Below are 44,449 nucleotides of genomic sequence, written 5' to 3'. Positions count from 1 at the left end.
CGCAAGCACCCTTTCGGGCTGGGACTGGCCGCGAGATCCAGAAACTCGGCAAGATCGATATAGATGTTCTGGCCGGGTTGACCCAGACCGATTGGCTATCAGTCGAGAGCAACTCAAAGTCGTAGTCTTGCTGGAACTTGCGAATGCGACCCATGCTTTGGCGGATGTCCGCGTTGGCCCGCTCGGATCCGTTGTCGGACCAGATCAGATCGCGGATACGCCCCCTCGATACGGGCTCACCCCGCCCCTCGAGCAACACATAAACCAATACCCGCAACAGATGGAGCGGTGGGGTGGCCAACTTTCCGGGCGATCGGACATGGTAGTCGCCGAAGACAAAAATCGAGACCGGTGTGGTCGCGTCGTTTAGCGCCGACATGCTTCCCCTTTCAAAGTCCCGCGTGCGGTCCGGGTTAAGTCTGCGGATCGAAGCCGTTGGCGCGGCAATTGCCCGTCGCCACTACGCTTGTCCTTGTGACCAACAGCACTGCCGCCGACTTGATGTGCATGGGTCTGATTGCCTCGCTCGTACAAAGCAGAAGCATGCACCGCTGTCACCGTTCCACGGGGAAACCCAGCCATGCAGTCTTGTTTCCATGACACGGGGTGACCGCCGTGTCGCAGTGCTCGAAGGAAGACTGTTGCTCGACAATGACCGCGGCCATGTCATTCCCCGCCTCCGGGAACCGCATGCAATCGACTCATGGGGGCAGGTTCAGAGGTACTAAGGGTTCAGGTCCTTCGTCATGACGTTGCGGTCACCGGTGTCTTGGTACCCAACAGCTTCGTAGAACGCATGCGCCGTCTTGGAGCTTTTCAAGGTGCACTTCGGCAGGCCGATCTTGCGGGCTTCCGACTCTATGTGAGCGACCATCGCCTTGCTCACGCCGCGCCAGCGCGCATCGGGCGAGACATAGTTCAGCAATATATCACCCGTATTTCCGAGCATGCCGACCCCCAGGATTTTGCCGGCTTCGACGGCAACGTAGAGCTGCGTCGCTTGTTGGTCGACCCACGTCCTCCACATTTCAGGGGTCTTGTTGGCGCACCACGCGGCTATGGCTGCTTGATCTCCGCCGTGGTCAGCTTCACATAGCTCGGTTATGGAGCGGCGCAGGACGGCACTCCCATTTTCTGCGTCTGCGTGGGTTGCCTTCCTGATTTCCATATCCGAGTCCATCCTGGGCTGTACTGGCGAACTCAAGGTTTGTAGCGCGTCAGCCAAACGCCGCAGGCGATCATGCCGGCCGAAACGAAACGCCAGGCACCGAATCCCTCCTTCAGTAGGAACGTCGAAATCAGGGCGGCGAACAACACGCTCGTTTCCCGAAGCGCCGACACGGCGCCGATGGGCGCCAGCGCCATGGCCCATATGATCATCCAGTAAGATCCGACCTGCATGCTGCCGGCAAGTACCGAGGACTTCCATTGGCTCTTCAGGACTGCGGTGATCTCCCTGGACTTCCTGAACCAGGCAATCAGGAAGGTCAGCAAGCCGTCGCCGACGGTAAGCCAGACCGCAAAGCCCATCACCGAACCGGCTTGCCGGGCCCCAAGGCCGTCCACGAGGGTGTAGGACGCAATGCATAGCCCGGTGAGCAAGGCCAGGGGGACCGCCCGACGGTCCGGGGTTGAGCCGTCGTTCCGATCCAGGGATAAGGCCATCACCCCCGCCGAGAGAAAAAGCACGCCGAACAGGGCCGGTGTGGCGAGAGCTTCTCCGGCAAATACCGCGGCACCCAGCGTGACCAAAAGCGGAGCCGAGCCGCGCGAGATCGGGTACACCTTCCCCAAGTCCCCATGCTGATAGGCAAAGGGGAGCGCAAAATGATAGGCGGTGTGGAGTATGATCGTCAGGCCCAACAAAGGCCAGCTCGCCGGGTCGGGAATGGCGACGAACGGAGCGACCAGTGCAGAGACGAGTGCACCCATGAGGGTGACCGTGGCCATCGAAGCGATCTTGTCGCCGCTGACCTTGATCAACGCATTCCAGCCCGCGTTGAGGCCGGCTGCGAAGATCACGACGAGGGCGATTTCCGTGCTCATGAGAATATATGTACATGGCCGCCAGGGCGTGTCACTCCTTGAGCGCGGACCTAAACCAGCAACCCTAGCCTTGAAAGCGTCAGTCGTGATTGACGGCAGAGTGCTTCATTCTTGCCACCCCGATAGTAGCTCAGGGCAATAACCGCGCCATATAGGGCCCAGCCCTGCGACCGCAGCCAATCGCTCTCATCAAGATTGAGCCTGTTCCGGAACACGTCACGAGCCAAAGGGTCGACCCAGAACCATGCTGTCGCATAGTCGGCGGCAGGATCGCCCACGGCGGATAGCCCCCAATCGATCACACCCCGCAAAACACCATCTCGAACGATCAGGTTGTCAGCCTTCAGATCACCGTGCAGCCAGACTGGCTGCCCGAGAAACTCTGCGGTGCAGGCCTCGTCCCAAAGAGCATGCGCGCGTCGGGCCGCTATTTCGTCGGCAACGATGTCAATTGCTGGGCGGATAGCCTCGGTCAGCTCGCCAAGCACGATCCCCCGCCTGCTGTTACGCTCGCCAGCCGGTGGCGCGCCGTTGGTGTCCTTCAAGTGCAGTGCCTGGAGGAAATCGGCCAGGCTGGTAGCCGATTTCTGCCAATCAGACACACGGGTGGGCGAGGCCACTTCACCTTCCATCCAGTTGAAGATGCCGAAGTCGAAACCACGTTCCGACCACCCGCGAAATTGCAGCACCGGCACCTCGAGGGGTAAGCCTTGAAGATGCGGAAGCCAGTCAAGTTCCTTTGAAAGAAGGGCCGCCGCGGAAGGTCGCCGCGGCAACCTGATCGCCAGGTTGTCGCCAAGACGGAAGATGGCGTTGTCCGTTCCCGACGAGGCGATGCGGCGAACCGGCAGGTTCGCCCATTGGGGCGCCTGTGCTCTGAGCAAGCCACACACAAATTCATCGTCAATGGAGATTTCGTCGGGATGTGGTGTCATTCGCCCCCTCTTGACGCTCACCCAAGGACCTACCGATGAGCACGCCACGACAAGCTAACGCAACTGCAAAACCGGGTCACCGGAATTGCTGCTCAGGCTGGCGCGCCTGACCGGCCCGTAGGATCGTGCAACGGGCTTGCTTCCTCAATGGACTGCGTTCCGGATGGCCTAAAGCTGTCGGAGCAAACTGATCTCTTTATGGAAGAGTCGCGGCAACTATCAGGAACGTGAAAATAACCGAGAGGCTTATCGCCGAAACAATCGTGTACTGGACCTTTAGTCTGCGCGGCACGTTCGGATCGCGGTACTTAATCACCCAAAGCCAAGTTCCGGGTTGCGTCCAAAAATAACCTAGATGTTTGGGGCGAAGAGCCTGGAAAAATGTGTACGCAGACCAGAGCGCATGCACTCCGAAGGCCGTAATTACAAAGATGCCGGGCAGCATGCTGAGAACGCTGGTGTAGTGGTGATCGTTGGAATTTGTTCGGGTGTGCGAGGAACGGTCAATAGCATACCCAGAACATCGGCTTGGCCAACCCACCCTCGACCTTTGCCCTGCCGCTTGAGCAGCTATGCGGGCACTTCCAGCCCGTTCGGCAGTGAGATCCAGATTACCGTCTGCGCTTCGGGTGAATGGCGGGACAGGTGACCTTTTCCGTGGGTATCTGCCGCCAACACGAAGCTTCCCGCGGAGAAGTGGCGTGTCTCCCCATCGCTTGTCTCGTACTCCACCGAACCATCCAACCGAACCGTCAGTACCGGCTCCGGAACCGTATGCCAGGCAACTTCACGCATACCGGCCGGGATTTGGGTAATACGCACCCGGGACGCTGGATAGCCGCCAGTCACGTCGAACGGCACTGCGTCGGGATGGACCGAACTCTTCCTCGTCGGCAATTCCACCTCATCGAAGTGGGACTCCCCGTCCGGGTCGGCATAGATGCGCACGCATTTCATGTCGGTAGGTCCCAGTTTGCTAATGTGTACATACCTACCATCAACAAGGGCGGCAGGGCCATACGGGTGCATGGGCCGGACTCGCCGTCGTGACCTGATCGACCACAATGGGGTGGGAAGCGGTCAGTCGGCTTCCGGCCATTAAACGCAAACAGCAGACGTCAGTGATCTGAAGGGGAGCTCGAAGGGCATGTCGTCGAAGCCGCCAGACGATGGTGGACTAAAGCCTACCCCTGTTACGCCGGGAAGATGGGGCGTCGACCGAGCGACAACAAGCTGGCTGGTGCCGCTGGTCGGTATGGGGATTTCGGATCGTTTCGCGAGCCATGGGTAGTTCATGTTCGTGGCGAATTGAAAATTAGCTCAAGCCGACAAGGCTCAGGCGGAGCGCGTAGGGAGCCGCGGCCGGACCGACGGTCCAGCTAGGCCCGGCTTGAGCGCGATGTGCTTGTATTCAATGAAGTCGTCGAGCGCGGCGTGGCCGTTCAGCCTACCCAGTCCCGACGGCTTGAACCCGCCCTCCTCGGTGCTGTCATACACCTTCGCCCAGTCGTTCACGAAGACGCTGCCCGCCTCCAGGGCTTGGGCTACCCGCAGGGCGCGGTCGAGATCTCGTGTCCAGACGCTGGCGGACAGGCCGTAGTCGCTGTCGTTGGCAAGGCCGATGGCTTCGTCCTCGTCGCCGAAGCGCTGGATGGTGAGAACTGGACCGAAGGTCTCCTCCTGCACGATAGCAAGCCTGTTGTTGGCGACCTCGAGAAAAGTGGGGCGGAAGAACGCTCCCTTGGCCAGCGGACCCTCGGTGACCGGTCCCCCGCGGACGACCGGGTTTGCCCCGGCGTCGATCGCGTTCTGGACGACCTTGTCGACCCGCGCCACGTTCGCCTTGTCGATGAGCGGACCCATATCACTCGCTGGATCGGAGGCTGGGCCGACACGCACGGCGCGCAGTCGCTCGGCGAGCTGATCCCGGACGGCATCGTACACCGCGTCCTGAACGAGCAGCCGGGAACCCGTCATGCAGAATTGACCGGCGAACACAGTTAGAGCCTTTTCGAGCACAGGCAACATCGGGGCGATGTCGGCGTCGTCGAATACGATCATTGGCGCCTTGCCCCCAAGCTCAAGGCCGAACCGCTTGATCCGGGCCGCGCCGACCGCGCCGATGGCAGCGCCGGTCCGCGTGCTTCCTGTGAAGCTGATCGTCGGCACGTTGGCACTCTCAACAAGGAGCGCAGCGCCGTCTGATCCGCTTTCGAGGAAGAGGTTCATGACGCCCTGCGGCAGATCTGTGCTCTCGGCGAGTATCTCCGCCAGCACAGCTGCTGTCTGCGCGACCTGTCCAGGCATCTTTACCACGACGGTACAGCCCGCCGCCAACGCAGGTGCGAACGACCTCGCCGCCAGGATGATTGGTGAGTTCCACGGCACAATGACGCCCGCCACACCCATCGGTTGGCGCAGGACGATCGAAAGGCTGCCAGGTCGCGGCCGCGTGGCGCGGCCCGCCTCCGTGCGGGCCATCGCCGCCCAGTAGCGCAGCTTGCTCGGGGCTGCGGAGACTTCGAGTGTGGCTTCGCTCCGGACCTTTCCGTTCTCGAGCGAGAGGATATCGATCAATCGATCGCCGTTCCCTTCGATCGCCGCCGCCATCTGGTCAAGAACTCTCGCGCGGAGTTCGGCATCGTGCGCCCATTCCGAACCGCGAAAGGCGCGGGCGGCTGCGGCGATCGCGGCGGCGGCAGCCGCCCCACCATCGTCTGCATATTCTCCGATGGAATCGTAGGTAGCCGGATTGATAGAAGCGCTGCGTTTCGTCGACGAAACGAACGCGCCGTCGATCCAGTTCTGGGCAAAGTAAGTCGTCATCGGATCATCCTTCCGGAACCTGCATGGCATGACGGGTTCCGGCATCGCCCGAAATGAAGCGGCGCTGCTGCGGAGCCACGGTTCGTTGCTCCTCCCGCCGCATAGTCTGGCGGGAGGAGCGGGCTTGAGACTAGGCGAAGAACGGCGGTGGGTTCTCACCGCGCAGCCGGTAGTTTGGCCGCGGCCGCTCGAGGCGGATCGACTCCATGACAGTATAGGCGTGATACTTGGTTTGCGTGGTCACACCGGCCAGACGCTCGGACCAAAGCTTGCCGTTGCTGGTCTTTTTCTCGAGCACGTACTTGGTCGCGTAATTGACCATCGAGTTGATCCAGTTTTCAGATCCAACCCAAAAGCGATCGAGGCCTGGTTCCAGGAGAATGTCCATCAGCCGATCGGAGCGGGAGTAGATGTCGATTGCTGCCTGTGCACCGTCGAGAATGTCAGCAAAATACTCGATTGATTCTTTGACTAGCTCAGGGGTGCCATATTTCATGTGGTGCCCGGCTACTAGAAAGTCGAAATCGAACTCCATGATTTGGTGCTGAGCCTCGTACCAGGCCGTGATGTTCTGGGAGGCGTCGCAGTGCATGAAGGTGGCGCTGCCGGGGCTGATGATGTCGATGCAGGTCAGAACCTTCTGTGCCGGGGCATAGATGAAGATGTTGCCAGGGCAGTGGTTCTCACCCTTGTAGGATAGCTCCAGCGTTACGCCGCCCACCGTGAGCGTGTGCTTCTTGTCAAAGGTGATCGTGGGTAGAGGGCGGCTGGGATCAGGGAAACGCTCCAGCAGCTCCTTCGTGATCTCATGGGCAACGATCTCGACGTCTGGTCCGTAGATTGAGGCGGCCCCGATATGGTCGGTGTGCCAGTGACTGTAAATCACATGGGTAACCGGCTTGTCCGTAACCTCCTCGATCGCGGCGAGCATGTTCTCACCGAGGGTCGGAGGAGCATCGATAGCGACTACGCCATCGTCTGTCACGACGAATGCCGCGTCATAGCCGCCACTCGTCACCCAGTAGAAGCCGCCGCGAAGCTCCTCAACATAGTAGCCAAGCTTCTGGAAACGCTCACTATGAAAGTAGGGAGGATAGTATTCAGGAGGATCGAGCGGATGCTCGCCCGCCTCGGGAAAGCCGTATCGGTCAATGCCGAAAAACGCGGGTGTGTCTGACGCCGTGATGGGCTTCTGGTGGTTATCGCACATGCTTGTTTCCTTCTTGTCTGATTGTAGAGTTCGGCCGTTCAGACTCCTGAGTGCCCGAAGCGGAGGACAGCCTTGATGACGCGGCCTGAGGCGGTGTCTTCAAATGCCTGGTTGATGTCGGCGAAATCGTAGAAGGTGATAAGCCTGTCGAACGGGAAACGGCCGCTGCGATAAAGACCGATCAGCTCTGGAATCATCAGCGCCGACACCGCGTCGCCCTGGATGATACCCTGGAGGGTCTGCCCGACCGAAAGACGCGCCGCATCCACGATCGCGCCCGAGTGATCATTGAACGCGACGAACCCGAAGTTCCCGAGCGGGGCGAGCGCACCGATCCCAGCATCGAGGTTCGCCGCGCGACCGCTGGTGTCGAGGATGAACTCGACGCCCCTCTGTTCGACTTGTCGAATCTCGGAGCAGACGTCCGCTCCGCTTGCGGCATTCACGACATGCGTCGCACCGAGCTCTTTCGCAAGTTCCAGCCGTTCGATGTTCACGTCAATGGCGATGATAGTGGCAGCTTGTGCGACCCTGGCGGCCATGATCGCAGCAAGGCCGACCGCGCCGACGCCGAAAACGGCGACGGTAGCGCCGACCGGAACCTTCATCGCCTTCAGGATCGCGCCTGCGCCGGTCTGCATGCCACAACCGAGCGGTCCCAGTATTTCCAGCGGAACGTCGTTCGGCACCTTGACGGTGTTTCGCTGATGCGCGAGCGCATGGGTAGCGAACGAGGACTGGCCGAAGAAATGGGCATGTAGATTCTCCGGGCCTTGCCGCCCCACGCCACTGGAACCGTCCAGTCTCGCGCCCGCGAAGTTGGCTTCCCAAACCTTATCGCAATAAGCGGCGTGGGAGGACAGGCAGGGTTTGCACTGCCCGCAGGAGTGGTAGGACAGTACGACGTAATCCCCGGGCTTGACGTGGGTGACTGTCGATCCAACGCGTTCCACGATGCCCGCGCCCTCGTGGCCAAGGATCGCGGGGAGCGGTGCCGGCAGCAGCTGACGGCGGACATGGGCGTCGGTCGCACAGATCCCTGTCGCAACCATTCGCACGAGCACCTCGTCCGGCCGGGGGGCTTCAAGTGTGACATCCTGCATGATGAACGGCCCATCCTTTCGTTCGATCACCGCTGCGCGTGCTGGCTGGGTCATGCGTGCTCTTGCCTCAACATGAGGATCATCAGTAGCTTGTGAGGTCATTGGGGGGCTTCCGTCAGATGTGACCCGGGTGTGCGGCCTTGTGTCCGCAACCCTTTCGCCGAGAGTAGCGGTTCTATAGTGTTGCAATAGCCATCGTGGCAGGAACTCGGAGTTGCTGATGCCGGAACCCGCGCCCGTTGATCTCTTGGATGTAATCTCGTTCGTTCGGGTGGTCGAAACCGGCGGTATTGCGAATGCGGCTGCGCGTCTTGGCATCGCCAAGTCCATCGTAAGCCGTCGTATCAGTCGTCTGGAAAAGGTTCTCGGCGCTCAATTGCTGATCCGCACGCCGAGGGGCACGACGTTGACCGATGTCGGCCGTAAGTATCACGCGCGCGCCGGAGGCGGCCTGGCGGAACTGGAATCAGCGCGGGAAGTCGTCAACAAACTGACGAGCGAGATTTCCGGGCTGCTCCGCATCCAGGTGCAGACTGCCTTTGGCGATTTTGTACTCGCGCCCCTGCTAGCTGAGTTCGCGATGCTCCATCCGCGCATTCAGCTAGACATATCCTTCGAGGATCGTCGGGTGGACATGAGCGCCGAAGCCTATGACCTCGCGATCAAGCCGGGAACCGACTCGGATCTGACGCTCATCACCCGCAAACTTGCCAAGGTCCGCTGGGTGGTCGTCGCCAGCCCGGCTTATCTCGATACGCAAGGGCGCCCGTCCAAACCCTCCGATATGAACGCTCATAAAGCCATGCTCCACGTCCAGGACACCGGAAACTGGGGGTTCCAGGGTGCCGATGGCTGGGAGCATGTGCGCATGAACTCGGAGTTCCGTACTGACAACGGGCAGATGCTCTTGGCGGCCGCGCGTGCAGGGCTGGGCGTGACCGTCGTTCCGAGGTTTATGGTCGAGGGACCGCTGATGCGAGGTGAACTGGAAGCCGTCCTGCCTGCCTTCCCGCATGAGGGCGCCGATCTGCAGATCTTCATGCCACCCGCACGATCTGATATTGCGAGAGTGCGCGCCCTGGTAAACTTCCTCTACGAGAAGATCGACCGGGAAATTTGAGCAGCTCGTCGATTCACAGTGCGGGCAGGCCCCAGGCTGCGAGCAGCAGCGCAACACCAACGATCGCAATCGCCGCAAACACCGCAGCAGGAGCATTGCCGGGACGAGGCGGGCGCCAGCCACTATCGATCGACTGGACTCCGGGCGGGTCTGGTGCCCCCGGCTGAAGAGCCGGACCTGCAAAGTCCAGAGCCCGCAGCTCCTTCAGGCGCCGTCGTATCCGGATTGCGAGGAGGATCGCGAGGTAGATCGTTGTGAATGCGGCGATACCTGCCGCCAAACGCAACGTGTCCAGTTGTGCGCCCTGCGTCGCTCCGATCGCTGCCACGGACCAGTCGGTGTGACTCCCCAGCAGCGCGGGACCGGCCAGCGCGCCGAGTGCGTTGACGACGCCAAACAGGACGATGAAGCTGATAAGCTCTCGGCTACCCTGCTGGAGTGCGCTGGTGATGCCTAGCAGCAGCGCCGGCCCCAGGAAGAACGTTCCGGCGAATGCGATCGCCGCCTGCGATACGTAGAAGCGCTGCAGATGATGTGGATCTGTCGCCGCGCTGTCGATCAGGGCCGCGATGGCGACGATCCCGATCGACAGCATTATCGGCCGGGCCAGCTTCTCGGCATTTACCGAGACTGCGCTCGCCAAGACACCGGCGACGGCCCCGCCGAACATGACCAGCGACAGCGTCCAGAGTTGGTGGTTCGTGGCTCCGAGCGACTTCACGACCGCGACCGCAACCTCCTGTTCGGCCAAGACGATGCGCGCCATGAAGATGGCCGCGGCAAAACGGGCGACATCGCCACGCCTGAGCCAACGAAGGTTCAGCAGCGGTGATTCGCGGTATGTATCGATGGCAGCTGCCGCCACTAACGCGGGTATGGCGACCAAAAGCGACACGAGGATCCATGGCGCCTGAAACCATCCCTCCCATCGGCCCAGTCCCAGCACAGCCGCGATCAGAGCCAGCCCACCCCCCATCAGAACGAAGATCAGTAAGTCCAGCGGCTTGAAGACGCTCACGCGCACCGCCGGCGGCAGGCGGACCAAGCCGACCGCGGCGAGCGACAGCAGGGCGAGTCCCGCCTCGAACATGAACAGGGAACGCGGCCCCTGGCTGGCAAGCAAGGAGGGCGACAGGACACGCGCCAGCGGCATCGCGCATTGCGTCACTCCGATGCCGAGTACCAATCCCCGCAGCCGCCATTCCGAGGGCAAAGCCTGCATCATGTGGAAGAGGCAAAGTGGTATCAGTGCCACCGCAACGAACCCGCTGGTCGCGCGCAGCAGCAATGTCGCCCCAAGATCCGAGACGAAAAGATGTGCCAGGGCTAGCGCGGCATAAAGGCCCAGGAAGAACAGCGCGAAACGGCGCAGGCCATATTGCTGTCGAACCTTGATCAGCAGCAGGTTGGCCGAGACCGCGGTCATCACATAGCTGGTCGGCAGCCACGCCACCTGATTGGCGCTCAGATCGAAGAGCCGTTGCAGCTGCTGCGTGTTGACGTTCACCAGCGCGCTGCCCATGCCCGCAGTCATCCCGACGAGCAGCGCGACAAGCACATAAGCGAGTCGAGTCGCTCGGCCATGAGCCGGCGTCGCAGGCGAACCGGCGACGGGCGCGCGCTCGTGCTCTGGAAACTCATGGACCTCCTCATCCAGGAGATCGCGCATCCGGTTCATGGGTCGGCGCTCATGCGGGCTATCGAATGAATCTGTCATGGAGCAAAGGTAGACGGCCGGCCCGAAACCATCACGAACCTTTAGGTTCCTTGATGGGCAACGCTGGGTTCTTGAACGCGCATCTTGATCGAGCTCAGACATTTCCGAGATGGAGGGCAATAAGGCTGGAGCTGTCACTTCATGACGAAGACTGCTCCGAACCACGAGAAGGACTTGCCAATGTTTGAGAGATCGATAGATCGCGTCACCAGGATACCGGCGCTAGAGCCTGGCTTCGGCGGCGAGAGGCATCAGGCCGCTTTGGTAGTTGCACCGGGCGAACTAGCTGCGACCGATCCATTCTTCCTGATGGCCGATGATAACATTACGCTGGCGGGAAGCTTCGGAGAGGCGCACCCTCATGCCGGCCTGGAAACCGTCACCTTCATGCTCAATGGCACCATGGAGGATACCGGCGGGCGGCTGGAGGAAGGCGACGTCGAGTGGATGACCGCCGGCAGCGGCATCGTCCATGCGGAGAACACGATGGTCTCCACCGGGATGCGTCTGTTCCAGCTCTGGCTGATCCTGCCTGAGGCGCAGCGCAATATGCCGCCCCGGGTGCAAATCCTCCGCGGAGCTGCGATGCCCACTCATGCCGAGCATGGTGTCATGGCGAAAGTCTATAGCGGCCAGCTAGGGGAAGCGGCGGCACCGACGATGAACGCTGTCCCGGTCACGTTGATCGACATTTGGTTGGGGCCGGGCGCCGTGTTCGCGCCGCAGCTGCCGGCCTCCTACAACGGATTTGTCGTGGTGATCGACGGCGAGGTGGAGGCCGGCGTCACCGCAGAGGTCTTAACCAAGGGCGCGGTGGGCTGGACAGGACCCCTGGGCAATGGCGCCAGTTCACTCTCATTGCGGGCGGGCGATAGCGGCGCTCGTCTACTGCTGTACGCGGGGCAACCGCAGAACATTTCGGTGGTCGCGCAGGGGCCGTTTATCGCTGGCTCGCGTGAGGAATTGGCTGGCTACTACGACGCCTATCGCCACGGAAAATTTCCGCACGCCGGCACGATGCGGCCGGTCGCCCATGCATGATGTGTCCGCACGGTATGGCCGTGCGGCAGCAATCAGAAAGTAACGTGCCAGTGAGGAAGACCGACCCCCCACACCAATTTTGTCTCCAGATCGGAATATCTTGGGCAAACTGAAGCAGGGCCGGGCGGCGCATGTCCCCGGCTGATCGCGCTTCATCAGAGGGAGGGTGCTGATAGGAGTGTTGTCGCGTGCTGCCGCAGGTAGTCGACGAAATCGTTGAGTTTGGCCCGTTCCGCCTGCATGTGTCAGGGCGTTTGCTGCAGTCGAACGGGGCTAGCATCCCGATCGGGAGTCGCGCGCTTGACCTGCTCATTGCACTGGTTGAACACGCAGGAGAGGTGCTCTCCCAGCGAGAATTGATTGCGCGTGCCTGGTCGGGGCTGGTGGTCGACGAGGCTAATGTGCGGGTCAACATCGCAAGCCTGCGCAAGAGCTTGGGCGACGGCAAAAACGGTGCCCGCTACATCGTGAACATCCCGGGTCGGGGGTATAGCTTTGTTGCGCCCGTTACCCGAGCGCAGCTCGAGTCCTCATCCCTCGAAAGCGCCGAAACATGGACGCTCGATCAGGGATCACGCAGGCAGCCCTCAGTGTCCGTCGGTGAACGCTCGTTGCCCCGGGCTCTTAGTCGGCTGATTGGGCGCGATTCCTCGGTTACCACAATCGTCGAGTTACTCACCAAGCATCGCTTCGTGAGCATCATCGGTCCGGGTGGAATGGGCAAGACAGCTGTCGCCATCTCTGTCGCCCACGCATTGCTCGATGTCTTTGAGGGCGGGGTATATTATGTTGACCTGTCCTCCGTGCACGACGCCTCTCTCGTGCCGAGTGCGATCGCTTCCGCCCTTGGCCTGAAGGTGCAGGCGAACGATCCCAAGGCGGGCATCCAGGCGTTTCTCGCGCCCAGAAGATCATTACTTGTGCTAGACAATTGCGAGCACCTCATTGACCAGACGGCCGCGCTCTCCGAGTGGCTTTATCGGTCCACGTCTCAAACCCATCTCCTCGCGACCAGTCGGGAGTTGCTGCGTGCAGAGGGGGAGCACGTCCACATCCTTCCACCCTTGGATGTTCCGCCGATTGGTTGGGGCACTACGGCAGCGGATTGGATCGCCTTCCCCGCAGTGCAGCTTTTCATGGATCGAGCGGCAGCAAGCGGGTCGCACGAGGCAGTTACCGACGAGGTTGCCCTGCTTGCCGCTGACATCTGCCGGAACATGGATGGCATCCCCCTTGCAATCGAACTGGCTGCCGGACGGGTACCCTTCCATGGCGTGCGTGGAACAGCCGAACTGATCGAGAGCCGATTTAATCTTCTGTGGCCCGGCCGCCGCAGCGCGCCTCCCCGGCACCAGACGCTCCATGCGATGCTGGATTGGAGCTACACCCTCTTGTCCCAGGCGGAACGCCGCGTATTGTACCGGTTGTCGGTGTTCGCAGGCCCCTTTCAACTGGCTGCGGCGCAAGCGATCGCGGCAGACGCTGGTCTGGATGATGCGGAGGCGACAAGCGCAATCGCCAGTCTCATCGACAAGTCATTGCTGTCGCCCTCGACCATCAACGGTGCGAGCTATCTCCGGCTACTGGACACGACCCGCACGTATGCGTCGCAAAAACTGGCGCAATCGGGTGAAATCCACTGCGTCTGCGGCAAGCTGGCGGGGTATCTGGTTAAACAACTGAGGCGATGTGAGGATAACCGTGAGGGGCGTCCCGATCCCGCTTCGGTTCAGGTGGGCGACATACGCACCGCGCTTGCCTGGGCCTTCTCCGAGACAGGTGAAGGCGAGTTGGGCGTTCGTTTGGCAGCGCTCGCAGCACCGCATTTATTGGATTTGTCCCTGCTCGACGAGTGCCATCGATGGTGTCAGGCCGCACTGCACAAAGTGGGTCCTCATGAGGGCTCCAAGACACACCTTATATTGGAAGCATCGCTGGCGATGTCAGCGCTGTTCACCCGCGTCGACCGCAGTGACCTGCATGAGACGATCGAACGTGGGCTCAGTCTTGCTCGAAAGCTGAAGGATCATAAACGAGAACTCGAGTTGCACGCGGCGCAGCATATCGTCATGACTCATCTGGGCCGCTACGGTGAGGCTGTCGAGGTGGGCTCCCGCAGCCTCGAGTTGGCACACCAGGCGGGGTATGCCACGGGCATCGTCATGTCTGAGTGGATGCTGGGATGTGCGTATCACTTTGCTGGCGACCATGCGAGCGCCATACGCCACACAGAGGAAGGCTTCAAGCAAGCCGAAAGGCTAGGCACCACCAAAGTCGATGTGCTTGGTTTTGCACATCGGACGCGTGCCCTCAACGTCCTTGCGCGGGCACTTTGGTTGAGCGGCGCTCCGGACCGTGCAGCCCAAGTGGCACGCCAGGCAGTCGCGGAAGCGGAGCTAGACGAGCAACCCATGAGCATGCTCGTTGCCTTGACGTATGCCACGACGGTTTTCCTGTGGAGGGGGGATATTGAGCAAGCCGAGGCGCTAGTGGACCGTCTCATTCAGCACGGCATTCGTTACTCGTACGGTACAAATGCGGCCTTCGGCCTCGCGCTTTCGGGAGAAGTTGCTTTGCTCCGAGGAGAATTCCGGTCGGCGGCAAGCAAGCTTCGCGAGGCTCTAGACACCTTGAAGGTGGAGAGACGGCAAAATCTCGCGACGATGTTGAGCAGATCGCTTTGCGAGGCGCTGCTTGCATGCGGTGATATCCCAGAGGCCCAACTGATTATAGACGCTGCAATGGAACGTGCTGTGGCGCTACATGAGTCTTTCGAGATGCCCGAGCTGCTGCGTACGCGTGCCAAGATCGAGCTTGCTGCCGGACGGCTGGATCCACGCGCGGCTGAGGCGATGTTGCGGCGTTCGATTGAACTAGCATATGAACAAGGAGCCCTCAGCCTGGTGTTGCGCTCCACCATGGCTTTGGGGAGCCTGCGTGCAACCGAGGGGCGCACCCACGAAGCCCACGCAATGTTGGCTGAGGTTTATAGCGGGTTTAGCGAGGGCTACGATACGCACGATCTCAGAACCGCCCGACACCTGATCAAGACTTGGCGCCCAGCGACTTAGTGACGAAGTTCGGCGTTTCCTCTTGGGGGGATCCGGGGCAGGAGTATCAAGCAACCAGTGATTATGGCGCCAAGCCAGAGCGGCCGGAAGCGCTCCGGAACACACTGCACATGCATGTGGAGCCGATCTAGCGAAAAGCCGGACTGCTGCTTAAGAATGAGCCGCTCTAGTCGAACACGTCGGGTGCGAATTCCGATTCCATGGCATTAAGGTCATGAGCTTCGCTCATCTACGGCTACTTCCAGCAAATGGGAGTTGGTCGCAAGAATTCTCTGCATGCAGCAGCTTCAGCACCGCAGTGCGTCCTGTCCTCGGCTAGACCGTGCCTCCGACGGCTTGAACTGAGCGCGGAAAAGGAGACAGCACTACGATGAAAGCGATGGTCCTTAAATCATTTGGCGGGCCAGACTCGTTCGAGTTGCGCCACTTACCCAAACCGGTGCCGCTTGCTGGGCAGGTTCTGGTTCGAGTCCATGCCACCTCCATCAACCCGTTGGATTATCAGGTTCGCCGCGGAGACTATCGCGACTTGGTGCAACTGCCGACCATAACCGGCCACGACGTATCCGGCGTTATCGAAGAAATCGGTCCGGGCGTGGCCGCCTTCTCTGCTGGAGATGAGGTCTGGTACACCCCCGCCATATTTGGTGGGCCGGGAAGCTACGCCGAGTATCACGTTGCCGACGCCGGCATCGTTGGCAAGAAGCCTGCCTCGCTGAGCCATCTAGAGGCGGCAAGCTTGACCTTGGTTGGCGGCACGGCGTGGGAAGCGCTGTTCGTACGTGCAGCCCTCAGGGTGGGGGAAACCGTTCTTGTGCATGGTGGCGCAGGGGGCGTCGGCCATGTGGCGATCCAGTTGGCAAAGGCGATGGGAGCAAGGGTATTGACGACTGTGCGGCAGGAAAACGCTGAATTCGCGCGTAGCCTTGGGGCCGATATGATCATCGACTACGAGCAGGAGAGTTACGTCGACACTATCATGCGGGAAACGGGTGGCCGCGGAGTCGATGTCGTGTTCGACACCATCGGCGGCAACACGTTGTCGCGCAGCCCTGACACGCTCGCGCAACTCGGCCGCGTCGTCACGATCGTGGACATTGCCCAGCCGCAAAACCTCGTTCAGGCCTGGGGCAAGAACGCGAGTTATCACTTCGTATTCACCAGACAAAACCGCGGCAAGCTTGATGAGCTGAGTGCATTGATCGAGCGCGGTCAATTGCGGCCCCATATCGGCGCGGTCTATGCGCTTGCTGATATTCCGCTGGCGCATGACCGTCTCGAGACGCCACACAACGGAATTCGAGGCAAAATCGCAATTGAGGTCAACGGCGAACTCACTTGGTGAGGAGCATATGTTGTGATCTCAGCCGTTGGCACAGATCGTTGTAGCAGAGGTCAACCGCGCTGAACGCTTTCAATAAACATTCAGCGCAGGGTAGACCGGTCCTGCGTCTGCAGGACCGGGAAAATGATTGTACCGCTGGTAGACATCGTGGGCGTCAAGCCGATGAACCTATGGTCACGTATTCTGCTGATTCATAGTTCTGAGGGCAAAGGAGCGGCTACGTGCTGCAGCTTCGAGTCATATTCTGATTTGAAGCGGTGTAGTCGGCATATGGTCCTTAGCCGGTTTACATCCTTTTTCAGCCCTTTATTTAACATCGGCGTGGAGTCACCCGATCATCCTCCTGCGTGGATCGCAATCCTAACGATCCCAATTGGAGAACAACATGATCAAGTTGCAAGATGCTGCAGAACTCATCCGCTCAGTCAGGCCACCCCTTGTGCCGGCAAGGGGCGGCCTTGCCCCATGGGCTGAACGGCGCTGCCTGGAGTTGTTGCGTGCACGAATTTCGGAAGACATCAGCCTTGATGAGTTGGCCGCAGAGGTGAGACTTTCCCGCTTTCATTTCGCACGCATGTTCAAGCAAAGCGTCGGTGTGCCGCCACGCGTGTACTTGACGATTATGAGGATGGAGAAGGCTTGTGAGCTGCTCGAGACGACGGATGAGCCCATCACAGAGATCGCCTTTGAGGTCGGGTATTCGTCGAACCAGGTATTCGCCCGGGTATTCCAGAAACATCGCCACATGAGCCCGTCAGAATATCGTCGTGCCGTCCGTGATCCGCTTGCGCAACTGCCCGTGCCTGATAGCTCCAGCGTAACGGTGAATGTGATCAACGCACCTCTTGGCACGACAGCAACCGCGCACCATCGTTGCAGACCCGGCGGAGGGGTGGTCATCGATGTGATGCTCGCTGGGGTCGATGACGGGGTTGTCGGCCTGATCAATGGCAAGAGGCAGATCAACATGGCCGTCACTGACCTACACTAGCCAAGCTTTGGCCCGTTGCCCGCAAGTCTCGTAAACGACGTAGAACTCGTCGCCGAATACGGAAAGATTTGCGAAGAGCTGTTTGGTGACTATATCGGTATCGCGGCCGACGTCGGCGCCGATGTCCTTCAAGCCTGCTTGAATGACTAATATTGCGCCGCCTGTTCCGCTTACCGAAGCATCCACCACAATGTCAATACTGCTCATCTGACACTCGCAGCAGCCCAACGCTTGAGTGCACCGGACCGCAATCCAATCACCTTTCCTCATCGCTGAACGCAGCGGGGGCAGCCCCCGTGGATGCGGGGCTGCCCACCTGCCAGGACGAGCCCTTATCGGGGCACAGCGCCGAGCGTTTGCAAGGCTTCAACGCAGGCGGCAGCCGCTTCCCTCCCCTTGTTGTGCTCGTCGGCGCGGCTCCGCACGATCGCCTGCTCATCGGTGTAGGTGGTCAATATCCCGAAAGTGATGGGCTTTCCCGTTTCGAGGCCCGCTTGCATCAGACCGTGAGCAACCGCTTCGCTGATATATTCGAAGTCGGCCGTATCTCCCTTGATAACGCAACCCAAACAGATCACGCCATCATAGCCGGTCTGAGCAAGCCGTTTGGCTATCAGCGGGATCTCGAAAGCACCGGGAGCCGAGTAGATATTCTCCGGGTTGACCGAAATCCCGTTCGCGCTCAGATAGGCCAGCGCCCCATCCCGCAGGCCTTCTGTGACCTCGGGGTTGAACTGGCTGACAACCAGGGCGAGGCGGGGCATTGCATCAGACATTTTGCTTCTCTTGTTCGGGATCAGTGAAGATGTGGCCCAGCTTTTCCCGTTTGGTGGCGAGATAGCGCCAGTTGTACGGATTGGCTGGTATTTCGAGCGGCATCCGCTGTGCGACCTCGATGCCGACCTTTTCTAGCGACAGCACCTTGTCCGGGTTGTTCGACAACAGGCGCAAGCGGTTGACACCGAGCGTGCGCAGGATGTGGCCGGCAACTGCGTATGTGCGAGCGTCTGCCGGGAGACCCAATGCCGTGTTGGCATCAACTGTGTCCTGGCCCTGGTCCTGAAGGGCATAAGCTCGGATCTTGTTCGCCAGACCGATGCCGCGACCTTCCTGCCCCCTCAGATATATCAAGGCCCCTCCGTCCCCGGTGGCGATCTGGCGCAATGCTTCTCGTAACTGCGGTCCACAATCGCATCGGAGTGACCCCAAGGCGTCGCCGGTGAGACATTCGGAGTGCACGCGCACCAGCGGAGTACCTGACAGTGGATTTCTGATCAGGGCCAGATGCTCGGTCCCATCAGCGCGGCTACGGAATGCCCGAACTTCCAGAGGGATTGGCGAGTGCTCGGTTGGCAGTTCAGACCGGGCAACTTCGTCGACCAATGTCTCACGGGCGAGGCGATGGGCGACAAGGTCCCGAATAGTGAGGATCTGCAAGCCGTGTTCCTGGGCAAAGATATCCAGATCGACCCGCCGGGCCATCTCCCCATCGTCGCGCATGATCTCGCAGATGACACCGGCCGGCCGCAGCCCTGCCAGCCGCATCAGGTCCACGGCGCCTTCGGTGTGGCCATTGCGGGACAGCACACCACCCTCGGCCGCCCGTAGTGGAAAAACGTGACCCGGCGAGGCGATGTCGGTCTTTGTAGCCTTTGGGTCGGCGGCGACCCGGATGGTCTGTGCTCGGTCATACGCTGAGATCCCGGTGGTGATCCCTTCGCGGGCCTCGATCGAGACGGTAAAGGCGGTCGAGCGCCGAGCCTCATTATGGGCGACCATGGGTGCCAGACCCAGCTGATCTACCTGTTCCCCGTCGAGCGCCAAGCATATCAGGCCACGCCCGTACCGGGCCATGAAGTTGATCGCCTCAGGAGTTACAAACTCGGCGGCAGCCACCAGATCGCCTTCATTCTCTCGATCCTCATCATCGACGAGGATCACCATGCCGCCGTTGCGCAATTCAGTCAGAGCTCGAGATATGGCAGACATAGGCGCTCCACATATTTGGCCATAATGTCGACCTCGACATTGAGGTCGTCGCCAATGGCGAGGGCGTGCAGATTGGTGTGGTTCCAGGTATGCGGGATGATGGTCACCATCACCGCGAGCCCCGCTTCGCGCGGCTCAACCCCATTGATCGTCAAGCTGATGCCGTTGAGGGTGATCGAACCTTTTTCCACGCAGTAGCGTGCCAGAGCTTCCGGAAGCAGGAACACATGCCGCCAAGCGCCATCGGTCTCTTGCCGTTCCGCCAACCGAGCGAGCCCATCAACATGCCCCTGCACCATGTGTCCGGAAAGCCGGGTGTTAAGGGTTACCGCCCGCTCCAGGTTGGCCTGATCGCCAACGGCTAAGCGACCAAGATTGGTCCGCGCCAGGCTTTCAGGGCTGACAAAAAACCGGGCCCAGCCGGTATCATCGAACTGGGTGACGGTTAAGCAGACCCCATCAACGGCTACACTTTCGCCGAGGGAAAGGTCTGTGATGCCGCTTTGTAGTTCGAGTTCAAGCGAACCGCCGCTGGTTGAGGCCCGCGTCACGCGCCCCATGCGTTCAATTATGCCCGAGAACATCGATTTCCTTTCGGTGTAGGTGAAACTGGGTGGCCGCGTTGCGGCGAATGGTGACCCTGTCAGTGCCGTCCGAATTTGCTGACTGCTCGATCAGCACGTGTTCGTCCCACTGGCCGGACGAGAGCAGGTGTTCGGTTAAGGTCGGCCCGGCTTCCACCAGCACTTCCATGCCCCCTGCCGAGGCGATCTTTTCCAACGCTTCGTGCACCCGATCAGCCCGGTAGACGGCCAAACCACGCTGCTCGACGGAATCCTGGTAGCCGGCAGAAACCCGCTGGCCACGATCAAGGACCACCAGCATACGGTGCTTGTTCGGATGGTCCGGGACCAGCCGCACGGTGAACAGCGGTGCGTCAGCCAGGATAGTGCCTGAGCCGGTAAGGATCGCGTCCGCCCTACGGCGCAGACGATGTGCCAGTTCAAGCGATGCCGGACTGGTGAAGGTCTTCTGGCCGTCAGGCGGAACCATACTGCCGCAAGACGACACGGCCTGTTTGATGGTGACGAAAGTAAGCCCAGTCAGACTCCTCTTCGCGAATGGCTCAAGGAGGCGTTCGGCACTGGCGAGCAGGAACTCTGCTCCGGGTAGCTTTAAGTCCGCCAAATAGTGCACCGAGCACCCGGCCGCACGCAGCCGCTCTGCTCCGCGACCCGCCACATCCGGATTGGGATCGCGGCAGGCTATCCATATCTGTTGGGCGTTGGTGGCCAGGATTGCATCAACGCAGGGTGGTGTACGTCCATGATGGTTGCACGGCTCGAGCATCACGACGATCGTGCTGATGCTATCGGCTTTGCCGCGGGCGCGGGCGCTCGCGATGGCCTCGATTTCTGCGTGTGGCATTCCGGCCCGACGATGGGCCCCCACGGCCAATTCCTGCCCCGCCCTATCCAGCAGAACGCAGCCTACCGGAGGATTTGGAGCCGTTGCCCCCTCATGGGCTCGCGCCGCGTCCAGAGCGTGCGAAAAGGCCCGAAGAACGTGCTCAGGCCGAATATGTGGGATGGTTGTAGTTTGGTACATTCCCTTCTCCTCGTCAATTTCGAGGAGTTTCAGGGCAAATGACGACGCAACGCGCGAAATCCGGTTATCGGAAAGCGCGCGTGCACATCATTGGTTCTCTTCCATCCGGACTATACCGTCGGCCCCGGAATTGCACCGGATCTGCTGTCCCCATCCCCAAGAGGATAGGCGCTCGCGGGCTGATGTGCCGAAGACACAATTACCGCCGGTGGGGAATTTCACCCCGCCCTGAGAACTCAATTAGTTGAATAAAGGCACACAGGCGTGGGTATCAAGTGGGCACAGAGGCGTAACCACCCACGCTGCCTTGCGGTAACGGCACAGTACCTGGCTGGCGAGTTGCTTGCGAGCGCGGGTACTAGTCATGCTGGTGCCTTCGGCTTGCGGCAAAATTGCTCCCGCCTGTGTGCTCCAAGCGCAAGGACCGTCTCGCAGCAGCGAGGCAGTCCTGTACGGCTTCAGTCGTCCTTGTCTTCGACCAAGGACTCCGGCGCCAGGTTGGTCAAGCGCCTCGGACTAGCGCTGGGCACGACGCCCACGTTGAGTTCAGTGCTGACTTGAGGCGCAATCTCGAGCGGGCGCAGCGTATCCTCGTCCACCAGCAGCAATCGGTGAGCGCCGTCTGCATCCCTGACACTGACGCTGAGCACGCCGTCACCCCATAGCTCAACTGCCGTAGCGTTGATCCCACGGGCGGACAGGTTAGCGATCATCGCTGCGGCCGAACGACCATTGATCTCGTCATTATCGGTCGACAGGCTTTGTGCGGCGAGGGCCGCAGGAGACACCAGCAGCAAAGCGGCAGCAGCGGTGGCCCTGATAATGGAAAACATCGAGAATTCCTTTCGTGTTGTTCGCACTTACCTAGGGAGGCTCAGGCCGAGGAATAAGCTGCGTTTAAGGGATTGATCGTCTCTCCCCGCAGACAATAAGGACTTGCCGGGAAGTGGGCCTGGCGGTCGCGCTGTTGAGCGAGATGGACCTGCTGACTACTTCAGTCTCTTCCAGGACGTGGGGCTCTAAGTGCGCGGTGCCTCGTGCCTTGGCAGCAAGGCCACGCCCATACTGGCGTTCGCGCGTAGCCTGTCGCAGATGGCGCCCAACACAGGCTCGCGACAAGGAAAGCGTCAGGGACTTGTGGAAGATTGCACCTGTTGCCCCGGCCACTCTGAGATAGTGGCAGAACACTTGAAAGGACGACCAGGCAGAACCTTGGCCGTCCATTCAGTCCCGGAACATGGACGCCAAGCAGGTGCTTGGCGCGCGTCTTACGCGTGAACAGGGCGCAGCACGTCGTCACAGCGTCAGTCAGCCAAGGTGCCATCTTCTTGTTCATCGAACAGCATGACATTGGCCCCGGTTGCGGTCAGTCGAACGACGTCGCCCTCTATATGGGCAACCAATCCTCCCGGGATGTAGAGGCTTGGGACGGCGTTATTGTCGACTACAACAGACTCCAGCTTGATTCTGGAGCCCGCAACGTCCGCAACCAGGCCCACCTTGACGCCGTCTGCGCCGACAACAGTCATTCCCTTGGCAATTGTTGAAAGGTCGCTCATTTCATCTCCTTTAGAATCTTACATGTTTCGGCTGACTTGCCGATCTCTAGGGGTCTACACAGTGGCTGCGGACAAGGCTCCGGGCTTCCGGAGCGGCCAACTGGGGCACGCGCAAGGCGCGTGTGACGACGAATGGTGGCCGCAGCTAGGTTCGACAATCCTGTGCCTGGAGTGCCTATGAACGCATCAGGATGTCCTGCCATTCCGGATGACGATTGATCTGCGCCTTGGCAAAGGGACAAAGTGGGATAATGGAAAACCCCTCGCGCCGAGCGTCCTCAACCGCTTGCTGCACCATACTCACTCCAATTCGGCGGCCTCTCAACTCATCGGGGACGAAGGTGTGATTGATGATGATCAATCTCTCCCCGGCGTGCCTATAGGTCATTTCGGCCTCGAAGCCGTCGACAGCCACGCTGTAGCGACCTTTGGATCCTTCGTCCTCGCGCACTACGTTCCCACCAGGGACAAGCGGCATATCCTGGGTCCGATCGGTTCGGCGCTCGTCGTCACTCATTGCAAAGTCTCCGTTTTTCTGGCTGGAAATGTTCGATGTCTTGGCACTGCCCAGACCCGCCACTGCGGTGGGTTGCTGATTGCTACTCCGGCAATGGAATGTGCTCGTCGCGGTCGTTGATCGGCAGGTCGAACCGCCCTTCGCCCCACTTCTGCGCTCGCCAGTCCGCCTTGGCGGCTTCGATGCGTTCCTGGGACGAGGCGACAAAGTTCCACCAAATATAGCGGGGACCAGGTAGGGTGGCGCCGCCCAGGATCATCAGGCGAGCACCAGTTTCGCCGGCAGCGACGGTGATCCGGTCGCCCGGTCGGAAAACCATCATCTGGGACGCTTGAAACTCTTGACCGGCGATCGAGATCGAGCCCTGGACGATATAAATTCCGCGATCTTCATGCTCGTCGGGCATCGGCATCCGGCTTCCCGGCTCAAGGAGCACATCGGCATAAAAGGTCTCCGAGAGCATTTTGGCCGGCGCTAGCTCGCCATACGCACGACCAAGGATCAGCCGGACCGAGACACCGCTGTCCTCGATGTGGGGAAGCGCCTCCTTGCCGTGGTGCTCGAATGTGGGTGCCATTTCTTCATAACGGTCAGGCAGGGCGAGCCAGGTTTGTATCCCAAAGAGGCTGTTTGGCCCGCTCCGTGCTGCCGCACTGGTTCGCTCCGAGTGGGAAACCCCACGTCCGGCAACCATCCAGTTCAACTCACCAGGATGAATTATCTGGTCGGCGCCCGTGCTATCGCGGTGATGAAAATCGCCGCGATACAGGTAAGTGACGGTGCCGAGGCCCACATGCGGGTGCGGGCGAACATCGATGCCCTGACCCGTAAGCAATTCGGCCGGTCCTGCTTGGTCAAAAAAGATGAATGGACCAACCATCTGCCGCTTGGGCGCTGGCAAGGCACGTCGCACCTCAAAACCTCCGATGTCGCGGGAGCGCGGGATGATAAGGGTTTCGATTGCGTCGACAGAGACCCGATCGGGGCAGCCCGGTTCGAGTGCTGGGTTCCAGCTCATATTAGTAATACTCTCCTTCGAGCCTGTCACAGGCGAGGTGATATGGGGGGATTCCTATTGCGCAGTCGTGGGCGTCACTAGACCTGCGATCGGTTCAGCTGTGTCGCGAAAATCGGCACGTGCCATCGCGGACACTGTCCGGGCTTGGACCTATTCTCCGGTAACGAAATCCGACGCACCTGGCCGCAGCGCCTCCTCTCCAAGGAGCGGCAGATCAAGCCGTAGTTGCACCCGGGTTCCAACCTCTAACTCGTGCTGCTCGAGACTTGCCGGAAGGTTTGCCGCGATGGACTGGATGAGTTGCCTCCCCGTTCCGGCGCCTGACGCCACCGGACTGTTGCCAAAGCCGAACCCGTCATCTTCGACGCTCACCAGGAGTGACGCAGGATGCTCGAGTGTGACGCTTATTCTGACATCGCCAACTGCATCAGGGGGGTAAGCGTACTTCAGTGAATTGCACACCAGCTCGCTGATAATCATGGCGAGCTGGATGACTTGAACCTTGGGCAAAGCAATCGCCACACAAGATAATCGTACAGCGTCCCGTGAAGATGGCTCCGTCCAAGCATCACGAAGCGCCTCGACCAGCCTTTCCAGAAACTCGTCTAGCTTAAGGCTTTCATTCGACCCGCTATGCGCAAGGAGCCGATGCAGCGTCCCGACGGCAGTCAAGCGCTGATATGCATCGACAAGCGCGGCTCGGGCCAACTCGTCGCTCACCGAGCGAACTTGCCTCTGGAGCGTCGCCACCAAAAGCTGCAGCGAATTGGCAATTCGGTGGTTGGCGTCGGCGTAGCTTAGAACCAATTGAGCGAACACGGCTTCCGCCCCATCGTGTAGTCGCGCTTGTTCGTAACTTGTCATTTGGGTTTCCCGGAAAAAGGCCTCACGGGCCTCAGAAAGCCGCCGGCGGCTCCGCGGTCCTCATCTTCTCGACCGCGGAGTTGTAGGGGTGGCCTCAATCAGCCCGGCGCAAGGGAGGCAGCCGTCCCAAGCCGTTTGTCCGGCGGTGTCCGGACTCTCACTTGGCCGTATAAACCAAGATCGCCCCGGGATTTTCAGGTGTCTCGGACACCCCTCCCTGAGGATCCACAACACCGCCGCTCAAGTCGGTGGCGAGATAGATCGTGCCGCCGTCATCGGAGATCTCGAGATCCCGCAAACGGTTTGCACCCAGATAGTAGCGCGTGAACCCGTCCTCCTCGGCGGCTGGGTTGATGCTGTAGATGGAGCCGTGCTTCAGCGTTGTGCTCATCAACCGCCCGCTGAGCTCCGGCACTCTATCCTGCTCATAGAGGGTGATGGAGGACGGCCCAACACTTGGGCGGCAAAGATAAGCAAAGTCCTCGCATCCCGGCAGCGGCTCGCTCACGGTGAACATCGTGGCGATGGGCATCACGTAGTTTTCTGGCGCCTGCCACTCGGATTCCGCCTGCTGCGGCACAACGTCAGGCGCTCCCTGTGAGGGGCCGATCGGATCAAGGCCGCCGCAGGGCTCAGATGCTTGTCCCCATTGGGCATAAAGGTAGAAGTTGTCATCCTGCTGCCCAGCGATGTGGGGCCAGCCATAGTTGCCGCCCGCCTTGATGATGTTGATCTCATCGTCCGAATCCGGACCGTGCTCGTTGGCGTAGAGCGTCCCATCTGCTGCAAAAGAGAGACCCTGCGGATTGCGGTGGCCGTAGCTGTACACATGGCTGCGCACATCATCGATCTCAGGGTTATCCTCCGGAATGCTGCCGTCGAGATTCATGCGGAGCACCTTGCCCTGATAGGCGTAGTGATCTTCCGCCGCGAGCTGGGCTGCTGTGGGCAGGGTCTGGGACTCGATAGGCCGGCACCAATTGATCAGCTGATTGTGGCCCTGATCGCCGACCGTCAGATAGATCATTCCATCAGGACCGACCTGCATCCGCCCTGAGTTGTGGTCGTTGCTGGACGGAATTCCGGTCAAGATGTCCGTTGGGTTGGAAAGCGTGCCGGTTGTCGCGTCGTAATCGAAACGGACCACCTTGTTGAACAGCCGATGGAACGGAGCTTTCTCGTCCAACTGCGTCGGGTCGGTGCGTTCAGCATCCTGGTAGGTGTGGTACACAAATACCTGGTCGGTCCCGTTGCCGAACTCGGGGTGGAATGCAAACCCCATCACTCCGGTCTGGCCCTGGATAACCTCAGCCACCTCGAACACTTCGGGCACGTTGAACGCGTAGGCTGTTTTGGTCGTGCCGTCCTCCAAGTTAATCCGGGTGATCTTCCCGGCTGTCCGTTCGGTCACCCAAAGCCAGCCGTCTGCCCCGAGCCTTATTTCGAAGGGGTTGCCCAAGCCCTCGGCAAGCACCGCCTTGGCAAAGGGGAACTCGGCGACCGTGACATCCTCGGGGGATTGCTGTGCGGCAGCAGGCCCAAGTGCCACGACCGCCAAAGCAGTCGAAAGATAGAGCGATTTCCAGAGTTTCATTTGAATGCCTTCTTGAGGGGACGAAGTTAATTGTCGCCACATAAAGCTATCGGCTGCCGGAGCCGGAAGCGTCGCTGCCCTTGCCGCAAACGCGCCAATCTTGCGGCTCCAGTGTCAGGAAAATTCCATCGAGCGAACTGGATCGCGAACCGCTCGGCGGTAGTCGGTCGGGCTCATGTGGCGATGCTTGACGAACACTCGAGCAAGTACCTGGTTGGACGAGTACCCAACCTCCAGCGCGATCTCGGTGACCGGAAGGTCCGTCATCTCGAGGAGTTCGCAAGCCCTCTCCATCCTCAGTCGCGTTAGGTAGACCCGTGGCGGAACACCCAGGCTCTACTTGAACATGCGGGCGAAATGAAACGATGAGAGCCGGACCTCGGCTGCGAGTTCGTCGAGGCTGATGTCTTCCGAGAGCCGTGCCCGCACCAGCTCCAGCGAACGTCGTTGCGCCCATGGAGTGAGGCCACCCCTTATGGGCGCGAACGGTTCCCCGCCTAACCGGTAAAGCTGCGCCAGGATCTCGCAGCCCGCGGCTTGCGCCAGCAAACGCGACGGCGCGCCCTCTTCATCACACAACGCCCAAAGTTGCTGGAGCGCTGATCGGATGTCGGCGACTCGAACGATCCGTGGTGGAGATCTAGATTTTCGAAGGAGAACTGGCCGTGGGCTGCTTCCTCGAGCACCCCCTGCCATCACGTTATGGGAAACGACAAGCTACGGAGGCGATGGCTGGTCTCGACTAAGACCTTATTGGCAAAGTTTGGCGCAGCGAGGAAGAAACTACCCTTTACGCTTGTCACATCGAAAGCTCCGCCGCCAAGGTCGCCGCTAACCTCGATTCCCGCCGGTCAGGTCCTGATAAAGGACGAGATCCGGCACGGCGGTGTCAGACATATCTCCCGGCGGCTGAGCAGCTTCAAGCATACTGAGGAGTCCGCCTGCGCCTCGCCCCCCTCGGCCAACTTTGGAGAAGTTCTCAAGGAGGGTGCGCGGCGGGGCTGCCCGGCTTGTGCGAGCCAAGCAGCCTGTGCAAATTCACTCATCGTCGCTTTCAATCAGCGACTGAGGCGTGCCGTGCGTGAGCCGCTGCGGCCGCGGAATGGGTGGGACGCCCGCATTGAGCTCGGTTCCGACCACCTGCGTTTCCGTGAGAGGACGCAGACTATCCTCGTCTACCAGCAGCAAGCTGTGACCGCTTGTATTCCTAACCTCAACGCGTAGTACCCCGTCCCCCCACTGCTCCACTGCCGTCGCCTTGATACCGCGCGCGGATAGGGTGGCGATGATCGACGCGACAGGGCGACCATTGATCTCATTGTCATCTGCCAGGCTCTGTGCCGACAGTGCAGGAGAAGTGAGCAGCAAAGCCAGAGCAGTGCTGGCGGTTATCTTGAGCGACATCGAATTTCCTTTGTGTTTGGTGTGGCCCTCATCCGGGGCGGCGTTCCGCAGGCGCTTCTGCTCCACACGAGAGCACGACCTGCTTCCAGGTGCCGTTTCTAAGCGCTAGCGGAATCTGCCGCGTCGTAAGAACTGCTGTTTAAGTGCCGATCTTGCGGGTCATCATGGTCGCGCCACCGATCGGGCACCGGCAGCTGACCGCTAGCGCCATGCTTGCGATATCGCAGGGCACAGCTCCGTTCCGCCGGCAAGAGGGCCGCCAGCGCCGGCCGACCGAAATCCTGTGGCGATGCCGGGCGAATACTACATCAGCCTAGGCTTCAACCAGGCGACAAGGCAGGGCGCTGGCGACTGGTGGGCTGACTAACGCCTGCGAGTCCGCAAGATCGGCACTTAAGCAGCACATTCTGCGCCGCACGACCCGGTCGTGACACTAACATCCTCATCCTAAGCTGCGCCGCTCTCGTATCGAGCGGAACTTGTGCACAGGGACCACGCGGGTCGCTGGCATATATCAACCAAGCCAAGAGGAAGGATTACCTGCAATGGCAACCATAACAGCGGGCGACGGTACCACTATCTTCTACAAGGATTGGGGACCGGAAGATGCCCAGCCCGTGATGTTTCACCACGGCTGGCCGCTTAGCGCCGATGACTGGGACAGTCAGATGCTGTTCTTTCTGTCTCATGGCTATCGGGTGATAGCTCATGACCGTCGTGGTCATGGCCGATCCGATCAGACCGATGCTGGCAACGACATGGATACCTACGCCTCCGACGTGGCGTTGATCGCCCAAACTCTGGATCTGCGCCACGCTATCCACATCGGGCATTCGACAGGTGGAGGCGAGGTCGCGCGTTATGCCGCCCGCGCGGAGCCCGGCCGCATCGGCGGCGCTGTCCTGATCGGCGCTGTGCCGCCTGTCATGGTCCAGTCGAGCACCAATCCAGGTGGTATTCCCATGCAGGTGTTCGACGAGTTCCGCGCGGCCCTTTCCAGGAACCGCGCCCAGTTCTACCTGGATGTACCGAGTGGACCTTTTTACGGTTTTAACCGCGACGGCGTCGAGGTCAATCAAGGGCTCATCGACAATTGGTGGCGCCAAGCTATGAGCGGTGGCGCCAAGGCGCATTTCGACTGTATCGCCGCGTTTTCCGAGACGGATTTCACCGAGGATCTGAAGGCCATCTCCGTCCCGGTCCTGTTTCTGCACGGTGAGGATGATCAGATCGTTCCGTTCGAAAACTCGACTAAGAAAGCAATAAAGTTGGTCCGCAACACTACCTTGAAAACATACCCCGGCCTGTCTCACGGCCTGTTTGCCACCCATCCTGAGCTAGTCAACGCCGATCTGCTCGCGTTTATTCGCGACCTCTAAGTACATAACCAACGACCTCATGGTTCTGTGCCGCCACGGGCGGACCGCCCTCCAGCTTGATCACCCACGAAGCAGGTGGGGAAGTGGCCAAACTGCTGTGCGTCGTGCGGCGCAGCCTTCATCGGTCTTCGTGAGGATATGAGGCTTAGAGCCCCCATTCCGGAGCTGAAGAGTTATCGCCCATCCATACCCGCCATGACGTACCGCCGTCACCTCGGACGATCAGCAGATCGGTCTGGATAGATCCCAGCTTAACCGCAGCAACCTCCTACTTCACGACAATGCCGTAATGTCGGCTTTCAGGCCGCGGTACGAAGAGCGTGAACGGCAGCAACGGGGTCGGCACCTGCCGGACGGCAGAGCGCCCCATTTCTGCCGTTCCCTCATCGTCTCCAGCTTCCTGTAAGCTGCCATTCGACATTTGCCGTAATAAGATTACTAGGCGCATGTATCCAGGTGAGCGCTTGCGAGATACCTACCGCCGCGCTCCCGTGGCACAGCGGCAACCCAAGCCGCCTATGCGCAACGGAGCGTCGTATATTGGCCTTGGGCAATGCGGATCAGGTTGACGTTTCGCGGGCAGCGCTTGATATCTTTTTCATGATGATCGCCCGGGCAACGACGGGAATTGGCGGGAGAACTGCACTTCTGAGTGCGCGCGAATACTCGTGCTGAGGAGTGCCAAGCACCGTCTTTGCGTCGCCTCCCTCTAACACCTCTCCCTTGTGCATGATGATGACGCGGTCAGAGATATAGAAGGCGGTCGAGAGATCATGGGTGATGTAGATGATTGAGACGCCCAGGTTGTCCCGCAGGTCGCGAAACAGATTGACGATGGACATCCGCAGCGAGGCATCAACCATTGAAACCGGCTCGTCAGCCACGATGAGCTTGGGGCCCGGAATAAGGGCGCGTGCCACGGCAATGCGCTGGAGCTGGCCGCCCGACAATTCATGTGAATAACGGCCGCGCACCTCCGCCAGCGACAGCCCTACGTGATGCAGGGACTTGTCGACTGCAGCTTCGATTGACGCTTTGTCCCGTAAATTCAGGAAGCGCTTGGCGGTCGAGTACAGGTAATAGTCCAGTGTTGTCAGCGGATTGAACGCTTCGAACGGGTTTTGAAATATTGGCTGCGCCCGGGCCATGAATTTGAGATGATCCGCCCTGCTTCGAATAGCAGCAATGTCCTGGCCCATAAACCGCAGGGTACCGCTCGTGGGCGTTTCATTTCCGAGGATCATGCGCGCAGTTGTGGTCTTGCCCGAGCCGGACTCCCCCACAATCGTGAAGATCTCTGGTTTCTCATCATCGAGGGTGAAACTGATGTCCTTGACTGCGTGCAAGACAGCGCGGTCGAACAGGCCGCCGACGGCGTAGTCCTTGTTGATGTGTTCAAGCTGCAATAGCGCGCTCATGCCGCCTTCACCTCGCCGGCTCGCCAGCAGGCGACTCTGCCACTGCCGCGCGCATCTAAAGGCGGGCTGTGCGTCACGCACTTCTCGATCGCCAAAGGGCAACGTGGATGAAACCGGCACCCGCTTGGTGGATCCGACAAATTCGGCGGCTTGCCCGGAAGGGCCTGGCGTTTGCGAAGATCGCCGATGCGCGGCAAACTCGAGATCAAGTGCGCCGTGTAGGGGTGCTGCGGGCGCTCGAACACGTCCGTGGTGGGCCCCTCCTCTACCAGCCGCCCCGCATAAACAATGCCGATCCGGTCAGCGATTGCGGCATGCACCGTCATGTCGTGAGTGACGAAGATGATCGAAGAGCCGAGACGTTGTTGCACGTCCTTGATCAAGGCCAGTACGTCTTGCTGCACCAACACGTCCAATGCCGTTGTTGGCTCATCAGCGATAATGAACTCAGGCTCGCATACGGTGGCAAGGGCGATGGTCAGGCGCTGGCGCATGCCGCCCGACAATTGGTGGGGATATGACTCCAGCACGCGCGGATCGAGCCCGATACGGGCCAAATGGCTCTCCACGCGGTCCCGGAACTGCGATTCCGACAAGCCCATGTGCTTGTAAGCGAAGTCATGAAAGGAGTGTTTGACCCTTCGTACGGGGTTCAAGACGTTCATTGAACCCTGCATGATGTAGCTGAGATGGCGCCAGCGGGCCTGCTTCATAGCGCCAGGATCGCCATAGACATCTAATGTCTTGCCGCCGAAGTCGAACTTCACCGAACCTTCTACGACACGCAAGGGCGGGGTGATGGCTCCCGCTATGGTCTTGATCAGCGAGGACTTGCCGGACGAGGATTCCCCGGCAATGCCATAGATCTCGTTGCGGTTGATGGTGAGAGTTATGTCGTCCACGGCGCGCACTTCGCGTTGCACGCCGAAATAGTTCATCTGGTAGTAGGCCTTGAGGCCTTTCACCTCCAGCACGGGCCGGGTCTTGGCTCCCACTGGCGTGGCGAGTGTGTCGAGCATGATCAGGCTCCCATTCGACTGAGCCGACTGCGCGGGTCAATGTACTCATTGACCGAGATCGCGAGGAGGAACAGCCCGAGAAACAAAAGAACGATGGCGATGATCGGGAAAGCGATCCACCACCAGATGCCGGCGATTATTGCCTGGTGCTGGTTGGCCCAGTAGATCATCCCACCAACGGTGGGGCGGTTGATGTCGGAAAAGCCGAGCACCGAGAGCGTCACCTCAAGGCCGATAGCCCAGATAAGGTTGTTCATCGCGGTAAAGAAAATGACTGGCATGACATAGGGAAGATGCTGGCGCACCAGGATCTGGGGCACGCTCATGCCCGCAAAGACCGCGTGGCGGGTGAACTCCCGATTGCGCAGGCTGAGCGTTACCGACCGGATCAGGCGCGCATCATAGTTCCAGCCCAGGAGCGCAGCTGTCAGCGCCAGGATGGGCCAGCTCATGCTGTCGCGCATGACGAAATAGACGAGCAGCAGAATGGGAATGTTGGGCAGCGCGATTAGGGTGTCGTTGATGGTCATCAGGAACGCATCCCAGCGGCCGCCAAGATAGCCGGACAACATGCCGACGGCCAAAGCGATCAACCGGCTGATAATGGTCACCGTAAGGCCAAAGGTCATGGTGTTCCAGATGGCCGAACTCATCTGCCAAAGGACGTCCTGACCGCGGGACGTCGTGCCCAACCAGTACTCGGCAGATGGCGGCATGTCGGGCGGCAGGAGATAAATTGCATCGTCCGGCAGCGGCGCCCAAAAGTGGGCAAGCGCGAAGAGAAAGACGGCGAGCGTCAACACGAAGCCGATGGCAAATTCTCTGTTGTAGCGCAGCAGGCCGAGTAGGATCTTGAACATGGTCAGCCCAATCTCACGCGCGGATCGATCAAGGGATAAACAAGGTCGATCACCAGAACAGCGATCGCCACGGCAACGATCGACATGGTGGTGACGCCCAGCACCAGCGAATAGTCGCCGCGATAAATGCCCTGAATCAGCAAACGGCCCACCCCGGGATAATTGAACAAGAACTCGGTGATGACGGCGCCGCCAAAAACGTTGCCAAGGCTGAGCGCGAGGCCGGTGACCTGGGGCAGCAGGGCATTGCGCGCCACATATTGGGAGAAGATCTTGCCGGAGGAAACGCCGCCCAGTTCGGCATAGACCACATGGTCATCGGTCACGATGTTGGACACGAGCGAGCGCATCGAGATGAACCAGCTGCCAACGCCGACCAGCACCAGGGTCAAGGCGGGCAAGGTTCCGTGTAAAACAAGCGAGCGGAAATAATCGAGGGTGAAACCGGGCTGCAAGTTCATTTGCGAGCCGCCCGAGATCGGCAGTACCGGCCAGATGAAGCCGAAGATCATCAGGAGAACGAGGCCGACAATGTATGCCGGCACCGGATGAAGGGCCATTACGGCCGCGCCGGACAGACGCAGAAAGAGGTTGGTTCGGAAGTATCCCGCCAGCGCGCCGAGGAAATTGCCCAACGTCCAGGAGATGAGCAGCGCCAGTGTCAGCATGCCGATCGTCCAAGGCAGCGCCGCCGCAATCAGGGACATGACTGGCGTAGGAAACGCCGACAGCGACGGGCCAAAATCGCCTCGCAGCACGCGGCCCCAAAAGCCGATATATTGCTCAAGAAAGCTGCCCTGGAGGCCATATAGCTCGGCCAGCGCTTCGCGCATCAAGGCGACCGCGCGTGGATCGGTGGCTCCGAAATTGGTCATCAGGGCCACCGATTGTTCCACCGGATCGACCGGGGACAAATTGGTGATGAGAAAGGCCAGCGAGACACCCAGAAAGATCACAAGGAAAAACTGGAAGAGGCGCCGGACCAGATATTTGGCAAATCCGTCCATAGAAGATCCGCTTTTTAGGAAGTGGAATGGACGGAGCTCCGAGGCCCCGTCCAAGCGTGCACATTACTGGACGGCGGTGGCGGCGGCAGGATTGGCTTCGAGCTTAACAATCATGTAGCGCAGGTTCGACCAGTTCGGGCCCGATGCGGCGTAGGGGTTGGCCGCGCTGGGGTAACCAGTCCAGTAAGTCGTGTCGAACGGTGCGAACTTGTTGTAGGCCATGAGCGGGATGAACGGCATCTCCTCGACGGCGAGCTTGAGATAATCCTGGCCTAGCTGTACCACCTGTGGATCGTCAAAGCCGACCGTTCGATTGGCTTCGATGATGGCGTCAAGCCGCTCGTCCTGCCAGCGCTGCAGATTGCGCGGTGGCTGCACCTTGCCCGGCTCCACGATGAAGTCGGAATGGAAGCTTTCAAGGAAGAAGCTCAGGTCGGGGTGGCCACCCCAGGTCTCGACAGTCCAGTACACCGCGGCCTGGAAGTCACCCCCGCCCAGCCGCTGGCCGTTGGTGGGGCCAGCCACGTCGATGCTGGTCTGGATGCCTTCCATGGACCATTGCTGGGCAATGATCGTTCCGGCACGGGCCAAGGTCGGGACCGCGTCACCTTCCACCATCAGCTTGATGGTGAATGGTGTACCGTCGGGCTTAATCCACTGGTTGCCGCTCTTGGTGAAGCCGGCCTTCTGCAGCAGTTCGGCTGCGGCAGCCTTGTCCTGCTTCCACCAGCCATAGCCGAACATGGCGTTGAGCTGGGCAGGGTCGGACGGAATGTCCTCGCCCCATTGCGGCCTGACAAGAGCCGCGATCTGCTCGGCCGTAGTGGGATCATAGGGCTTGATGGTCCTTGTGCCGGTATTGAGCTCGAAATTGGTCAGCCAATCCTGCATCGGTCCATAGTAGTCCGTAATAGCCGAACCGGTTGGCGGCGTAGAAAGAGCCGCCAGGTTTGCCGCACCGCGATAGGAGCCCATGGCGACGGCGCGGATGTCGATCAGCATGGCGAGCGCCCAGCGCACGTCCTTGTTGTTGAATGGTTCCACCTGGTGGTTGAACAGCACGGAAGGCAGCGTCGGATCGGGATGAGCGAAGGGGAAGCCGGGGAACCAGGTTGCGGTTGATTCCGGGGCCTGCTTGGCGATGGTGAACATGCCCTCAGGGGCGATGTCGTTGATGACATCTAGATTGTGGTTCATCTGCTCGATCACGCGCGCATCCGGATTGCCGGCATTGCGATACACCACATATTTCACGTCAGGCGCCGCATCGAGCTCCATGCCGATCGAGGTGCGCTGCCAGTCCTCGCGCAGCTTCCAGATCGCCCAATTGCCGGCTGAATCATAGCTGTGGAGCACATAGGCCGAGAGCGACACGGGCGGATTGCCCGCAAACGCCAGGGGATCCTCGACAGCCTCGAACACATGCTTGGGCATGATCCACGCCGCGTTCCAGCGTACGGTGAAGAGAGTATGGAACCGCGAGTTGGATTGCTTGAGGTTGAACACCACCGTATTGCGATCCGGCACATCGACACTGGCTACGTTGATGGTGAACGGCGCGCTCCAGTTCATGCCAGGATGGGCGATCTGGGTATCGACTGTAAACTTGACGTCCTCGGCGGTAAACTCGACGCCATCGCTCCAGAAGATGCCCTCCTTGAGCTTAACGGTCATCTGAGTGAAATCGTCATTATAGACCGGGCGATCAGCGGCAAGGGCATTGGTCCACGCCGAATCTCCCGTTCCTTCGGGATTGATCCACCAGAGCGTGTCGGCGGTCAGCTGCTGAACGCCATTGGTCGTGGAGCCGCCACCGGGCGCCCACAAATTGAACCACTCAGCGTTCTGCGCCGCCGGACCCTGGATAATGAGTGCTTCGTTGCGGGGGATGCCCGCGATAAAGTCTTGGGCAACTGCAGGCACCACCGACGCGGCGATCACCAGTGCAGCTGCCGCCAGCTTCTTGAGCAGCATGGTCTTTCCTCCTTGAGCCCGCATGTGCGGGCAGCGACCGATCCGCCTGGATGACGTCGACCGTCGCCTCCCTAGTAAGGCCCGCTGTCGCAACCTCCCGCGACACAGCCCCGCTTCTTTATCGACAATATTTAGGGCAAGAGCAATAAGATTATCGATAAAAGCTGAGACAGCTCGCACCCAAGGGCGGCGCAAGTGGAGAAAAGCGCAGCTCCGACGAACATATTATTGACAAAGCTGACATCGCCGTTAGGCTTATCACCAGAGTTCCCACGAGGAAAGTGGGCCCTAATTCACAGCAGAACGGGTGGAGAAAAATCCAGATGACAGCGACTTATGACGTCCGCATAGAGGTTGATGCGGGCGTGGGCCGCGGCGCCTACAAGCCTTTGTGGAGCTGGTTCGGTTATGACGAACCCAATTACACCTACACGGACAATGGCAAAAAGCTGCTGCGTGAGCTGACCGAACTCAGCTCGCAACCACCCCATATCCGCACGCACAATCTGCTGACCTCAGGCGATGGCAAATACGCTCTCAAATGGGGTTCCACCAATGCCTACACCGAAGATGCAGATCGCAATCCGGTCTATGACTGGACAGTCATGGACAAGATTTTCGACGCCTATGTCGAAGCTGGCAATGTCCCTCTGATCCAGGTCGGCTTCACCCCCGAGGCCCTGTCCGACGATCCCGGCCCCTATCGGCACTCCTGGTCGCTCGAAGATCGCTATGCAACGATTATGACTGGCTGGGCCGCACCGCCTAACGATTTGGGGAAGTGGAGCGATCTCGTTTACGCCTGGGCGAGGCACCTCGCCGATCGCTATGGGGAAGACAAGGTCAAGAGCTGGCCATGGGAAGTCTGGAACGAGCCAGATGGGCACTACTGGACCGGCACGGTGCGCCAGTTCTGCGACATGTATGCAGCCACGGCTAAAGCCATCAAATCCGCCCTGCCCGGCGCCCGCGTTGGCGGGCCGCACACCTGTGGCGCCTTCAACAATCCCAAGGCGCAGGCGTTTTTGCGTGAATTCCTCCAATACGTCGTCGATAACGGGACCCCCATCGACTTCATCGCCTTCCATGCTAAGGGCAATCCGGTGATCTGGAAGGATCATGTGCGCATGGGCCTGCACAAGCAGTTGCGCGACATCGAAAGCAATCTGGCCATTGTCAATGAATTTCCATCCTTGCGGCACCTGCCGACCGTGATCGGGGAGTCCGATCCTGAGGGCTGCGCCGCCTGCTCCGCCCGCGTGCACCCGCAGAACGGCTATCGCAATGGTCCGCTCTACGGCGCCTATGTGGTGGAAAGCATGATCCGGACGTATGAATTGTCCCAGCGCGCCGGCATCGAAATCGAAGGCGCGGTGACCTGGGCGTTCCTTTTTGAGGAGCAGCCCTGGTTCGATGGCTTCCGTGACCTGGCGACCAACGGCGTCGACAAACCCGTACTCAACGCTTTCCGCATGCTGGGTAAACTCAAAGGCGAATGGGTCGAGGCCAGAAGCGATCATGCCGTCGACATTACCGCTATCATGGAGCACGGCATCCGCGACAAGCCCGATGTCAACGCCGTTGCAACCCGGGACGAAACGGGCGTGAGCGTGCTGGCCTGGAACTACCATGACGACGACAATGTGGAGGATGGCGCCGCCAACGTCACCATCAGCCTTGCCGGCCTAAAGCCGGGCAATCACGCCATGACGCACTACCGCATGGACGAGGATCACTCCAATTCCTACGGCGTGTGGAAGGCCATGGGTTCGCCGCAGGACGTTTCGGGCGAAGACTTCAAGAAGCTCGAAGCTGCCGGCCAACTGGCTATTCTTGAGACTGGCACGGTCGACGCCAGCGACGGAACGGCGACAATGACAACCGCCCTACCCCGCCAGGGCGTTTCGCTCATCCGCATCGACTACTGATGCGCTGGCTGACCGCATTCCGCTCCCTTGGGTGCGGTCAGCTCCCGACTAGGTCAATATAGCGCCGCTTGGACGGCTGGAGATGATCGACGCACAACTGCGCCAGAAGCCAGTTGTCGCGCCCAGAGAGCATGTCGATCATCAGCTTGTGCTGGCTATGCGATATGTCGAGCGAGGCGCGTTCGGCCATGGAGTTGGCACGCACCGGCAGGCTGTAACGCATATATAGCTCGATAGTCTGCACCAGGTATTTATTGCCACATGCGCCGAACAAGGTCAGGTGGAACCGGTCATTGGTTTCGTGCACGCCGCGCAGATAGCTGCTTTCAATGTGCTTGCCATGCTCCTCATGGATCGCGAGGAGCTGATCGATCAGGGATTGCGGCGCAGGAAGCGGGATCATTAAGGCGGCCTGCCGCTGCACCAGCTCACGCACTTCGTAGATCTGCCGCACTTCGTCGGGCGTTAGCGAGCGCACCATAGCGCCCTTGTTGCGCTCGCGGATCACCACGCCCATCTGCTCGAGCTGCATCAGGGCCTGCCGCACGAAATGGCGGGTCACGGGGAAGCGTGCCAGGAGCGAGTCCTCGGTCAAGCGCGCGCCTGGGGCGAGCCGCCCGAAGATGATGTCTTCTTCTAGCGCCCGCACGATCTTGACGTCGTCCAGCTCCGTGTCCCGGATGTGCTCGTTCATGGCATTGGGTCTCGAACTTCGTTGGGATCCTGATTATCAGGAAACCGGGGCAGGTTGAAATCCGCTGATCCGGTAGGCTGCTTCTACCAACCGCAGGGTCTGCAGATTGTCAGTTGCAGAGGTTTCGAACGGCGCACCGGCACTGAGCCGGCGGGCAAAATGCGCAATGGCACTGTCATAGGCTTGCTGATAGCTCTCGCCGGGATCAAACGCCATCTCCCGGGGCTCTGGGCCTGCAAGCCGTAGCGTTGCACCCGCAAGATGGATTTCGCCGCTCGCGCCTTTAATCCACAACTGGTCGGTCGGCGCAGGCGGCGCCCCCTGGACGGCGAGATTGCCCGACACCTTGAGCGGCACGCCGTCGGCCCAGCGTGACAAATCCAAGGCGGCACTGTCCTCGCCAAGGATCTCATTATTGCTCCGCCCCAACCGGGCAGCACGCAGATCGAACTCGCCAAACAGGAAGCGCAGTGTATCGAGGTGATGGATCAGCACTTCCATCACAAGCAGGCGCTGCTCGCGCCGGAAGAATGGCTGCCGCACGAGAGCGGGGCGCAGGCCATCTTCGCCCGCAATCATCCCGCTGGAATGGAATTCAAGACGTATGGCTTGGACTTGACCCAGCACGCCTTCGTCGAGCCATCGTTTCAGCTCGCGATAATAGGGCCGGAAGCGCCAGTTCTCGTGCACCATGAAGGGTACATGACCGTCGATCTCCCGCACCAGCGCCTCGGCCTCCGCAAAATCCACCCCAAGCGGCTTCTGACAAAGCATCGGCAGACCACGGGCCGCACCGGCCCGAACATGCTGGGCATGCAAATGGCGCGGAGAAGCAATGTCCAGCGCATCCAGTTCTGCCCAGTCGAGCATTTCCTCAATGCTGGCGTAGCGTTGTGGAATGGCAAAATCGTTGGCCCGTCGCCCCAGCGCCTCCGCGTCAGGATCGCAGATCGCTAGCACCTGGATCTCGGGCAGCCGCAACCATGCCGGCAAATGATATTGGGTGACCCACCCTGCCCCCACGATCCCAACACGCATGCCGCAAGCCTTTTTTGTCAATAATAGCGCCCATTTTCTTTATCGCAGATTGGCAGGTTCACACAATCATGGATTAGCACATGCTTGCATATTCTGTGTTACACCGCAGCTTGCCATCATTCACATTATTGACAATGCAAGCTGACGCTGTAGGAATAGCTGGCGTCGCGATGTTCGGCGACGGGGAGGATTTCGTGACGCGCGGGCTTCGCAGACGTTTGACGAGCTATGGCGACCAGGACTTTTCCTTGTTCCTGCGTAAGGCCTTCATCAAGGCGATGGGGTATTCGGACGACGCCCTAGACCGCCCCATCGTGGGCATCACCAACACCTATTCGGACTATAATCCGTGTCACGGCAACGTGCCGCAACTGATTGAAGCGGCCAAGCGCGGCGTCATGCTGGCCGGGGGCATGCCCATGGTGTTTCCTACCATGTCCATCCACGAAAGCTTTGCCGCGCCCACCTCCATGTTCCTGCGCAATCTAATGGCCATGGAAACCGAGGAAATGGTGCGCGCGCAGCCGATGGACTCGGTGATCCTGATCGGCGGTTGCGACAAGACCATTCCTGCCCAGGTCATGGCGGCCGCCAGCAGCGAAGTGCCTGCCATTGTCCTGCCGACCGGGCCGATGGACACCGGTAACCACCGCGGCGAGCGCCTTGGCGCCTGCACCGATTGCCGGCGTTTGTGGGCGCAATATCGGGCCGACCAGATCAGCGAAACCGAGATCGGCAAGATCAATGGCAAGCTGGCTAGTTCAGTGGGCACCTGCACCGTCATGGGCACGGCATCCACCATGGCCGCCATGATGGAAGCCATGGGCCTGGCGCTGCCCATGTCCGGATCGGCTCCCGCGACATCGGCCGAGCGTGTTCGCCTCGCCGAAGAAACCGGCCGCGCTGCCGTGGCGATGGTTGAAACGGGCCTCACAACTGCTGAAGTTCTATCTCCCGCAGCCCTCCGCAATGGCCTAGTGACCCTCCAGGCCTTGGGCGGATCCACCAATGCCGTCGTGCACCTCGCTGCCATCTATGGACGTCTGGGGCGCAAGCTCGACATGGCTGAGTTCGACCAGATCGGGCGGCAAGTGCCGGTCCTGGTCGATCTCAAGCCCACAGGGCAAGGCTACATGGGCGAGTTCCACGCCGCAGGCGGCGTGCCGCGCCTCTTGTCCGAATTGACCGATCTTCTCGATTTGACCGCCCCGCGCGCCTTTGGCGGAACGATTGGCGACAGCGTCGAGGCACTCCCCTCGCGCCACGAAGACCAGATCATCCGCGCGCGCAGCAATCCTATCTCGCAATCGGGCTCCATTGCCGTCCTCACCGGCAATCTGGCGCCCCGCGGCGCCGTGATCAAACATGCCGCGGCCGATCCCAAGCTGCAGGTCCACGAAGGCCGCGCCGTGGTGTTCGATTCGGTCCAGGACATGACCGAGCGGCTTGACGATCCCAGCCTCGGCATCACGTCCGACGACATTTTGGTGTTGCGCAATGCTGGCCCCAAGGGCGCTCCCGGCATGCCGGAAGCCGGCTACATGCCCATTCCGCGCCACCTTGCCCGCCAGGGCGTCAAGGACATGGTGCGCATTTCCGACGCCCGCATGAGCGGCACCGCCTTTGGCACAATTGTCCTCCATATCACGCCGGAGTCAGCAGACGGCGGCCCCCTTGGCGCCGTTCGCACGGGCGATCGCATCAAGCTCGATGTGCCCAATCGCACGCTGGATCTACTTGTCGGCGCCGCCGAGTTGGCCGGGCGCATGGCAGCGATCGGAAGCCCTGCCCCAGCCCCCGAGCGCGGCTACGCCCAACTCTATGATCGCCACGTCACCCAGGCCGATGACGGGCTCGATTTCGACTTCCTGATGGCTGCGCCCCATGAATGAATTGCGTGACGCCCAGCTCTGCCTGCCGCCACAACCCTTGCGCAATCCCGCTGGCATTCGCCTGCCCCAGGGCACCTGCGACAGCCACTTCCACGTCTTTGCCCCCAACGCGCCCCTAGCCAATCCCCGCAGCTACACGCCGCAGATGGAAACGGTAGCAGGCTGGCGAGCCATAGCCGACAGTTTTGGTATCGAGCGCGGCGTCCTGGTCCAGCCCAGCGTCTATGGGCTCGACAACAACGTCCTTCTTGCCTCCCTCGCTGAACACCCCTACCGCCTGCGCGGCATAGTGGTTATCCCGGGCACCACACCCATCAGTGAAATTGCCCGATTGGACCAGTTGGGCGTCCGCGGCTTGCGCATCAACCTCCGCAACAAGTCTGGCATAGGCCTTGATGCCTTGGAAGAACTCGCGTTACGCATCAAGCCCTTCGGCTGGCATATCCAGTTCCAGGTCGGCCCAGACGCCATCGGCACGATAGCCGAACTGTGCCAGCGCTTCGAAATCAACGGCGTCATCGATCATCTCGCCTTCATGCCGCTTGACCCCCAGGGCCAGGCCGTCACCGATATGCAGCGCGCACTCGACAGTGGCCGGGTCTGGTCCAAGATTTCAGCGCCCTATCGCCTTACTGGTGACGGCTACGCCGCTGTTGTCGGCATCCTCGGTCAAAGTCATGGCGACAAGCTCCTATGGGGCAGCGACTGGCCCCATACCGAACTCTTCCACAACGTGCCGCAGGAAGACGATCTCGTCGCCCTCAGTCTTGCCGCGGTTCCTACGGAAATACGCGATCTGGTCTTCGCCCAGACAGCCAAAACCCTTTACTGGTCCCACTAACCCTATCTGAACGGAATAGCCTCATGTCCCTTCTCACCGAAAACGCTAAAGGCGTCTACATCATTGCCGTAACGCCCTTTACCGACGAGGGTGCGGTGGATTGGGACAGCGTTGATCGCATGGTCGACTTCTACGAGGAAAAGGGCGTCACTGGCATGACGATCCTTGGTCAGCTCGGCGAGGCACCCAAGCTGACCTCCCAGGAGTCGCGCGACATCGCCCAGTGAGTGCTCCAGCGGGTTTCCGGCAGGATGCCGATTGTTGTAGGCGTTTCGGCGCCGGGCCTTGCTCCCATGCGTGAACTCGCGGATTCCGTGATGGACATGGGCGCCGCTGGCGTCATGGTCGCCCCGCCCTGGACCACCAAGACCGACGATCAGGCCTATGCCTTTTATGCCTCGGTGGGTGAAGCCGTGGGCAAAACGCCCTGGGTGCTCCAGGATTATCCCTCACCACCAACGTGACCATCGCGCCCAAGGTGATCGATCGCATCATCCGTGACGTGCCAACCTGCGTCATGCTCAAGCATGAAGATTGGCCGGGGCTCGGCAAGATCACTGCCCTTCGTGCCTCGAGCGACAAGGGCGAAACGCGCTTCATGACGGACTACGAATACGACCTTGCCTTTAGCTTCACTTTTCAGGACGAAGGCGTCGCCACCCAGCTGAACGACCTGCTGGCGCCGAAGATGAAAACCTTCATCTATTACGATCGCCAGAAGGAACTTGCCGGCACGGACGGGCAGGAAACCTTCAGCGCCGTCTATGGCGCCAAGGCGCGCTGCGTTGCCATCTTCTACCGGCCGGAATGGGGCACCACGCGCTGGACCCGCGTCGAGATGGACGCGATCAAGCACCGCTACCTTGCTGTGGCAACCATGGTGGCATGACCGGGTTGTCGAGTTCTCGGAGGCGCTGGAGGCCGCCGTGGCAGCCTTGAAACCGTCGATCCCCCAGATCGCTTTCCAGGAGTCGCAAGGCTACCGGATCGTCCAGGGACTCTATCCGACGAACATGATCGCGAACTTCCGCACTCGCTACGCGAACGCCCTCGACGAAGCCAATATGGAAATCAAGCTCTACAAGGGCTTTCCCGACATTCCCGGCTATCGAGGCTCGATCAGCCAGGCCAGCACGCTTATAAGCATGAAGCTGCAGTATCGGCTCGTCGGGCCCGGTAGGATGGCCTACGTTACGGCTGACGCCAAGGCCCTGGAATTCACCCCGACGCAGCTCGCCGAGGTGGCGTTAAAGTTCTACATGGACGTGGCAGAAATGCAGAAGGCCTAGAGGCCGTAGCCGGTTCTTAATGGGCGAAGCCGAAACATTTGTCCGCTTTGGACCCGGCTCAGCCACCGTCCCATTTGGACGTCGAACGCCCGCTCTGGATAGACGACCACTAAGCTGTCGGTCCGGAGGCAGCCCAAACTCGTCACCGGCCACTTAGGTGGCCAGTGTCTGCTTTTGACCGCTTCGAATAAAAGCGGACAGACTGCTGTCGGCCCCTACCCTGCCCTTCGATATAGCCACCTGTAGTCAGTTTCGGAGCCATTACGGCGACCCTTCGATTGTTGGTTCTGGATTGCCCCTCCAGACCAAGCGGCAGCGGGCACTGCGATCTGGGCGTGAATGGCAAAATCATCATCCTCGCCAGACAAGCGGCTTCAACACAGCCGCCGTCCTCACCAGTTGGATGATCTTGGGAAAAGCCTCTGTGACGACCGGCCAACCGTCCAACGCCGATCACAACCCCGCGTGCACGGCCTGGAGATAGTACCGGGCCCGCAACATTTGGAGGATTCCGCCTTTGAGCATGGAGTCGATTGGGCTCATCCCAGCACGGTGCCTTTGTTGTGCAATCCGGGCCAACGATCCACCATGTCATGGGCGATCAACAGATGAAGCCCCTTGTAGATGCCGAGCATTGCGGAGACCCGGGTGACTTGATCCTGGCTGAGGGGCTTGTCCTTACCCTCCTGCTGCATGCGCTCCCAGGTGCCCCTTTGACACGTCGAGAAGCGCCGCGGCCTGCAGAGCCGTACGCCCCCATTGTTCAATCAGCCGCTTGAAGGCTTTCAGAGCAACCCTCGGCAGCCTGGCGCGATTAAACTCGCTCGAAATTCTGCCGGACCATTGCCGCAGGTATTGGAAAAGATCGATCTCGAGCGTTGCACGCCTCGCTCAGTGGAGACCTCTCCACCAAACAACCTCAGGCGTTTCGGCAGATATCAATACGGGAATGCCGTTGCCCTCAATCCCCCGCAGGCTTCTGATAAGGTGCCCATGCTCGTGGAACACCCGGCGCTTAGTAGGAAGCTCAGAGTGTCAATAAGGCACATTAATCTTGTTACTTTCTTTTTTCCGGGCGATGCTTCTGCACTAGTATTTTCAGTGAGTGAAGCGATGCCGAAGGACAAACAACTGCCAATCTCCAGATTCGCG

General features: G+C 60.2%; 42 protein-coding genes, 1 pseudogene and 1 riboswitch. Of the genes and pseudogenes, 12 read left to right on the top strand and 31 right to left on the bottom strand.

All coding sequences use genetic code 11. The features are described 5' to 3' along the window. The 8 genes from AC3YOG_RS20345 to AC3YOG_RS20310 all read right to left on the bottom strand — a co-directional run. Positions 1–379, bottom strand: a 379-nt coding sequence (locus AC3YOG_RS20345; protein ID WP_489936422.1) for a hypothetical protein, incomplete at its 3' end; no start/stop codon positions are given. 345 nt (positions 380–724) lie between these two features. Further along, entirely contained in the window at positions 725–1,168 is a 444-nt protein-coding gene (locus tag AC3YOG_RS20340) for a GNAT family N-acetyltransferase (RefSeq protein WP_489936421.1), read from the bottom strand. A gap of 32 nt (positions 1,169–1,200) precedes the next feature. After that, positions 1,201–2,046, bottom strand: a complete 846-nt coding sequence (locus tag AC3YOG_RS20335) for an EamA family transporter (RefSeq protein WP_489936420.1) — start codon at positions 2,044–2,046, stop codon at positions 1,201–1,203. 50 nt (positions 2,047–2,096) lie between these two features. Further along, on the bottom strand, positions 2,097–2,981 hold the full coding sequence (locus tag AC3YOG_RS20330) for an aminoglycoside phosphotransferase family protein (RefSeq protein WP_489936419.1): 885 nt from the start codon (positions 2,979–2,981) through the stop codon (positions 2,097–2,099). A 570-nt stretch (positions 2,982–3,551) separates the two neighbouring features. Continuing rightward, the gene (locus AC3YOG_RS20325) at positions 3,552–3,938 is read right to left on the bottom strand and encodes a cupin domain-containing protein (RefSeq protein ID WP_489936418.1); all 387 of its coding nucleotides are present in this window, start codon (positions 3,936–3,938) and stop codon (positions 3,552–3,554) included. Between the two features lie 378 nt (positions 3,939–4,316). Further along, the gene (locus AC3YOG_RS20320) at positions 4,317–5,807 is read right to left on the bottom strand and encodes an aldehyde dehydrogenase family protein (protein WP_489936417.1); all 1,491 of its coding nucleotides are present in this window, start codon (positions 5,805–5,807) and stop codon (positions 4,317–4,319) included. A 130-nt stretch (positions 5,808–5,937) separates the two neighbouring features. Then, a complete protein-coding gene (locus AC3YOG_RS20315) occupies positions 5,938–7,017 on the bottom strand; it encodes an MBL fold metallo-hydrolase (RefSeq protein ID WP_172125175.1) in 1,080 nt (359 codons plus the stop codon). Positions 7,018–7,055: 38 nt separating this feature from the next. Continuing rightward, the gene (locus AC3YOG_RS20310; protein ID WP_489936416.1) at positions 7,056–8,174 is read right to left on the bottom strand and encodes an NAD(P)-dependent alcohol dehydrogenase; all 1,119 of its coding nucleotides are present in this window, start codon (positions 8,172–8,174) and stop codon (positions 7,056–7,058) included. Positions 8,175–8,340: 166 nt separating this feature from the next. Between AC3YOG_RS20310 and AC3YOG_RS20305 the strand changes: the two genes are divergently transcribed. Beyond that, positions 8,341–9,240 carry a LysR family transcriptional regulator gene (locus AC3YOG_RS20305; protein WP_172125481.1) on the top strand — a complete coding sequence of 300 codons (900 nt, stop codon included), beginning with the start codon at positions 8,341–8,343 and terminating at the stop codon, positions 9,238–9,240. A 13-nt stretch (positions 9,241–9,253) separates the two neighbouring features. Here the strand turns inward: AC3YOG_RS20305 and AC3YOG_RS20300 are convergent, their stop codons facing one another. Beyond that, positions 9,254–10,918, bottom strand: coding sequence for an MFS transporter (locus AC3YOG_RS20300; protein ID WP_489936415.1), 1,665 nt, complete (start codon positions 10,916–10,918; stop codon positions 9,254–9,256). Positions 10,919–11,098: 180 nt separating this feature from the next. Between AC3YOG_RS20300 and AC3YOG_RS20295 the strand changes: the two genes are divergently transcribed. The 4 genes from AC3YOG_RS20295 (at position 11,099) to AC3YOG_RS20280 (ending at position 17,405) form a co-directional block, all read left to right on the top strand. Then, positions 11,099–11,998: a pirin family protein gene (locus AC3YOG_RS20295; protein ID WP_489936414.1), complete on the top strand. Its 900-nt coding sequence runs from the start codon at positions 11,099–11,101 to the stop codon at positions 11,996–11,998. A gap of 188 nt (positions 11,999–12,186) precedes the next feature. Then, positions 12,187–15,069 (top strand): ATP-binding protein, encoded by a 2,883-nt coding sequence (locus tag AC3YOG_RS20290; protein WP_489936413.1) that lies wholly within the window; start codon positions 12,187–12,189, stop codon positions 15,067–15,069. A 370-nt stretch (positions 15,070–15,439) separates the two neighbouring features. Beyond that, positions 15,440–16,414 carry a zinc-dependent alcohol dehydrogenase family protein gene (locus AC3YOG_RS20285; protein ID WP_172125180.1) on the top strand — a complete coding sequence of 325 codons (975 nt, stop codon included), beginning with the start codon at positions 15,440–15,442 and terminating at the stop codon, positions 16,412–16,414. Positions 16,415–16,799: 385 nt separating this feature from the next. Further along, positions 16,800–17,405: a helix-turn-helix domain-containing protein gene (locus AC3YOG_RS20280; RefSeq protein WP_248308267.1), complete on the top strand. Its 606-nt coding sequence runs from the start codon at positions 16,800–16,802 to the stop codon at positions 17,403–17,405. On the opposite strand, the gene AC3YOG_RS20275 is transcribed toward AC3YOG_RS20280, so the two are convergent. The 14 genes from AC3YOG_RS20275 to AC3YOG_RS20210 form a co-directional block, all read right to left on the bottom strand. Continuing rightward, complete coding sequence (locus AC3YOG_RS20275) at positions 17,397–17,612, bottom strand: hypothetical protein (RefSeq protein WP_172125182.1); 216 nt, start codon at positions 17,610–17,612, stop codon at positions 17,397–17,399. The genes AC3YOG_RS20280 and AC3YOG_RS20275 overlap by 9 nt on opposite strands. Before the next feature lie 125 nt (positions 17,613–17,737). Beyond that, a complete protein-coding gene (gene ribH / locus AC3YOG_RS20270; RefSeq protein WP_489936412.1) occupies positions 17,738–18,169 on the bottom strand; it encodes a 6,7-dimethyl-8-ribityllumazine synthase in 432 nt (143 codons plus the stop codon). A gap of 4 nt (positions 18,170–18,173) precedes the next feature. After that, positions 18,174–19,394 (bottom strand): 3,4-dihydroxy-2-butanone-4-phosphate synthase, encoded by a 1,221-nt coding sequence (gene ribB / locus AC3YOG_RS20265; RefSeq protein WP_172125186.1) that lies wholly within the window; start codon positions 19,392–19,394, stop codon positions 18,174–18,176. Next, complete coding sequence (locus AC3YOG_RS20260; RefSeq protein WP_172125188.1) at positions 19,370–19,978, bottom strand: riboflavin synthase; 609 nt, start codon at positions 19,976–19,978, stop codon at positions 19,370–19,372. Before AC3YOG_RS20260 ends, ribB begins: the two co-directional genes overlap by 25 nt. Continuing rightward, positions 19,959–21,002, bottom strand: coding sequence for a bifunctional diaminohydroxyphosphoribosylaminopyrimidine deaminase/5-amino-6-(5-phosphoribosylamino)uracil reductase RibD (gene ribD / locus AC3YOG_RS20255; RefSeq protein WP_489936411.1), 1,044 nt, complete (start codon positions 21,000–21,002; stop codon positions 19,959–19,961). Before ribD ends, AC3YOG_RS20260 begins: the two co-directional genes overlap by 20 nt. An 89-nt stretch (positions 21,003–21,091) precedes the next feature. Beyond that, positions 21,092–21,242: riboswitch (FMN riboswitch) on the bottom strand. Between the two features lie 218 nt (positions 21,243–21,460). Further along, complete coding sequence (locus tag AC3YOG_RS20250) at positions 21,461–21,835, bottom strand: PepSY domain-containing protein (protein WP_172125192.1); 375 nt, start codon at positions 21,833–21,835, stop codon at positions 21,461–21,463. A gap of 471 nt (positions 21,836–22,306) precedes the next feature. Beyond that, positions 22,307–22,561 (bottom strand): DUF2171 domain-containing protein, encoded by a 255-nt coding sequence (locus tag AC3YOG_RS20245; RefSeq protein WP_172125195.1) that lies wholly within the window; start codon positions 22,559–22,561, stop codon positions 22,307–22,309. Positions 22,562–22,736: 175 nt separating this feature from the next. Next, positions 22,737–23,078 (bottom strand): GNAT family N-acetyltransferase, encoded by a 342-nt coding sequence (locus AC3YOG_RS20240; RefSeq protein WP_172125197.1) that lies wholly within the window; start codon positions 23,076–23,078, stop codon positions 22,737–22,739. An 82-nt stretch (positions 23,079–23,160) separates the two neighbouring features. Then, the gene (locus tag AC3YOG_RS20235; protein WP_172125199.1) at positions 23,161–24,096 is read right to left on the bottom strand and encodes a pirin family protein; all 936 of its coding nucleotides are present in this window, start codon (positions 24,094–24,096) and stop codon (positions 23,161–23,163) included. Positions 24,097–24,246: 150 nt separating this feature from the next. Next, positions 24,247–24,960, bottom strand: a complete 714-nt coding sequence (locus tag AC3YOG_RS20230; RefSeq protein ID WP_489936410.1) for a sensor histidine kinase — start codon at positions 24,958–24,960, stop codon at positions 24,247–24,249. 157 nt (positions 24,961–25,117) lie between these two features. Beyond that, entirely contained in the window at positions 25,118–26,554 is a 1,437-nt protein-coding gene (locus AC3YOG_RS20225) for a glucose/sorbosone family PQQ-dependent dehydrogenase (RefSeq protein WP_172125203.1), read from the bottom strand. Positions 26,555–26,668: 114 nt separating this feature from the next. Next, the gene (locus AC3YOG_RS20220) at positions 26,669–26,887 is read right to left on the bottom strand and encodes a helix-turn-helix domain-containing protein (protein WP_489936424.1); all 219 of its coding nucleotides are present in this window, start codon (positions 26,885–26,887) and stop codon (positions 26,669–26,671) included. A gap of 3 nt (positions 26,888–26,890) precedes the next feature. Then, positions 26,891–27,133, bottom strand: a complete 243-nt coding sequence (locus tag AC3YOG_RS20215; protein WP_489936409.1) for a hypothetical protein — start codon at positions 27,131–27,133, stop codon at positions 26,891–26,893. Between the two features lie 459 nt (positions 27,134–27,592). Beyond that, positions 27,593–27,958, bottom strand: coding sequence for a hypothetical protein (locus AC3YOG_RS20210; RefSeq protein ID WP_172125205.1), 366 nt, complete (start codon positions 27,956–27,958; stop codon positions 27,593–27,595). A gap of 545 nt (positions 27,959–28,503) precedes the next feature. Between AC3YOG_RS20210 and AC3YOG_RS20205 the strand changes: the two genes are divergently transcribed. Beyond that, a complete protein-coding gene (locus AC3YOG_RS20205) occupies positions 28,504–29,337 on the top strand; it encodes an alpha/beta fold hydrolase (protein ID WP_489936408.1) in 834 nt (277 codons plus the stop codon). Between the two features lie 560 nt (positions 29,338–29,897). On the opposite strand, the gene AC3YOG_RS20200 is transcribed toward AC3YOG_RS20205, so the two are convergent. The 5 genes from AC3YOG_RS20200 to AC3YOG_RS20180 form a co-directional block, all read right to left on the bottom strand. After that, complete coding sequence (locus AC3YOG_RS20200; RefSeq protein WP_489936407.1) at positions 29,898–30,755, bottom strand: ABC transporter ATP-binding protein; 858 nt, start codon at positions 30,753–30,755, stop codon at positions 29,898–29,900. Then, positions 30,752–31,774 carry an ABC transporter ATP-binding protein gene (locus tag AC3YOG_RS20195; RefSeq protein ID WP_489936406.1) on the bottom strand — a complete coding sequence of 341 codons (1,023 nt, stop codon included), beginning with the start codon at positions 31,772–31,774 and terminating at the stop codon, positions 30,752–30,754. The genes AC3YOG_RS20200 and AC3YOG_RS20195 overlap by 4 nt, the downstream gene beginning before the upstream one ends. A gap of 2 nt (positions 31,775–31,776) precedes the next feature. Next, entirely contained in the window at positions 31,777–32,634 is an 858-nt protein-coding gene (locus tag AC3YOG_RS20190) for an ABC transporter permease (protein WP_489936405.1), read from the bottom strand. Positions 32,635–32,636: 2 nt separating this feature from the next. Continuing rightward, positions 32,637–33,641 carry an ABC transporter permease gene (locus AC3YOG_RS20185; RefSeq protein ID WP_489936404.1) on the bottom strand — a complete coding sequence of 335 codons (1,005 nt, stop codon included), beginning with the start codon at positions 33,639–33,641 and terminating at the stop codon, positions 32,637–32,639. A 63-nt stretch (positions 33,642–33,704) separates the two neighbouring features. Further along, entirely contained in the window at positions 33,705–35,615 is a 1,911-nt protein-coding gene (locus AC3YOG_RS20180) for an ABC transporter substrate-binding protein (protein WP_489936403.1), read from the bottom strand. Positions 35,616–35,938: 323 nt separating this feature from the next. On the opposite strand from AC3YOG_RS20180, the gene AC3YOG_RS20175 reads away from it, so the two are divergent. Next, positions 35,939–37,543: a GH39 family glycosyl hydrolase gene (locus tag AC3YOG_RS20175; protein WP_489936402.1), complete on the top strand. Its 1,605-nt coding sequence runs from the start codon at positions 35,939–35,941 to the stop codon at positions 37,541–37,543. 37 nt (positions 37,544–37,580) lie between these two features. Here the strand turns inward: AC3YOG_RS20175 and AC3YOG_RS20170 are convergent, their stop codons facing one another. Further along, positions 37,581–38,237 carry a GntR family transcriptional regulator gene (locus AC3YOG_RS20170; protein ID WP_489936401.1) on the bottom strand — a complete coding sequence of 219 codons (657 nt, stop codon included), beginning with the start codon at positions 38,235–38,237 and terminating at the stop codon, positions 37,581–37,583. A gap of 36 nt (positions 38,238–38,273) precedes the next feature. Further along, positions 38,274–39,275: a Gfo/Idh/MocA family protein gene (locus AC3YOG_RS20165; RefSeq protein WP_489936400.1), complete on the bottom strand. Its 1,002-nt coding sequence runs from the start codon at positions 39,273–39,275 to the stop codon at positions 38,274–38,276. A 194-nt stretch (positions 39,276–39,469) separates the two neighbouring features. Here AC3YOG_RS20165 and AC3YOG_RS20160 point away from each other — a divergent pair, with 194 nt between their 5' ends. The 4 genes and pseudogenes from AC3YOG_RS20160 (at position 39,470) to AC3YOG_RS20145 (ending at position 43,297) form a co-directional block, all read left to right on the top strand. Beyond that, positions 39,470–41,167 (top strand): IlvD/Edd family dehydratase, encoded by a 1,698-nt coding sequence (locus tag AC3YOG_RS20160; protein WP_489936423.1) that lies wholly within the window; start codon positions 39,470–39,472, stop codon positions 41,165–41,167. Continuing rightward, positions 41,160–42,008 carry an amidohydrolase family protein gene (locus AC3YOG_RS20155; RefSeq protein ID WP_489936399.1) on the top strand — a complete coding sequence of 283 codons (849 nt, stop codon included), beginning with the start codon at positions 41,160–41,162 and terminating at the stop codon, positions 42,006–42,008. The genes AC3YOG_RS20160 and AC3YOG_RS20155 overlap by 8 nt, the downstream gene beginning before the upstream one ends. A 23-nt stretch (positions 42,009–42,031) precedes the next feature. Further along, positions 42,032–42,603: pseudogene (locus AC3YOG_RS20150) on the top strand (dihydrodipicolinate synthase family protein); the annotation flags it as partial. Between the two features lie 268 nt (positions 42,604–42,871). Further along, the gene (locus AC3YOG_RS20145) at positions 42,872–43,297 is read left to right on the top strand and encodes a hypothetical protein (RefSeq protein ID WP_489936398.1); all 426 of its coding nucleotides are present in this window, start codon (positions 42,872–42,874) and stop codon (positions 43,295–43,297) included. Positions 43,298–43,836: 539 nt separating this feature from the next. Here the strand turns inward: AC3YOG_RS20145 and AC3YOG_RS20140 are convergent. Beyond that, a complete protein-coding gene (locus AC3YOG_RS20140) occupies positions 43,837–43,992 on the bottom strand; it encodes a hypothetical protein (protein ID WP_489936397.1) in 156 nt (51 codons plus the stop codon). Positions 43,993–44,056: 64 nt separating this feature from the next. On the opposite strand from AC3YOG_RS20140, the gene AC3YOG_RS20135 reads away from it, so the two are divergent. Continuing rightward, on the top strand, positions 44,057–44,449 hold a 393-nt coding region (locus tag AC3YOG_RS20135), incomplete at its 3' end, for a hypothetical protein (RefSeq protein WP_489936396.1).

Source organism: Devosia sp. Z6_126, assembly GCF_058133495.1.
The sequence above is the reverse complement of the archived record's forward strand: the minus strand, read 5'-3'. Positions and strand labels throughout refer to the sequence as shown.

Excerpts from the sequence above, each read along its gene's own strand:
- AC3YOG_RS20340 (WP_489936421.1), bottom strand. The coding sequence starts at position 1,168 with ATGGAAATCAGGAAGGCAACCCACGCAGACGCAGAAAATGGGAGTGCC.
- AC3YOG_RS20335 (WP_489936420.1), bottom strand. The coding sequence starts at position 2,046 with ATGAGCACGGAAATCGCCCTCGTCGTGATCTTCGCAGCCGGCCTCAAC.
- AC3YOG_RS20330 (WP_489936419.1), bottom strand. The coding sequence starts at position 2,981 with ATGACACCACATCCCGACGAAATCTCCATTGACGATGAATTTGTGTGT.
- AC3YOG_RS20325 (WP_489936418.1), bottom strand. The coding sequence starts at position 3,938 with ATGAAATGCGTGCGCATCTATGCCGACCCGGACGGGGAGTCCCACTTC.
- AC3YOG_RS20320 (WP_489936417.1), bottom strand. The coding sequence starts at position 5,807 with ATGACGACTTACTTTGCCCAGAACTGGATCGACGGCGCGTTCGTTTCG.
- AC3YOG_RS20315 (WP_172125175.1), bottom strand. The coding sequence starts at position 7,017 with ATGTGCGATAACCACCAGAAGCCCATCACGGCGTCAGACACACCCGCG.
- AC3YOG_RS20310 (WP_489936416.1), bottom strand. The coding sequence starts at position 8,174 with ATGACCCAGCCAGCACGCGCAGCGGTGATCGAACGAAAGGATGGGCCG.
- AC3YOG_RS20305 (WP_172125481.1), top strand. The coding sequence starts at position 8,341 with ATGCCGGAACCCGCGCCCGTTGATCTCTTGGATGTAATCTCGTTCGTT.
- AC3YOG_RS20300 (WP_489936415.1), bottom strand. The coding sequence starts at position 10,918 with ATGAACCGGATGCGCGATCTCCTGGATGAGGAGGTCCATGAGTTTCCA.
- AC3YOG_RS20295 (WP_489936414.1), top strand. The coding sequence starts at position 11,099 with ATGACGAAGACTGCTCCGAACCACGAGAAGGACTTGCCAATGTTTGAG.
- AC3YOG_RS20285 (WP_172125180.1), top strand. The coding sequence starts at position 15,440 with ATGAAAGCGATGGTCCTTAAATCATTTGGCGGGCCAGACTCGTTCGAG.
- AC3YOG_RS20280 (WP_248308267.1), top strand. The coding sequence starts at position 16,800 with ATGATCAAGTTGCAAGATGCTGCAGAACTCATCCGCTCAGTCAGGCCA.
- AC3YOG_RS20275 (WP_172125182.1), bottom strand. The coding sequence starts at position 17,612 with ATGAGCAGTATTGACATTGTGGTGGATGCTTCGGTAAGCGGAACAGGC.
- ribH (WP_489936412.1), bottom strand. The coding sequence starts at position 18,169 with ATGCCCCGCCTCGCCCTGGTTGTCAGCCAGTTCAACCCCGAGGTCACA.
- ribB (WP_172125186.1), bottom strand. The coding sequence starts at position 19,394 with ATGTCTGCCATATCTCGAGCTCTGACTGAATTGCGCAACGGCGGCATG.
- AC3YOG_RS20260 (WP_172125188.1), bottom strand. The coding sequence starts at position 19,978 with ATGTTCTCGGGCATAATTGAACGCATGGGGCGCGTGACGCGGGCCTCA.
- ribD (WP_489936411.1), bottom strand. The coding sequence starts at position 21,002 with ATGTACCAAACTACAACCATCCCACATATTCGGCCTGAGCACGTTCTT.
- AC3YOG_RS20250 (WP_172125192.1), bottom strand. The coding sequence starts at position 21,835 with ATGTTTTCCATTATCAGGGCCACCGCTGCTGCCGCTTTGCTGCTGGTG.
- AC3YOG_RS20245 (WP_172125195.1), bottom strand. The coding sequence starts at position 22,561 with ATGAGCGACCTTTCAACAATTGCCAAGGGAATGACTGTTGTCGGCGCA.
- AC3YOG_RS20240 (WP_172125197.1), bottom strand. The coding sequence starts at position 23,078 with ATGAGTGACGACGAGCGCCGAACCGATCGGACCCAGGATATGCCGCTT.
- AC3YOG_RS20235 (WP_172125199.1), bottom strand. The coding sequence starts at position 24,096 with ATGAGCTGGAACCCAGCACTCGAACCGGGCTGCCCCGATCGGGTCTCT.
- AC3YOG_RS20230 (WP_489936410.1), bottom strand. The coding sequence starts at position 24,960 with ATGACAAGTTACGAACAAGCGCGACTACACGATGGGGCGGAAGCCGTG.
- AC3YOG_RS20225 (WP_172125203.1), bottom strand. The coding sequence starts at position 26,554 with ATGAAACTCTGGAAATCGCTCTATCTTTCGACTGCTTTGGCGGTCGTG.
- AC3YOG_RS20210 (WP_172125205.1), bottom strand. The coding sequence starts at position 27,958 with ATGTCGCTCAAGATAACCGCCAGCACTGCTCTGGCTTTGCTGCTCACT.
- AC3YOG_RS20205 (WP_489936408.1), top strand. The coding sequence starts at position 28,504 with ATGGCAACCATAACAGCGGGCGACGGTACCACTATCTTCTACAAGGAT.
- AC3YOG_RS20200 (WP_489936407.1), bottom strand. The coding sequence starts at position 30,755 with ATGAGCGCGCTATTGCAGCTTGAACACATCAACAAGGACTACGCCGTC.
- AC3YOG_RS20195 (WP_489936406.1), bottom strand. The coding sequence starts at position 31,774 with ATGCTCGACACACTCGCCACGCCAGTGGGAGCCAAGACCCGGCCCGTG.
- AC3YOG_RS20190 (WP_489936405.1), bottom strand. The coding sequence starts at position 32,634 with ATGTTCAAGATCCTACTCGGCCTGCTGCGCTACAACAGAGAATTTGCC.
- AC3YOG_RS20185 (WP_489936404.1), bottom strand. The coding sequence starts at position 33,641 with ATGGACGGATTTGCCAAATATCTGGTCCGGCGCCTCTTCCAGTTTTTC.
- AC3YOG_RS20180 (WP_489936403.1), bottom strand. The coding sequence starts at position 35,615 with ATGCTGCTCAAGAAGCTGGCGGCAGCTGCACTGGTGATCGCCGCGTCG.
- AC3YOG_RS20175 (WP_489936402.1), top strand. The coding sequence starts at position 35,939 with ATGACAGCGACTTATGACGTCCGCATAGAGGTTGATGCGGGCGTGGGC.
- AC3YOG_RS20170 (WP_489936401.1), bottom strand. The coding sequence starts at position 38,237 with ATGAACGAGCACATCCGGGACACGGAGCTGGACGACGTCAAGATCGTG.
- AC3YOG_RS20165 (WP_489936400.1), bottom strand. The coding sequence starts at position 39,275 with ATGCGTGTTGGGATCGTGGGGGCAGGGTGGGTCACCCAATATCATTTG.
- AC3YOG_RS20155 (WP_489936399.1), top strand. The coding sequence starts at position 41,160 with ATGAATGAATTGCGTGACGCCCAGCTCTGCCTGCCGCCACAACCCTTG.
- AC3YOG_RS20140 (WP_489936397.1), bottom strand. The coding sequence starts at position 43,992 with ATGCAGCAGGAGGGTAAGGACAAGCCCCTCAGCCAGGATCAAGTCACC.